The sequence below is a fragment of the Thalassococcus halodurans genome (assembly GCF_900108225.1).
GTDB lineage: Bacteria > Pseudomonadota > Alphaproteobacteria > Rhodobacterales > Rhodobacteraceae > Thalassococcus > Thalassococcus halodurans.
This window is the reverse complement of sequence record NZ_FNUZ01000011.1, coordinates 1-42,224: the sequence shown is the minus strand read 5'-3', so window position 1 is coordinate 42,224 and position 42,224 is coordinate 1. Positions and strand designations below refer to the sequence as shown.

Annotated in this window: 31 protein-coding genes, 2 tRNA genes, 3 rRNA genes and 1 pseudogene; 28 read left to right on the top strand and 9 right to left on the bottom strand. The window is 57.3% G+C overall.

The genetic code is table 11. The features are described 5' to 3' along the window. Positions 1 to 477 (top strand): annotated as a pseudogene (glyA, locus tag C4S59_RS19335) (serine hydroxymethyltransferase); the annotation flags it as partial. A gap of 124 nt (positions 478 to 601) precedes the next feature. Here glyA and folD read toward each other — a convergent pair. Together folD and C4S59_RS19325 are read right to left on the bottom strand one after the other, a co-directional pair. Beyond that, positions 602 to 1,495, bottom strand: coding sequence for a bifunctional methylenetetrahydrofolate dehydrogenase/methenyltetrahydrofolate cyclohydrolase FolD (gene folD / locus C4S59_RS19330; protein ID WP_103911992.1), 894 nt, complete (start codon positions 1,493 to 1,495; stop codon positions 602 to 604). 43 nt (positions 1,496 to 1,538) lie between these two features. Continuing rightward, positions 1,539 to 3,215, bottom strand: a complete 1,677-nt coding sequence (locus C4S59_RS19325) for a formate--tetrahydrofolate ligase (RefSeq protein WP_103911991.1) — start codon at positions 3,213 to 3,215, stop codon at positions 1,539 to 1,541. A 295-nt stretch (positions 3,216 to 3,510) separates the two neighbouring features. On the opposite strand from C4S59_RS19325, the gene C4S59_RS19320 reads away from it, so the two are divergent. The 6 genes from C4S59_RS19320 (at position 3,511) to C4S59_RS19295 (ending at position 9,714) form a co-directional block, all read left to right on the top strand. Further along, positions 3,511 to 4,143: a response regulator transcription factor gene (locus C4S59_RS19320; RefSeq protein WP_103911990.1), complete on the top strand. Its 633-nt coding sequence runs from the start codon at positions 3,511 to 3,513 to the stop codon at positions 4,141 to 4,143. A gap of 324 nt (positions 4,144 to 4,467) precedes the next feature. Further along, a complete protein-coding gene (locus tag C4S59_RS19315) occupies positions 4,468 to 5,661 on the top strand; it encodes an aminotransferase class V-fold PLP-dependent enzyme (protein WP_103911989.1) in 1,194 nt (397 codons plus the stop codon). A 36-nt stretch (positions 5,662 to 5,697) separates the two neighbouring features. Continuing rightward, positions 5,698 to 6,642, top strand: coding sequence for an HpcH/HpaI aldolase/citrate lyase family protein (locus C4S59_RS19310; RefSeq protein ID WP_103911988.1), 945 nt, complete (start codon positions 5,698 to 5,700; stop codon positions 6,640 to 6,642). An 11-nt stretch (positions 6,643 to 6,653) separates the two neighbouring features. Continuing rightward, the gene (locus C4S59_RS19305; protein ID WP_103911987.1) at positions 6,654 to 7,832 is read left to right on the top strand and encodes a malate--CoA ligase subunit beta; all 1,179 of its coding nucleotides are present in this window, start codon (positions 6,654 to 6,656) and stop codon (positions 7,830 to 7,832) included. 12 nt (positions 7,833 to 7,844) lie between these two features. Further along, positions 7,845 to 8,744: a succinate--CoA ligase subunit alpha gene (gene sucD / locus C4S59_RS19300; protein ID WP_103911986.1), complete on the top strand. Its 900-nt coding sequence runs from the start codon at positions 7,845 to 7,847 to the stop codon at positions 8,742 to 8,744. A gap of 1 nt (position 8,745) precedes the next feature. After that, positions 8,746 to 9,714, top strand: coding sequence for a 2-hydroxyacid dehydrogenase (locus C4S59_RS19295; RefSeq protein ID WP_103911985.1), 969 nt, complete (start codon positions 8,746 to 8,748; stop codon positions 9,712 to 9,714). 62 nt (positions 9,715 to 9,776) lie between these two features. On the opposite strand, the gene C4S59_RS19290 is transcribed toward C4S59_RS19295, so the two are convergent. Next, positions 9,777 to 10,700, bottom strand: coding sequence for a LysR family transcriptional regulator (locus C4S59_RS19290; RefSeq protein WP_103911984.1), 924 nt, complete (start codon positions 10,698 to 10,700; stop codon positions 9,777 to 9,779). A 101-nt stretch (positions 10,701 to 10,801) separates the two neighbouring features. On the opposite strand from C4S59_RS19290, the gene C4S59_RS19285 reads away from it, so the two are divergent. From C4S59_RS19285 to C4S59_RS19255, 7 genes are all read left to right on the top strand, one after another. After that, complete coding sequence (locus tag C4S59_RS19285; protein ID WP_103911983.1) at positions 10,802 to 12,031, top strand: urate hydroxylase PuuD; 1,230 nt, start codon at positions 10,802 to 10,804, stop codon at positions 12,029 to 12,031. A 54-nt stretch (positions 12,032 to 12,085) separates the two neighbouring features. Next, the gene (gene mutL / locus C4S59_RS19280; protein ID WP_103911982.1) at positions 12,086 to 13,933 is read left to right on the top strand and encodes a DNA mismatch repair endonuclease MutL; all 1,848 of its coding nucleotides are present in this window, start codon (positions 12,086 to 12,088) and stop codon (positions 13,931 to 13,933) included. After that, positions 13,930 to 15,093 (top strand): DNA recombination protein RmuC, encoded by a 1,164-nt coding sequence (locus C4S59_RS19275; RefSeq protein ID WP_103911981.1) that lies wholly within the window; start codon positions 13,930 to 13,932, stop codon positions 15,091 to 15,093. Before mutL ends, C4S59_RS19275 begins: the two co-directional genes overlap by 4 nt. Before the next feature lie 340 nt (positions 15,094 to 15,433). Further along, on the top strand, positions 15,434 to 18,091 hold the full coding sequence (aceE, locus tag C4S59_RS19270) for a pyruvate dehydrogenase (acetyl-transferring), homodimeric type (protein ID WP_103911980.1): 2,658 nt from the start codon (positions 15,434 to 15,436) through the stop codon (positions 18,089 to 18,091). Between the two features lie 25 nt (positions 18,092 to 18,116). Beyond that, positions 18,117 to 19,379 (top strand): dihydrolipoyllysine-residue acetyltransferase, encoded by a 1,263-nt coding sequence (gene aceF, locus C4S59_RS19265; protein WP_103911979.1) that lies wholly within the window; start codon positions 18,117 to 18,119, stop codon positions 19,377 to 19,379. A 13-nt stretch (positions 19,380 to 19,392) separates the two neighbouring features. Next, entirely contained in the window at positions 19,393 to 21,126 is a 1,734-nt protein-coding gene (lpdA, locus tag C4S59_RS19260) for a dihydrolipoyl dehydrogenase (RefSeq protein WP_103911978.1), read from the top strand. Positions 21,127 to 21,365: 239 nt separating this feature from the next. After that, positions 21,366 to 21,572: a cold-shock protein gene (locus C4S59_RS19255; protein ID WP_103911977.1), complete on the top strand. Its 207-nt coding sequence runs from the start codon at positions 21,366 to 21,368 to the stop codon at positions 21,570 to 21,572. 77 nt (positions 21,573 to 21,649) lie between these two features. On the opposite strand, the gene C4S59_RS19250 is transcribed toward C4S59_RS19255, so the two are convergent. Beyond that, positions 21,650 to 22,288 carry a ChrR family anti-sigma-E factor gene (locus tag C4S59_RS19250; protein WP_103911976.1) on the bottom strand — a complete coding sequence of 213 codons (639 nt, stop codon included), beginning with the start codon at positions 22,286 to 22,288 and terminating at the stop codon, positions 21,650 to 21,652. 13 nt (positions 22,289 to 22,301) lie between these two features. Beyond that, positions 22,302 to 22,808 carry a sigma-70 family RNA polymerase sigma factor gene (locus tag C4S59_RS19245; protein WP_234994842.1) on the bottom strand — a complete coding sequence of 169 codons (507 nt, stop codon included), beginning with the start codon at positions 22,806 to 22,808 and terminating at the stop codon, positions 22,302 to 22,304. Positions 22,809 to 23,064: 256 nt separating this feature from the next. Between C4S59_RS19245 and C4S59_RS19240 the strand changes: the two genes are divergently transcribed. Genes C4S59_RS19240 through C4S59_RS19220 form a run of 5 tightly spaced genes read left to right on the top strand, consistent with a single transcriptional unit; the run spans position 23,065 to position 27,634 of the window. After that, positions 23,065 to 24,360 carry an NAD(P)/FAD-dependent oxidoreductase gene (locus tag C4S59_RS19240; RefSeq protein ID WP_103911974.1) on the top strand — a complete coding sequence of 432 codons (1,296 nt, stop codon included), beginning with the start codon at positions 23,065 to 23,067 and terminating at the stop codon, positions 24,358 to 24,360. Continuing rightward, positions 24,357 to 25,112 (top strand): DUF1365 domain-containing protein, encoded by a 756-nt coding sequence (locus C4S59_RS19235; RefSeq protein WP_103911973.1) that lies wholly within the window; start codon positions 24,357 to 24,359, stop codon positions 25,110 to 25,112. The genes C4S59_RS19240 and C4S59_RS19235 overlap by 4 nt, the downstream gene beginning before the upstream one ends. Then, positions 25,109 to 26,338 (top strand): MFS transporter, encoded by a 1,230-nt coding sequence (locus C4S59_RS19230; RefSeq protein ID WP_103911972.1) that lies wholly within the window; start codon positions 25,109 to 25,111, stop codon positions 26,336 to 26,338. The genes C4S59_RS19235 and C4S59_RS19230 overlap by 4 nt, the downstream gene beginning before the upstream one ends. A gap of 4 nt (positions 26,339 to 26,342) precedes the next feature. After that, positions 26,343 to 26,906, top strand: a complete 564-nt coding sequence (locus tag C4S59_RS19225) for a DUF3833 family protein (RefSeq protein WP_103911971.1) — start codon at positions 26,343 to 26,345, stop codon at positions 26,904 to 26,906. Then, the gene (locus C4S59_RS19220) at positions 26,903 to 27,634 is read left to right on the top strand and encodes an SDR family NAD(P)-dependent oxidoreductase (protein ID WP_103911970.1); all 732 of its coding nucleotides are present in this window, start codon (positions 26,903 to 26,905) and stop codon (positions 27,632 to 27,634) included. Before C4S59_RS19225 ends, C4S59_RS19220 begins: the two co-directional genes overlap by 4 nt. 1 nt (position 27,635) lies before the next feature. On the opposite strand, the gene C4S59_RS19215 is transcribed toward C4S59_RS19220, so the two are convergent. Beyond that, positions 27,636 to 28,889, bottom strand: coding sequence for a DNA polymerase IV (locus tag C4S59_RS19215; RefSeq protein ID WP_103911969.1), 1,254 nt, complete (start codon positions 28,887 to 28,889; stop codon positions 27,636 to 27,638). 61 nt (positions 28,890 to 28,950) lie between these two features. Between C4S59_RS19215 and C4S59_RS19210 the strand changes: the two genes are divergently transcribed. Beyond that, positions 28,951 to 29,391, top strand: coding sequence for an NUDIX hydrolase (locus C4S59_RS19210; protein ID WP_103911994.1), 441 nt, complete (start codon positions 28,951 to 28,953; stop codon positions 29,389 to 29,391). A 3-nt stretch (positions 29,392 to 29,394) separates the two neighbouring features. Here the strand turns inward: C4S59_RS19210 and C4S59_RS19205 are convergent, their stop codons facing one another. Both C4S59_RS19205 and pyrF read right to left on the bottom strand, forming a co-directional pair. Continuing rightward, complete coding sequence (locus C4S59_RS19205; RefSeq protein ID WP_103911968.1) at positions 29,395 to 29,703, bottom strand: hypothetical protein; 309 nt, start codon at positions 29,701 to 29,703, stop codon at positions 29,395 to 29,397. A gap of 57 nt (positions 29,704 to 29,760) precedes the next feature. Further along, positions 29,761 to 30,453 carry an orotidine-5'-phosphate decarboxylase gene (gene pyrF / locus C4S59_RS19200; RefSeq protein WP_103911967.1) on the bottom strand — a complete coding sequence of 231 codons (693 nt, stop codon included), beginning with the start codon at positions 30,451 to 30,453 and terminating at the stop codon, positions 29,761 to 29,763. 287 nt (positions 30,454 to 30,740) lie between these two features. Between pyrF and clpB the strand changes: the two genes are divergently transcribed. Continuing rightward, positions 30,741 to 33,356 (top strand): ATP-dependent chaperone ClpB, encoded by a 2,616-nt coding sequence (clpB, locus tag C4S59_RS19195; RefSeq protein WP_103911993.1) that lies wholly within the window; start codon positions 30,741 to 30,743, stop codon positions 33,354 to 33,356. A gap of 601 nt (positions 33,357 to 33,957) precedes the next feature. Here the strand turns inward: clpB and C4S59_RS19190 are convergent. Continuing rightward, entirely contained in the window at positions 33,958 to 34,446 is a 489-nt protein-coding gene (locus tag C4S59_RS19190; RefSeq protein ID WP_103911966.1) for a fasciclin domain-containing protein, read from the bottom strand. A 291-nt stretch (positions 34,447 to 34,737) separates the two neighbouring features. Between C4S59_RS19190 and msrP the strand changes: the two genes are divergently transcribed. The 7 genes from msrP to rrf all read left to right on the top strand — a co-directional run bounded on the left by msrP (position 34,738) and on the right by rrf (position 42,184). Next, positions 34,738 to 35,643 carry a protein-methionine-sulfoxide reductase catalytic subunit MsrP gene (msrP, locus tag C4S59_RS19185; RefSeq protein ID WP_103911965.1) on the top strand — a complete coding sequence of 302 codons (906 nt, stop codon included), beginning with the start codon at positions 34,738 to 34,740 and terminating at the stop codon, positions 35,641 to 35,643. Between the two features lie 24 nt (positions 35,644 to 35,667). Further along, positions 35,668 to 36,267 (top strand): protein-methionine-sulfoxide reductase heme-binding subunit MsrQ, encoded by a 600-nt coding sequence (msrQ, locus tag C4S59_RS19180; RefSeq protein WP_103911964.1) that lies wholly within the window; start codon positions 35,668 to 35,670, stop codon positions 36,265 to 36,267. Positions 36,268 to 36,947: 680 nt separating this feature from the next. Further along, positions 36,948 to 38,408: ribosomal RNA gene (locus tag C4S59_RS19175) — 16S ribosomal RNA — on the top strand. Between the two features lie 166 nt (positions 38,409 to 38,574). Continuing rightward, positions 38,575 to 38,651, top strand: a tRNA-Ile gene (locus tag C4S59_RS19170). Between the two features lie 13 nt (positions 38,652 to 38,664). Continuing rightward, a tRNA-Ala gene (locus C4S59_RS19165) sits at positions 38,665 to 38,740 on the top strand. A gap of 390 nt (positions 38,741 to 39,130) precedes the next feature. After that, a 23S ribosomal RNA gene (locus C4S59_RS19160) occupies positions 39,131 to 41,960 on the top strand. Positions 41,961 to 42,069: 109 nt separating this feature from the next. Further along, positions 42,070 to 42,184 (top strand): 5S ribosomal RNA (rrf, locus tag C4S59_RS19155). The 16S, 23S and 5S rRNA genes sit together here with 2 tRNA genes alongside, the layout of an rRNA operon. Positions 42,185 to 42,224 lie beyond the last annotated feature (40 nt).

Below are 42,224 nucleotides of genomic sequence, written 5' to 3'. Positions count from 1 at the left end.
GTGATCGCGGCCAAGGCGGTTGCGTTTGGCGAAGCGCTGCGCCCGTCGTTCAAAACCTACCAGCAGCAGGTCATCAAGAACGCGCAGGCGCTGTCTGACCAGCTGATCAAGGGCGGTCTGGACACGGTCACACACGGCACCGACACCCACGTCGTGCTGGTCGACCTGCGCCCCAAAGGCGTCAAAGGCAACGCGACCGAAAAGGCTCTGGGCCGCGCGCATATCACCTGCAACAAGAACGGCGTTCCGTTTGATCCGGAAAAACCGATGGTCACCAGCGGCATCCGCCTTGGTTCGCCCGCCGGCACCACCCGCGGCTTCGGCGAGGCCGAGTTCCGCCAGATCGCGGACTGGATCATCGAAGTGGTCGATGGCCTGCGCGAGAACGGCGAAGACGGCAACGGCGAGGTCGAAGCCAAAGTCAAAGCCGAAGTCGCCCAACTCTGCGCCAAATTCCCGATCTACCCAAACCTCTGATCGGGTCACAAAACCACAAACAAAAAGCCCCCAAACAACGGGGGCTTTTTGCGATCAGATACCCAACAAAAAAACGCCGCTGCGAACAAGGCAGCGGCGTTTTTCTTAAGGCGTAAAGCGGCGTTTAAGCCGTCAGGCCCTGCGGCTCTTTCAAACCATTGGCGCGGCAGCAGGCTGTGACTGTGTTCGCCAGAAGGCACGCAATGGTCATCGGGCCGACACCACCCGGAACCGGTGTGATCGCGCCAGCGACTTCTGCACAGCTGTCATAGTGGCAGTCGCCGACCAGACGCGTTTTGCCTTCGCCCGCGTCGATGCGGTTGATGCCCACGTCGATCACAGTCGCGCCCGGTTTGATCCAGTCGCCTGTCACCATTTCAGGGCGGCCAACGGCGGCGACAACGATGTCAGCGCGTTTGACGACCTCGGTCAGGTCTTTGGTGCGGGAATGCGCGATGGTCACGGTGCAGGAATCGCCCAGCAGCAGTTGCGCCATAGGTTTGCCCACGATGTTCGAACGGCCCACCACAACAGCGTTCAGACCGGACAGCGACCCGTGGTGATCACGCAGCAGCATCAGGCAGCCCAGCGGCGTGCAGGGCACCATGCTTTTCTGACCTGTGCCCAACAGACCCACGTTCGAGATGTGGAAACCGTCCACATCCTTGGCCGGGTCGATCGAGTTGATGACCAACTCGCTATCCAGATGCGCAGGAAGCGGAAGCTGAACCAGAATGCCGTGGACGGCAGGATCTGCGTTCAGCTGACCAATCAGCGCCAGCAGCGCGTCTTGTGTCGTATCCGCATCCAGCTTGTGCTCGAAAGAGTTCATGCCCGCTTCGATCGTCTGTTTGCCCTTGGACCGGACGTAGACCTGACTTGCAGGGTCTTCGCCCACCAGAACAACTGCCAGACCGGGGGTGATCCCGTGCCCTTCTTTCAGCGCAGCCACTTCTTCGGCAACGCGGCCCCGCACCTTGGCGGCAAAGGCCTTTCCATCGATCACCTGAGCAGTCATTTTACTCTCCTTCACTGTCGTTCAAGACGTAGGGAAAAGGGCCTTAGAACAGGCCCTCGATATTCCCTTCGTCGTTAAGTCGGATGTTTTCCGCAGACGGCACGCGCGGCAGGCCGGGCATGGTCATGATGCCGCCGCAGATCGCGACGACGAAACCGGCACCTGCGGACAGGCGCACCTCGTTCACCGGAATGGTAAAGCCCGTGGGCGCACCGCGCTGGCTGGGATCGGTCGAGAAGCTGTACTGCGTTTTCGCCATACAGACGGGCAGGTTGCCGTAACCCTGATCTTCCCATTCCTTCAGCTGTGCACGCAGCTTGCCGTCGATTTCGGCACGATCCGCGCGGTAGATTTTGCGCGCGATGGTGTCGATCTTATCGGCCAGCGACATGTCGTCGGGGTACAGAACCTCGAACTTGGACTGATCGCTGTCGGCAATTTCGGCCACGCGTGTCGCCATTTCCGTCATACCGGCAGAGCCATCGGCCCAGTGTTTACACAGGATCGCTTCGGCACCCTGGCTGGCGACGTAGTCTTTGACCGCCTGCACTTCGGCATCGGTGTCACCGGCAAAGTGGTTGATGCCCACGACAACCGGCACGCCAAAACTTTTGACGTTTTCGATGTGGCGACCAAGGTTCGGGCAGCCAGCGTTGACCGCGTCGACGTTTTCCGCACCCAGATCGGCCTTGGCCACGCCGCCGTTCATCTTCATCGCGCGGACAGTGGCGACGACGACAACACAGGATGGAGCTAGACCGGCCTTGCGGCACTTGATGTTCAGGAACTTCTCGGCGCCCAGATCGGCACCAAAGCCCGCTTCGGTCACAACATAATCCGCCAGTTTCAAAGCGGTTTTCGTCGCGATGACCGAGTTACAGCCATGCGCGATGTTCGCGAACGGGCCGCCATGGACAAAGGCTGGGTTGTTTTCCAGCGTCTGCACAAGGTTCGGCTGCATCGCGTCTTTCAGCAGAACGGTCATTGCGCCGTCCGCTTTGATGTCGCGGCAGTAAACAGGGGATTTGTCGCGGCGGTAGGCAACGATCATGTCGCCCAGACGGCGCTGCAGGTCGTCCAGATCGGATGCAAGGCACAGAATCGCCATGACTTCAGAGGCCACGGTGATGTCAAAACCGGCTTCGCGCGGGAAGCCGTTCGCCACACCGCCCAAGGATGTGGTGATCTGTCGCAACGCGCGATCGTTCATGTCCAGAACACGACGCCAGACGACGCGGCGCTGGTCGATCTCAAGCTCGTTGCCCCAATAAATGTGGTTGTCGATCATCGCCGAAAGCAGGTTGTGCGCCGACGTGATTGCATGGAAATCGCCGGTGAAATGAAGGTTCATATCCTCCATCGGAACGACCTGCGCATAGCCGCCACCGGCCGCGCCACCCTTCATCCCGAAGTTCGGTCCAAGCGACGCTTCGCGGATACAAATCGCGGCCTTTTTGCCGATCGCATTCAGGCCGTCACCAAGACCAACGGTGGTCGTTGTCTTGCCTTCGCCAGCAGGCGTCGGGTTGATCGCGGTCACAAGGATCAGCTTGCCATCAGCTTGATCTTGAACGGAATTGATGAAGTCCTGGCTAACTTTTGCCTTGTCGTGCCCATAGGGAAGAAGGTGTTCCGGAGCGATATCAAGCTTAGCGCCAATTTCCTGAATTGGGCGCTTTTTTGCTTCGCGCGCGATCTCGATATCCGTTTTAAAAGCCATAAAATTGATCCTCCCAGGGGTCGGTTTAGGCCATTAGTCACATCGGCCATGTATCTCACAATGGCAAGTTCAGTTTTCTGCCAAGCCGGGGATCATTTTATATCCAGATGGTAGGCATTCCCTACCCGTTCCAGCGGCATCTTGGCGATCAAATACGACAGAAGTCTGTGTCAGTTTGTGTGCTGTTGTATGCAGAAAATCGTTGGATTTCCGAGGGATACATTCAAAAGAAGGTGTAGACACCGGCAAAGAGAATCACCAACCTAAAGCACCGATCATGGTTTTGAGGAGGACCATGGCTGTGCAAATTAATGATGTAGCCAATAGTGTTCGCGTGTTTCTTATCGAACCGAACCCGCTCGTGGTTTCGGCTCTGAACGTCTGTTTTGCGTCTGACCAGCGGTTTGATCTGGTGGGCAGCGCGGATCAGGGTTCAGCGTTGATGAACGTGCCGGAAGGAGCGTTCGATGTGGCTGTTATTGCATGGCAAACCGCTGATCTGTCGGCGCCCGATATCCTGCGTGAATGGCGTGGTGCGGGCCGGTCGGAACCGGTGACGATCTTTTCCAACAATCGAGACCTTGGAACGGTTCGACAGGCAGTGCGTCTGGGGGCACAGGGCTATTGCTATCAGTTCGACGACCCTTCGGTTCTGTTCGACACTATCCATGCGGTCGCGAACGGGCGAATCTGTGTGCCGTTCATCGATGTGACGACGATCAACGACACGCCTTTGGCGAACCTGACAGTGCGCGAAAGGGAATTGGTCGAAGTGCTGTCGCGCGGTTGGACCAACCAGCAGATCGCGAACCGGACAGGCATTTCGGAAAACACGGTCAAATATCACCTGAAGAATCTTTACGAAAAGCTCGGCGTGAAAAACCGCGCTATGGCGGTGGCGATCTATTCCCGCGAAATGGAAGGGTAGAGGAGCCTGACCCAATTGGGCACGCTTGCGCGTGCACAGGTTTATCTCGTCCTTGGCCTTTGGCCGCGTCCTCGGGTGCGCCCGTGGATTGTGTATTTTCTTTCCAAAAATACCTTGGGTGAATTGGCCGAAGGCCAAGAGGGCAAAGCCCTTTTTCCAGAGTGATTGCATGTCACTGCATGCAGATTCCGGTAGGGCCAGATGGGTAGGGTCTTTCCCATCCCCAAGCGTATCATTCCTATCCGCGTGAGTGTTCCGCGAAAGCAAACACGGCCTCATCCTCATTCTCAGAATAAGGCTTTCGCTTTCAGGGAGGAGACCCGCATGGCCGGCTACAATCATCTATATATTCCCGGACCGACCAACGTGCCCGAACAGGTGCGCATGGCGATGAACGTGTGCATGCAGGACATGCGCGCATCCGATTTTCCGGATTTTACGCGCCCGATTTTCGATAAAATCGCGCGGCTGTTTAAGAACTCGACCGGTCGCGTTTTCATCTACCCGTCGTCCGGCACAGGTGCATGGGAAGCGGCGATTCAGAACACGCTGAGCCCGGGTGATAAGGTTCTGATGAGCCGCTTCGGCCAGTTCTCGACCCTGTGGGTGGACATGGCGACGCGCTACGGTCTGGATGTTGAAGTCATCGATTGCGAATGGGGCGAGGGCGTTCCTGTCGAGAAGTACGCGATGGCGCTGAAAGCGGACAAAAACCACGAGATCAAAGCCGTTTTTGCGACGCACAACGAAACTGCAACCGGCGTAACGTCGGACATCAAGGGCGTCCGTGCAGCGCTGGATGATGCGAACCACCCTGCGTTGCTGATGGTGGATGGTGTCTCGTCCATCGGCTCTATCGAGTTTGATCAGGATGCCTGGGGTGTCGACTGTGCAGTATCCGGTTCCCAGAAAGGATTCATGCTGCCTGCTGGTCTGGGTATTCTGTCGGTATCCAAATGGGCGCTTGAGGCGCACAAGACTGCCGAATACCAGCGCACGTTCTTTTCGTTTGAGGACATGATTGCCCACAACGACAATGGATATTTCCCGTATACACCCGCGACCCAGTTGCTGCACGGACTGAACACCAGCTGTGACATCCTTCTGGAAGAAGGCATCGAAAACGTCTGGGCGCGCCACAACCGTCTGGCCACTGGCGTGCGTTCAGCTGTTGATGCCTGGGGCCTGAAGCTGTGTGCCAAAGACCCCAAGTGGTACTCTGACACCGTCAGCGCGATTGTGGTTCCGGAAAACGTTGATGCGCGTCACGTCATTTCCCGCGCCTACGATGTCTACAACACGTCGCTGGGTTCCGGTCTGGCCAAGCTGATGGGAAAGGTCTTCCGCATCGGCCATTTGGGCTGGATGAACGAAGGCATGGTCACCACCGCCCTGTCTGTTGCCGAGATGTCGATGATCGACGTGGGCATGGATATCGAGGCCGGTTCCGGTGTGGCCGCAGCCATCCGTCATTTCACCGATACATCTGTCCAGACGGGCACGAAGGCAGCCGCGTAAGCGGCACCTTGGAAATTCCGAATAGAAAGTAAGACTATGAGCCACACAGTACACGGCATGCGCCGCACACGCCTTCAGCGTTCTACCTTGGCCGTTCCGGCATCGAACCCGTCGATGGTTGAAAAGGCTGCAGATAGCGCAGCAGACGTTGTGTTTCTTGACCTTGAGGATGCAGTTGCACCCAACGACAAGGAACAGGCCCGCAAGAACGCCATCCAGTTGCTGAACGACATCGACTGGAAGGGCAAAAACAAGATCACCAGCGTTCGCATCAACGGTCTGGATACCCATTACATGTATCGCGACGTTGTGGATGTTCTTGAGCAGGCAGGACAGAATCTTGATATCGTTCTGATTCCCAAAGTCGGCCTGCCGCAGGACGTCTATATGGTCGAGGCGATGATCAACCAGATCGAGATGGCCAAAGGCTTCACCCACAAGATCGGGATCGAGGCGCTGATCGAAACGCCGCTGGGCATGGCCAATGTCGAAGCCATCGCTGCCGCGCCGTCGCGCCTTGAAGCGATGCACTTTGGCGTTGCCGATTACGCAGCCTTCCACAAGGCCCGCACTGTGAACATCGGTGGTCTGAACCCGAACTATCCGGGTGACCAGTGGCATGCTGCCCTGTCGCGCATGACAACCGCCTGCCGTGCCTATGGCATCCGTCCCATCGACGGCCCGTTTGGCGACTTCTCGGATCCCGAAGGTTTCCGTGCAGCGTGTAAGCGCGGTGCTGCGCTGGGCATCGAAGGCAAGTGGGCGATCCACCCCAGCCAGATCGAATTGGCGAACGACGAATATTCGCCGACCGACGACGAAGTGCAGCGCGCCGAACGCATTCTGGTGGCGCTGGAAGAGGCTGCCGCGCAGGGCAAAGGCGCAGCCAGCCTTGATGGCAAAATGATCGACGCCGCATCCGAAAAAATGGCCAAGAACGTCCTGGCTGTTCAGGAAGTGCTGCGTGCACGCGCCGCGTAAGGGAGGACAGCATGGATATTCATGAATATCAGGCCAAAGAACTTTTGGCGACGCAGGGCATCCGTATGCCGCGTGGTGGCTTGGCGTATAGCCCCGAACAGGCGGCATACCGTGCAACAGAAATCGGTGGTGAAGCTTGGGTCGTAAAGGCCCAAATTCACTCCGGCGCCCGTGGTAAGGCCGGCGGCATCATCCTGTGTCGGTCTGAGAAAGAGGTCGAGGAAGCCGCTGAGAAGCTGTTGGGCTGCCGTCTGGTGACACATCAGACAGGCCCGCAGGGCAAGCTGGTGAACCGCCTTTATATCGAAGAAACCGTTCCGATCGAACGCGAGATCTATCTGGGGTTTGTTCTGGACCGCAAAGAAGAGCGGATCATGATCGTGGCCTCGGGTTCGGGCGGGATGGAGATCGAAGAGATCGCCGAAAAAGAACCCGACAGCCTTGTGCGCCAAACGGTCGATCCGGGACTTGGCATGCAGGAATTCCAAGCGCGCGAGATTGCGTTTGGTCTGGGCCTTGAAGGCAAACTGATCGGCAAGGCCGTTCGCACCATCATGGGCTGCTACCGTGTGTTCCGCGACTTCGACGCGTCGATGCTGGAAATCAACCCGTTGGTCGTCGCGAATGACGAAGTCTATGCGCTGGACTGCAAGATGTCGTTTGACGAAAACGCCACCTTCCGTCGCCCCGAAATCATGGAGCTGCGCGACAAAAGCCAGGAAGACCCGCGCGAAACCTTCGCGTCGGATCGTGGCCTGTCCTACGTCGGTCTGGATGGCGAAATCGGCTGCATCATCAACGGTGCGGGCCTCGCTATGGCGACGCTCGATATGATCAAGATCGCGGGCGGCGAGCCTGCCAACTTCCTTGATATCGGCGGCGGTGCCAGCCCTGAACGTGTGGCGAAATCCTTCCGTGCGGTCCTTCAGGACAAGAACGTGAAGGTGATCCTTGTAAACATCTTTGCGGGCATCAACCGCTGTGACTGGGTCGCCGAAGGTGTTGCCAAAGCACTGGACGAGGTCGGCGTAGACGTGCCGCTGGTGGTGCGTCTGTCGGGCACGAAGGTGGAAGAAGGCAAAAAGATTCTTGCCGAAAAAGCACCCACAGTGATCGTGGCCGATACCTTGGCCGAAGCTGCCGAATACTCGGTCGCTGAATGGAAAAAAGCCACGAAAGCAGCGGCGTAAGGAGGCCCCACAATGTCAATTCTTTTGAACAAGAACACCAAGGTTCTGGTGCAGGGCTTTACCGGTAAGATCGGTACGTTCCATGCGCAGGAAATGATGGACTACGGCACCAATGTTGTCGGCGGCGTGACGCCCGGCAAAGGTGGTGCGATGCATCTGGGTAAACCGGTTTTCAACACTGTGCGCGGCGCGGTTCAGGAAACAGGGGCCGAGGCGTCCATCGTCTTTGTTCCACCACCCTTCGCGGCGGATTCGATCATGGAAGCTGCCGATGCAGGCATCAAATATTGTGTCTGTATCACTGACGGTATCCCCGCACAGGACATGATGCGCGTAAAACGGTACATGCGCCGCTACAAGAAAGAGGATCGCATGATCCTGACCGGTCCCAACTGCGCCGGTTCCATCACCCCCGGCGAAGCGATGATGGGCATCATGCCCGGTCACATCTACATGCCGGGTCGTGTGGGCATCGTGGGCCGTTCCGGTACGCTGGGCTATGAGGCTGCAAGCCAGATGAAGGCGCGCGGCATCGGTGTGTCCACCTCCATCGGTATCGGTGGTGACCCGATCAACGGCTTCTCGTTCCGTGACTGCCTTGAACTGTTCAACAACGATCCCAACACGGATGCGGTTGTGATGATCGGTGAAATCGGTGGCCCCCAAGAGGCCGAGGCCGCTGAATGGGCGCGTGACAACATGAAAAAACCGCTGATGGCCTATGTCGCCGGTCTGTCTGCGCCCAAGGGTAAGCGCATGGGCCATGCGGGTGCGATCGTGTCCGCCTTCGGCGAGTCCGCTCAGGAAAAGGTTGAGATCATCCGCGAAGCGGGTCACACAATTGTCCCGAACCCAGCGGCGTTCGGCGAAATCGTCGAAGCTGTGCTGACCGGAAAGAAAGTAGCAGCCTGAGATGGTAAAGAAAAAAGTCCTCGTGACTAGAAAATGGCCCGCGTCAGTCGAAGCCCGACTGGCGCGGGACTACGATGTCACGCTGAATGACACCGACACGCCTATGACGCCTGAAGAAATCGGTGCGGCGCTGAATGAATACGATGCGATCTGTCCGACGGTGTCCGACAAACTGCCCGCGTCGATTTTCACCGGCGATCATAAGGCGCAAATCATCGGTAATTTCGGCGTTGGCTATAACCACATCGACGTTGCGGCGGCACACGCGGCCGGTCTTACCATCACAAACACCCCCGGCTGTCTGACCGACTGCACCGCCGACATTGCAATCACTTTGATGCTGATGCTGGCCCGTCGTGCGGGCGAAGGTGAGCGTGAGGTTCGGTCCGGCAACTGGACAGGCTGGCGTCCGACCCATCTGATGGGCACGCGCCTGCGTGGCAAAACGCTGGGTATCGTTGGCATGGGCCGGATCGGTATTGCCACGGCGCAGCGGGCGCAGGCCGCGTTCGGCATGCACGTAGTCTATTACAACCGATCAACCGTGTCGCAGGACGCAATGGGCGCGCTTGAAGCCACAGCGCTGGACAGCATCGATGCCGTGTTGAAAGCGTCTGATGTCGTGTCTCTGCACATGCCCGGCGGCGGCGCGAACAGCAAAATGATCGATGCGGAAAAACTGCGTCTATTGGGACCAAAGGCCATGTTGATCAATACGGCCCGAGGCGATGTAATTGACCAAGACGCTTTGATCCATGCATTGCAAAATGGACAAATCGCAGGTGCCGGACTGGATGTGTTCGACGGCGAACCCAACGTGCCAGAGGCCCTGATGTCCATGGAGAACGTCGTTCTTCTGCCGCACCTTGGCAGTGCTACGACGGAAACGCGCGAAGATATGGGCAACATGGTTGCCGACAATCTTGATGCGTTTTTTGCGGGTCGTGACGTTCCGAATCCAGTGGCTTGATGCCTATCTTTCAAGCCGCCCCACGCGCCGCCGGCACTCCCACTGGCGGCGCTTTTCTTTTGTCAGACGGTTTCGCTTTGGCCGTCAGCGATGAACTTGCGGCAGCGCGCGATCACGAAATCGGAAAACACAATGACTTTGGGGTCCTTCTGGCGCCGTGACGGCAGCAGACAGGCCATCTGAATTTTTGTAGGCGGCGATGCCTCGGCGACGGGCACCAGCGCGCCGGATGCAAGGTGGTGGGCAATCTCGAACCGCGGCTTCATCACTATCCCAGCGCCCGCCAAGGCCCAATCGGTCAGAACGTCGCCGTCGTCCGATTCCAGAGGCCCGCGAATGGCAAAGCGCTTCGGCCCGTTGGTGGTCTCCAACGTCCACTGGAATTCCTGCGCACCGGGAAAGCGAAGGTTCAGGCAATCGTGGTTGTCACGGATCAGCGCCTCTCCATCCGCCGGGTTGCCGCGTTTCGCGATATAATCCGGCGACGCGGCCAGTACGCGGGGCACATCGGCGACCACGCGCACCTTCAGATCGCTGTCTTGCAGAACACCCAAATGAAACGCCATGTCCAAACCTTCGCTGGCCACGTCGACCACGCGGTCCGACAGACGCAGGCGCACGTCGATGTCGGGATAGCTTTTCCGGAATTCAGGCAACAACGGCGCAATCAGACGACGACCCAACCCTAGGGGCGCCGACACGAACAGCGTACCGCGCGGACTTTGGGCCGCTTCCATCACGCGCGCTTCGGCGCTGGAAATCGCATCAAGAATGCCCAAGGCACCATCGTAAAACAAACGCCCGTGTTCCGTGGGCTTCAAAGACCGCGTTGTCCGGTTGAACAGGCGCACGCCCAGATGCTTTTCCAGCTCCGCGATGCGTGCCGAGGCCACCGCTGGCGAACAGCGCTGATCGCGGGCAGCGGCGCTCATGCTGCCTAATTCATAGACGCGCGTGAACATCCTGAGGTTGGTGACATAGGCCATGGTGATTTTCTTGCTGACATTGAAGCTGTTCCGTCATTTCAAGGATTAACAAGGAAGTCGCCCAGCGTATAGCCTTGGACGAAGACGGTAAGGAGACCAGAATGTATGATCTCGCGGCCATGGGGGCCTGGCTCGAATTCGCGGTGCGCTGGCTGCACGTGATCACGGCGATCGCGTGGATCGGGTCGTCTTTCTACTTCATTGCTTTGGATCTGGGTCTGCACCGTGATCGCAATCTGGCCTCTGGCGCGGATGGCGAAGAATGGCAGGTGCATGGTGGCGGATTCTACCACATCCAGAAATATCTGGTCGCGCCCAAGTCGATGCCCTCTGACCTTGTCTGGTTCAAATGGGAAAGCTACGCGACATGGCTGTCCGGTTTTGCGCTATTGGCGGTGGTCTATTATTTCGGGGCCGAGTTCTACTTAATCGACCCTAACGTGGCCGATCTGGCGACATGGCAGGCGGTTGGGCTGTCCTTCGGATCGCTTGTCATTGGCTGGGTGATCTACGACCAGCTGTGCAAATCGCGCTTGGGCGACAGCCCGACCGTTCTGATGGTTTTGCTGTTCATTGTGCTGGTCGTGATGGCGTGGGGCTATACGCAGGTGTTCACAGGCCGCGCGGCGCTGCTGCACCTTGGGGCCTTCACGGCAACGATCATGACGGCCAACGTGGCCCACATCATCATTCCGAACCAGCGTATCGTGGTGGCCGATCTGATCGCAGGGCGCACGCCGGATGCGAAGTACGGCAAAATCGCCAAGCTGCGGTCGACCCACAACAACTATCTCACGCTGCCGGTGATCTTCCTGATGCTGTCCAACCACTACCCGTTGGCCTTTGCATCCGAATATAACTGGATCATTGCCAGCCTTGTGTTCCTGATGGGCGTCACGATCAGGCATTTCTTTAACACTATGCATGCCCGCAAAGGTCGTCCGTGGTGGACGTGGCCTGTCACGGCGGTGATCTTTCTGATCATCATGTGGCTGTCCACTGCGCCCCTGTTCAAAGCCGACAACGAACAGGTTAGCGCAGGCGTCGCCCGCTTTGCCGAGGCTGAAGGGTTTGAGCATGTGCAAGATATCGTGTTGGGGCGCTGTTCCATGTGTCACGCTGCCGAACCTGTTTGGCCGGGGCTGCTTTGGGCCCCCAAGAATGTGCGTCTTGAAACCTCTGCCGACATCGCTGTGAATGCGCAGGGGATCTATCTTCAGGCCGGTATCAGCCACGCCATGCCGCCCTCAAATCTGACCTATGTCGAAGAAGATGAACGCGCCGCAATTCGTGCGTGGTACGCTGCTGCCACGGGTGGGGCAGGCAGCTAAACCAACCCAAACCGCAGCTTTCAGAATCGCGATCTGTCTGCTAGGTTTCGTGGTATGAACACCCACACCCCCAATATGCGCCCTGTAATCCGGCAACTAGACGATGCCGCCATCAACCGTATTGCGGCGGGTGAGGTGGTTGAACGCCCTGCCTCTGCGGTCAAAGAGCTGGTGGAAAATGCCATCGACGCAGGCGCGCGCCGGATTTCGATTGATATCGCCGACGGGGGCAAAACTCTGATCCGCGTCACGGATGATGGTTGGGGCATTCCCCAGGATGAACTGCCGCTGGCCTTGTCCCGCCACGCCACGTCCAAGATTGATGGCTCGGACCTGCTGAATATCCATTCCTTCGGCTTTCGTGGCGAGGCGCTGCCTTCGCTGGGCGCTGTTGGTCGTCTGACGATCCAAAGCCGCGTATCCGGTGCCGAAGGGAGCGAACTGTCCGTGTCAGGCGGGCGCGTGGAACCTGTCAAACCGGCGGCGATCAACACCGGCACCATCGTCACGCTGCGCGATCTGTTCTTTGCCACGCCCGCGCGTCTGAAATTCCTGCGCACGGATCGGGCCGAGATGCAGGCGATCAGTGATGTGGTCAAACGTCTGGCTATGGCGGAACCCTCGGTCGGGTTTACCCTGCGCGATGTGTCGGGCGATGGTGAAGGCCGTGTGACCTTCCGTGCTGATGCTGTCACGGGTGATTTGTTCGATGCCCTGCGGGGTCGTCTTGGGCAGGTGATGGGGGCGGAATTCGTCGATAACGCCATCGCCGTTGATGCCGAACGCGAAGGGTTCCGCCTGACGGGCTATGCCGGCCTACCGACATATTCACGCGGGTCCGCCGTGGCGCAGCATCTGTTCGTCAATGGCCGTCCTGTGCGTGACAAGCTACTGATCGGCGCGTTGCGCGGCGCTTATGCCGACTTCCTCAGTCGTGATCGTCACCCTGCCGTGGCGCTGTTTGTTGATTGCGCGCCGGACAAGGTCGATGTGAACGTACACCCCGCCAAATCCGACGTCCGCTTCCGTGATCCGGGTCTGGTGCGTGGTCTGATCGTATCTGCGCTGCGCCATGCCTTGGCGGATGCGGGCCATCGTGCCTCGACCACCGTTGCGGGCGCCACCCTTGGCGCGATGCGGCCCGAGCCGATGCCAAGCCAGCCGCGCATCTATCAAATGGATCGCCCGTCGCCTATGGCCCGCGCCGCCAGCTATGCCGCGCAAGCCCCCGGTTTTGCCGAAATGCAGAACCAGTATTCGGGCCGCGTCGAACCGGTGATCGAAACGCCTGAACCGGTTGCGCAGGCCGAGCCCGTCGAACATCGCCCCCTTGGTGCCGCGCGGGGGCAGGTGCACGAAAACTACATCATCGCACAGACGCAGGATGGCATGGTCATCGTTGATCAGCACGCCGCGCATGAACGTCTGGTTTATGAAAAACTGAAGAAGCAGTTGGCCGAAAATGGCGTCGCCGCGCAGGCCCTGTTGATCCCCGAGGTGATCGAGCTTTCGGCGGATGATCAGAACCAGCTTCTTGAAATTGCCGATGATCTGTCGCGTATGGGTCTGACCATCGAACCTTTCGGCGGCGGTGCGATTGCCGTGCGCGAAACCCCTGCCATTCTGGGCGAGGTGAACGCCGAAAAACTGCTGCGCGATGTGTTGGATGAACTGGCCGATTTCGGTGGGTCCAAGCTTGTTCAGGAAAAGATCGAGGCGATCCTGTCCCGCGTTGCGTGCCATGGCTCGATCCGTTCTGGCCGCTGGATGCGCGCCGAGGAAATGAACGCCCTTCTGCGCGAGATGGAGGCAACGCCCCATTCCGGCCAGTGCAACCATGGTCGCCCGACCTATGTTGAACTGAAGCTGGCAGACATCGAACGGCTGTTCGGCCGCACATGATCCAGATCGGAGAGCTTCAGATCAATCTGTCTGATCCGGTGGTGCTGGCTGTTATGGCGGGCGTTGGTCTGGTTCTGTTGATGCTGTTCCTGACGATGCGCGCGGCGGGGCGATCGGCCAAGCTGATGCATCCGATGGCGTCACAGATGATGCAGTTGGGCCAGCGGGTTCAAAGCCTGTCGGACGGTCAGGAACGGTTGGCTGGAGGTCTTCACCACGTGTCCGAGGCGCAGGCGCAAAGCCAGACCGCCATGCTGCAACTGATGGAGCAGCGTTTGTCCGAGGTGCAGGAGCGCATGAACGTGAACCTGCACGGATCGGCGCGGCGCACGGCGCAGTCTTTGGGTGAATTGCAGCAGCGTCTGACTGCAATCGACAAGGCGCAGGAAAACATCACCAAGCTGTCCGGCGATGTGTTGTCGCTGCAGGATATCCTGTCGAACAAACAAACGCGCGGGGCCTTCGGGGAAATCCAACTGCGCGATATCGTGTCCAAAGCGCTGCCGTCAGACAGTTATAAACTGCAAGCGACCCTGTCGAACGGGAAGCGGGCCGATTGTCTGATCGACCTGCCCAATCCGCCGGGATCTATTGTGATCGATAGCAAGTTTCCGTTGGAGGCCTACGAACAGCTGCGCGGGGCTGAAACGCAGGAGCAGTTGAACCGCGCGGCGCAGATGCTGCGGTTGTCGGTGCGCAAGCACATTAAGGACATCAAGGATAAGTACATCATCGAAGGCGAGACGGCAGACTCTGCGCTGATGTTCCTGCCGTCCGAGGCGGTCTATGCCGAATTGCACGCAAACTTTCCCGAACTGGTGCGCGACGGTTTTGATGCCCGTGTCTGGATCGTGTCGCCGACCACCTGCATGGCCACGCTGAACACCATGCGGGCGATCCTGAAGGACGCGCGGATGCGGGAACAGGCCGGTGCGATCCGGCGCGAACTGTCGTTGCTTTATGCAGATGTGGATCGTCTCGGGTCGCGTGTCGAAAACCTGGACCGTCATTTTGGTCAGGCCGCCAAGGACGTGGCCGAGATTAAGATCAGCGCCGACAAAGCGAGTCGCCGCGCCCGCCGGTTGGATAATTTCGATTTCGAAGAATTGGCCGAGCCTGACGCCAAGGCTCCAATCAACACTCTGATTCAGAGAAAATAACGCTACAGTTGCTTCAAACGTTGTGCACACGCCGGTCTGGCGTGTGTCTTGGAACTTTTTGTCGCGCGAAAAGTTTTTTCAATGATATGAATGAAATGCCGAATAATGTTTAGCGTTAAACAATATTGAGCTATGCATTTGACGCATAGAAGCTACTCAGCTATGCCCCTGCCTCAGGGGTGAGCAGAATGTTATCGGTATTTCCGAAGATTCTCAGGAGGAGGGGATCGCGCTTCCGGCGATGTATCACTTTTTTCAACGAGAGCATTAGTGGGTTTTTCGATAATAGTTTATCGCTGAACTATATGGCGAGGGGCTCGCCAAAAAGGGAAGAGGGCCAATGACAGACAGCCAAAACGACATCGACGCGGTCGAATCCCAAGAGTGGATGGAAGCGATCGAGGACGTGATCCAGCGCGACGGTCCGAACCGCGCGCATTTTCTTTTGGATAAAGCAGTTCAACAGGCACGCGCAGCAGGCGCGAACCTGCCGTTCTCTGCGACGACTCCGTACCAGAACACCATCTCGCCCGATGACGAGGTCGAGATGCCTGGCGACAACGAGATGGAATGGCGCATCCGCACCATCAACCGTTGGAACGCGATGGCGACAGTTGTGAAGCGCAACAAAGTGTCTTCCGAATACGGCGGCCACATCGCGTCCTTCGCGTCTGCGGCTTCAATGTATGATGTCGGTCTGAACCATTTCTGGCGGTCCAAGTCTGCCATTCACGGCGGCGATCTGGTGTTCTTCCAGGGCCACGTCGTGCCCGGCATCTACGCGCGTTCCTTTATGGAAGGCCGCATCAGTCAGGAAGAACTTGAAAACTTCCGGTCTGAGGTCGCCGGTGGCGGCCTGTCGTCTTACCCCCACCCTTGGTTGATGCCGAACTACTGGCAGTTCCCGACGGTTTCGATGGGTCTTGGCCCGCTGATGGCGATCTACCAAGCGCGCTTTATGAAATACATGGAGAACCGTGGCCTGATCGAAAAGTCCGACCGCAAGGTCTGGGCCTTCCTTGGCGATGGCGAAATGGACGAACCCGAAAGCCTTGGTGCGATCCATCTGGCGGCGCGCGAAGGTCTGGATAACCTGATCTTCGTTGTGAACTGTAACCTTCAGCGCCTTGATGGTCCGGTCCGTGGTAACGGCAAGATCGTTCAGGAACTGGAAGGCAACTTCCGTGGTTCCGGCTGGGATGTGATCAAGCTTCTTTGGGGCAAAGGCTGGGACGAACTGCTGGAGAACGACACGTCCGGCAAGCTGCGCCAGTTGATGGATGAAACCATCGACGGTGATTACCAGACATTCAAATCCAAAGACGGCGCGTACATCCGCGAACATTTCTTTGGCAAATACCCCGAGACGGCGGAACTGGTCAAAGATTGGACCGACGATCAGATCTGGGCGCTGCGCCGTGGTGGCCATGACCCGAAAAAGGTCTACAACGCGTTTAAACGCGCGACCGAGGCCAAGGGACAGCCGACCGTACTTCTGGTCAAAACCGTCAAAGGTTATGGCATGGGCACCGCTGGCGAAGGCCAGAACACCACGCACCAGCAGAAGAAAATGCAATTCGACCAGCTTAAGGCGATGCGCGACCGGTTCCGGATTCCTGTGACCGACGAAGAGCTGGAAAAGGACATTCCGTTCGTCAGCCTGAACAACGCGCAAAAAGCCTATCTGGCGGATCGCCGCAAAGATTTGGGTGGTGCGTTCCCTGTCCGGAACACCGAAGCGCCTAAGCTGGAAATCCCCAAACTGGACGCATTCAAAGGTCAGCTGGAAAGCACGGGCGACCGCGAAATTTCCACCACAATGGCGTTTGTCCGCATTCTAACCACGCTGCTACGTGACAAGAAGGTCGGCAAACAGGTGGTTCCGATTGTCCCGGACGAAAGCCGCACCTTCGGTATGGAAGGTCTGTTCCGTTCGGTGGGCATCTATAACCCGCTGGGTCAGAACTATACCCCCGAAGACCGCGACCAGATGATGTTCTACAAAGAAGCCATCACAGGTCAGGTTCTGCAGGAAGGCATCAACGAAGCGGGCGCGATGGCCGACTGGATCGCTGCGGCGACATCCTATTCGAACCACGGCGTTCCGATGATCCCGTTCTACATCTATTATTCGATGTTCGGCTTCCAGCGGATCGGCGATCTGGCATGGGCCGCAGGCGACAGCCGTGCGCGTGGCTTCATGCTGGGCGGTACTGCTGGCCGTACCACGCTGAACGGCGAAGGTCTGCAGCACGAAGATGGTCACAGCCACATTCTGGCGGGCACAATCCCGAACTGCATCAGCTACGACCCGACCTTCAGCTACGAAGTTGCGGTGATCGTACAGCACGGCCTTCAGCGTATGTTCGTCGATCAGGAGGACGTGTTCTTCTACCTGACGCTGATGAACGAAAACTATCAGCATCCCGAAATGCCGATGGGCGCGGAAGAAGGCATCATCAAGGGCATCTACCGCCTGCAGAAGACAGCCAAACCGGCCAAGAAGCACGTCAACCTGATCGGTTCCGGCACAATCCTTGTGCAGGCGATCAAAGCGGCGGAAATGCTGAAGGCAGACTTTGGCGTCACATCCGACATCTGGTCGGCCACGTCGTTCAACGAACTGGCCCGCGACTGTCAGGATGCGGCACGCCACAACCGTTTGAACCCGCTGGGCGAAGAAAAAGTACCCTACATCGCGAAAGCACTGAAAGGTGCGAAAGGTCCGTTCATTGCGGCGACCGACTACATGAAGAACTACGCGGAACAGGTTCGTGCCTGTGTTCCCGGACGTTACACCGTTCTGGGCACCGACGGTTTCGGCCGCTCGGACAGCCGTGTGAACCTGCGCCGCTTCTTCGAGGTCGACGCAAACCATATCGCGGCTGCCGCGATGGTGGATCTCTATCGTGAAGGCGTCGTGTCCGAGAAGGACCTGCAAGCCGCCCTGAAAAAATATGACATCGACGGCAACAAGCCGAACCCGCGCCTGAGCTGATCGCGGACCCGAGGAGACATTTGATATGACAACCGAAGTTAAAGTTCCCGATATCGGCGATTTCAAAGACGTACCCGTCGTGACCATTCTGGTCAGCGTGGGTGATACCGTGGCCGAAGAAGACCCGCTGATCGAATTGGAAAGCGACAAGGCGACGATGGAAGTTCCGTCCAGCCACGCCGGTACGATCAAAGAGATCAAGGTTGCCGAGGGCGACAACGTTTCCCAAGGCGATGTGATCATGATCATCGACGCGGCAGACGCGGGCGCGGCCAAGGAAGAACCCAAGGCCGAAGCACCCGCGGCGGCTGCACCCGCCCCTGCGGCGGCCTCTGCACCGGCCCCCGCCGCTGCGGCGCCCGTCACAGACGCCGGTTTCTCGAAGGTTCATGCGTCCCCGTCGGTACGTGCATTTGCCCGTCGAGTGGAAATTGATCTGGCGTCGGTCAACGGTTCTGGCCGGAAGGGCCGGATCTTGCGTGAAGACGTGGAGAAAGCCCTTAAATCGCAAGCAGCCCCCGCTGGTGGCGGCGCATCCGCACAGGGCGGCATGGGCATCCCGCCGATCCCCGCTGTCGATTTCTCGAAATTCGGCCCCGTCGAAGATGTGGACATGAGCCGCATCAAAAAGATCTCGGGTCCTGCGCTGCACCGTTCGTGGCTGAACATTCCGCATGTCACCCACAATGAAGAAGCCGACATCACCGAGTTGGACAAGTACCGCAAGGAACTGGACACCGAGGCGAAGGCCGAAGGCTACCGCGTGACCCTGCTGTCCTTTGTGATCAAGGCATCGGTTTCCGCGCTGAAGAAGCACTGGGAATTCAACTCGTCCATCCACCCTGATGGCGACAAGCTGATCAAGAAAAGCTACTACAACATCGGCTTTGCGGCTGACACGCCCAACGGTCTGGTTGTTCCGGTCATCAAGGATGCGGATCGCAAAGGCATCGTCGAGATTTCCAAGGAACTGGGCGATCTGTCCGCCGCTGCCCGTGATGGTAAGCTGAAAGGCGATCAGATGCAGGGCGCGACCTTTACGATTTCGTCCCTGGGCGGAATCGGTGGCACCAGCTTTACCCCCATCGTCAACGCACCCGAGGTCGCGATCCTTGGCCTGACGCGGTCCAAAATGGCGCCGGTTTGGGATGGCGAACAGTTCGTGCCGCGCAACATGCTGCCGATGTCGCTGTCTTATGACCACCGTGCAATCGACGGCGCACTGGCAGCCCGTTTCGCAGCCCACCTGAAATACCTGCTGGCCGATGCGCGCCGGTTGATGCTGTAAGGGGGTTGATCTGATGGAAGTCAAAGTACCCGATATCGGCGATTTCAAGGACGTGCCTGTTGTGACCATTCTGGTCAGCGTGGGCGACACCGTGGCCGAAGAAGACCCGCTTCTGGAACTGGAAAGCGACAAGGCAACGATGGAAGTGCCATCGCCCGCCGCTGGTAAGGTTGCCGAGATCAAGGTCAGCGAAGGCGACAAAGTCAGCCAAGGCGACGTGATCATTGTTCTGGAAGGCGCAGAAGACGCGCCTGCGGAAGCACCGAAAGAGGCCCCCAAGACTGAGGCGCCTAAGGCTGTTGAGGCCGCAGGCACCGCCACCGGCAAAGGTGACGTGCATGGCGAAGTTGTTGTTCTGGGCTCTGGCCCAGGCGGCTATACTGCTGCGTTCCGCGCGGCGGATCTTGGCAAGAATGTTGTCCTGATCGAAGCCAACAACTCGCTTGGCGGTGTGTGCCTGAACGTCGGTTGTATCCCGTCCAAGGCGCTGCTGCACGTGGCCAAGGTGATTACCGAAGCCGAGGAAATGTCGGCCCACGGTGTGACATTCGCCAAGCCCGAGATTGATCTGGACGAACTGCGCGCTTTCAAGGACTCGGTCGTTGGGAAATTGACGGGCGGTCTGGATGGCCTTGCGAAAGGCCGGAAGGTGAAGGTTGTCAAAGGTTACGGTAAGTTCACCGGACCGAACATGATTGCGGTTGAGGGTGCCGATGGCACGACCAACGTGTCCTTTGACCAGTGCATCATTGCAGCGGGTTCTGAACCCGTCGCGCTGCCGTTCATCCCGCACGATGATCCGCGCGTGATCGATTCCACTGGCGCGCTGGAACTGAAAGACATCCCTGGCCGGATGCTGGTTCTGGGCGGTGGCATCATCGGTTTGGAAATGGCCTGCGTTTACGATGCGCTGGGCTCGAAGGTGACGGTCGTCGAACTGATGGACCAGATCATTCCGGGCGCTGACAAGGATATCGTCAAACCTCTGATGCAGCGCATCAAAGGGCGTTACGAAAACATCTTCTTGAAGACCAAAGTCACCGCCGTCGAGGCGCTGGACGAAGGCCTGAAGGTGACGTTCGAAGATGACACCGGCAAAAGCTTTAGCGACACCTTCGACAAGGTTCTGGTCGCCGTGGGCCGTAAGCCGAATGGCAAGCTGATTGATGCTGCAAACGCAGGTGTGGCGGTGGATGACCGTGGCTTTATCGCCGTGGACAACCAGCAGCGCACTGGCGTGTCGCATATCTTTGCGATCGGTGATGTCGTGGGTCAGCCGATGCTGGCGCACAAGGCCGTTCACGAAGGTAAGGTTGCTGCCGAAGTGGCCTCTGGCGAAAAGCGTGCTTTCGACGCGATGGTGATTCCGTCGGTCGCCTACACCGATCCCGAGGTCGCTTGGGTTGGCATGACAGAAACACAGGCCAAAGCGCAGGGCGTCAAGGTTGAAAAGGGCGTCTTCCCTTGGGCCGCGTCGGGCAAAAGCCTGTCGAACGGCCGTTCCGAGGGCATCACAAAACTGCTGTTCAATCCCGATGATCAACGCGTTGTTGGCGCGGCAATTGTTGGTACCAACGCAGGCGATCTGATCGCAGAAGTGGCGCTGGCGATCGAGATGGGCGCAGACGCCGTGGACCTTGGCCACACGATTCACCCGCACCCGACTCTGTCGGAGACGGTGAACTTTGCAGCCGAGATGTTCGAAGGCACGATCACCGACCTGATCCCGCCGAAAAAGCGGCACTAACGCGGGACAGCGTTGTTAATAAACGAAATAAAAGGCCCCCGATGTGGGGCCTTTTGCGTGTCTGGCGATCTAAGGATACACGCGAATATTCTTGCTTTTTTGGTAAAAATCACTAAGTAGAAAGCCGCTACGTTATACCGACCCGCATCCTGCTTCCTTTACCGTTGTCAGCTGCCTATCGATCTGACAAGCCGGACTGCCACATTCCGTGGGCAGTATTTATGAAAAGGAATGACACGATGGCTAAGGGCACCGTGAAATGGTTCAACACAACTAAAGGCTACGGCTTCATCGCACCCGAAGGTGGCGCGAAGGACGTATTCGTACACATCACAGCTCTGGAACGCGCAGGCATCCGTGATCTGCAAGACGGTCAGGCTGTGACCTTCGAAATCGAAGCTGGCCGCAACGGTCGCGAATCCGCGGTTGATCTGGCGCTGGCATAAGCCGCGCTTAGATACGCAAAAAAACGGGGCGTGCCGGTCGGCGCGCCCCTTTTTTGTTTGGGTACTTATGATTTGGGTCAGATGCCCAAGAACGGCTGCGCCAGTCGCGGCAGCCAGCCTTTGAATTTCAGCGGTGCATCGGTCACCGCAAGGCAGATGCAGTCCTCGGAAATATCGGCGATTGGGGTGTGGTCGACCTCTTCTGTGGCGACCTCGATATCGCCACGGGCAAAGCGCATATCTTCGTCGCGGAACGCGCCCTGAAGCACGCACGTCAGTTCCAGTCCGCCGTGGCCGTGATCCGGCACAGCCGTACCAGCGGGAATATACAGAAGCCGCGCCACCGCGTCGTCATTGGTCGCCAAAACGGCCTGCTTCACGCCCATGCCGGCGGACTTCCATTTGATCTTATCCAGACCACCGCCGACGTATTCCGCCAGCGGGCTGGGTAGAACGGCGTCTTTCATGCGTGGCGTTGGTGCCTCGACATCTGCATCGCGGATCGCCGCCAAGGTATTCGACAGGCAGGAATCAGACACAGGTGCTGCGTCCGTGCTGACCATGACTGCACCGCCCACGGCGTCGTAGCTTTCGGCTGCTGCGCGGCATTCGTCGCAAAGCGAAATATGCGTGGCAACGGCCAGGCTGAACGCTTCGGACAAAGCGCCGGCAGAGTAGGCCATCAATAGGTCTTCGGTCAGATGGTGTTTGATCATGGCAGTGCCTCGTTCAACTCATGGCGTGGCGCAGGCGATCCAGCGCAAGCCGTATTCGCGATTTGATCGTGCCCAATGGCAGGCCTGTTTCTGCGGCAATCTCTCCGTGTGACAGATCGCCGAAATAGGCCTTTTCGATCAAAATTCTTTGTTTTTCGGGGAGCGCGGACAAAGCCGCACCCAGTTGTTCGCTTTCTTGCTGCAGACCAATCACATCGGTCTGGTCAGGTTCCTGTTCCGGACCCCAAGGCAGATCCTCGGGCTCGGGCCGTTTTTGACGACGGATCAGATCCACGCGGCGATTCCGCGCGATGGTGTAGATCCACGTCGACACACTGGCGCGGGTTGGATTGAACAGATGGGCTTTGCGCCAGACGGTTGTCATCACATCCTGCACGATCTCTTCGGCCAGTGCGTTGTCTGATCCGGACCGCATGAGGAACGATTTCATCCGCGGCGCAAAATGCTGGAACAGCGCAACGAAGGCGTCTTCATCGCGGTTCTCACTGATGCGACGCATCTGGTCGATCCAGTAACCGTGGTTGTCCTCTTTCACGTCGACGACTGTCCTTTTGGCCTTTGCGGGCGCAGGGCAGCACACCGCAGGTGCGGGTGCAGTACAACCATCTGTATCGTGATCGATCCGAAACATGAAGGTGTTACGGCGGGCGCCGCCTTCTGGATCATTTTTTGCACAAAAAGAAATTCTTTTTCATCCAAAGGGATTTGACAGCCGTAAGCGCTATAACGTCGTGAAACGAACAGGTTGAGTACGAATGCCATTTGAAGCCCACAACACACCCCGCAAATCCATTGCTGTTATTGGCGGGGGTATTTCCGGAATGGGAGCCGCGCATTTTCTTGCGGACGATCACAACGTCACCTTGATCGAGGCCGAAGGTCGCCTTGGGGGCCACGCGCGGACCATCGTTGCGGGTAAGAACGGCGACCAACCTGTCGACACCGGTTTCATCGTTTTCAACTATGCGAACTACCCGCATCTGGCCAAGCTGTTCGACCGTCTAGACGTGCCTGTCGTGAAGTCGAACATGAGCTTTGCCGCCAGTCTCCGGGGTGGTGATCTGGAATACGGCCTGCGCGATTTCAGCGCGATCTTTGCGCAGAAGCGGAACCTGTTGAACCCTAGGTTCATCGGCATGTTGCGGGATGTTATGAAGTTCAATGCGAACGCGCTGGATCAGGCCAATGACCGCCGCCAAAGCATTGGCGATTTTCTGGAAAACATGGGGCTGGGTGACTGGTTCCGCGATTATTACCTGCTGCCGCTGTCTGGTGCGATTTGGTCGACGCCGGTCGAAAAGATCATGGATTTTCCGGCATGGGCGATGATCCAGTTCTTCGAAAACCACGCGCTTTTGCACCACACGGGACAGCACCAGTGGTACACTGTCGACGGTGGTTCGGTTGAATACGTCAAACGGCTTGAGGCCGAGTTGAAGGCACAGGGCGTCGACGTGCGCCTGTCCGCTCCGGTCGCTGGTATCCGCCGCACTGAACTGGGCGTCGATATCCGCTTACAGAACGGTGACTGGCAGCATTTTGATGAGGTCGTCATGGCGACGCATTCAGACGATAGCCTGCGCTTGCTCAGCGATCCGTCCGAGTCCGAAGCAAAGGCGCTGGGCGCAATCAAATACCAGCCGAACCGTGTTGTCCTTCATGCCGATGAGGCGATCATGCCTAAGCGGCGCGTCTGCTGGTCGGCGTGGAACTATACCGAGGCCGAGATGGCGGCGAACGGCGTGATTGATCTGACTTACTGGATGAACTGCCTGCAGCCGATCCCCGAAAGCGATCCGCTGTTTGTGACGCTGAATTCCAAACGTCCGATCCGCGAAGAGTTGATCTATGACGAAACCACCTTGCGCCATCCGGTGTACGATCTGGGTGCTTTGGAAGCGCAGGGTCATGTGCGGGACTTTAACGGAACCAACAACACGTGGTTCTGTGGGGCATGGATGAAAAACGGCTTCCACGAAGATGGATTGGGCAGCGCGTTTGACGTGGCTCAGGCGATTCTTGAAAAAACACGTATGGTGCAGGCTGCATGACACATGTCGATTTCATATCGGGGCACACGTTCCACGGACGAAAGGGCGCAATCAGCAATGCGTTCCGGTACTCTGTGGATTTCGTGATGTTCGATGCGGAAAAGACGGATGAGACGCCTGCATTGTTTTCCCTGAACAAGGGCAACCTGTTTTCGGTGCGTGACCGTGATCATGGCGGGGTGCCCGGTCAGGGCAGCGGCGCTTCTTGGGCGCGCGATGTGCTTCAGCGCCATCAGATCCGTGCCGACGGTGCGCTGCTTCTTTTGGCGCAGCCACGGGCGCTGGGCTATGTGTTTAATCCGGTCAGCTTCTGGCTGGCGCATGACCGCGAAAATCGACTGATTGCGGTCATTGCCGAGGTGACGAACACCTTCAAAGACCGCCATTCCTATCTGGCCGTTAAACCGGACCAATCCGAGATCAAACCCGATGACAGGATTGTTGCCCGCAAGATATTCCACGTCTCGCCGTTCCAGCCGATTGATGGCGAATATGAGTTCCGCTTCGATATCCGCGAGGATCGGGTCGGCATCTGGATCGATTTCATGCACAGCAATGGCGGTGTCATCGCGACGCTGACCGGCCCCCGTCGCAAGCTGCGGAACCGCGATGTTGTTACGTCACTGATCCGCCGCCCGTTTGCGGCGCGGCGCGTAATGGCGCTTATCCATTGGCAGGCGCTGGTGTTGTGGTGGAAGGGCGCGAAATATCGCAATCGCCCCGAACCGCCGAAATCCGAGGTCAGTTCGTGACCCAAAAGACCGAGCGGCTCTGGGGCTTTGCCGTATTCGCCGCTGTGCTGTCGTCTGCCGGATTGCCGATCTATATCCACGCACCGAAATTCTACGCCGATGAATACGCGGTGTCACTGGCCTCGCTTGGCACGGTTCTGTTCGCGCTTCGGCTGTTCGATGTGGTGCAGGACCCACTGCTGGGCAAACTCTCTGAGGCTGTCAGGCAACATCGTGGCGCATCTGTTGCGGTCGCCTTGGCGGTCATGTCCGCCGGAATGGTCGGGCTTTTCGCCGTTTCACCCATCGGCCCGCCGGTTTTCTGGTTCGCTATCACACTGACGGCGGTGTTTTCGGCGTTCTCATACCTGACAATCTGTTTCTATTCCCAAGGCGTGGCGCGCGCCGGCGCTTTGGGGGGCACCGGTCATGTCCGGTTGGCCCGCTGGCGCGAAACCGGCGGGTTGGTTGGGGTCTGTGTGGCCTCTGTCACGCCAACGGTTCTGGCTGCCATAGGGTTGCCTGCCTTTGCGGTCTTCTCTGTCGCATTTGCGGCGCTTTGCGCCGTGGCTTGGGCCATGATGCGGCGCGAATGGACAGGCGAGAAACGCACCGAGGGCGCAGGATTTGCCCCAGTTCTTCGCGATGCGACCTCGCGCCGTTTGCTGTTTGTCGCCTTGGTCAACGCGGCCCCTGTGGCAGTGTCTTCGACGCTGTTTTTGTTCTTTGTCGATGCGCGACTGGGTGCGCTGGGTGCGGAAGGGCCGCTTTTGTTGTTGTTCTTCGTCTCGGCTGCGGCAGCCGCACCTGTTTGGGGCAGCTTTGCCGAACGTGTTGGCGCGAAACGCGCATTGATCTACGCGATGCTCTTGTCGATCGTGTCTTTCAGTTTTGCCTTCTGGCTGGGCACTGGCGACACATGGGCGTTCGCGGCGATTTGCATCGGATCGGGCGCGGCGCTGGGTGCGGATATGACCCTGTTGCCCGCGATTTTCGCCCGACGCATGTCCCAGATTTCACCCAACGCATCAGAAGGCTTTTCGCTTTGGGGCTTCGTTTCCAAGTTCACGCTGGCATTTGCCGCCGTTGTGCTGTTGCCAACGCTTGATGCTGCGGGCTTCAAGAGCGGAGAGAACAACAGCCCCGAGGCATTGTTGGTTTTATCGCTTCTTTATGCAGTTTTACCCTGTGCATTAAAGCTGATTGCCCTAGCTGTGTTTTGGAAGACGGAATTGAAAGAGGATTAATCGGATGTCTTGGGTGATCGGCGCTTTGTTCGGTCTGGTTTTCTTTTTGATTTTGGCCGTATTGCGTGACCGTTTTCTAAGCTTCCGAGGGCAAGTGCCTGACGATTATTCCGACGATGCGACCGACTTCGATCTGAAAACCTGTCTGAATGGACCGATGCTGTGCGAAGGCATCATTTACGGCCCGACAGGTCGTGTCGTGTCCCGTTTTGTCGCCAAGTTCGACATCGAATGGACAGGCGACCACGGCGTGATGCGCGAATCTTTTCGATACGACAGTGGTGAAACCCAAGACCGTGTGTGGGAACTGGATCTGAAAGAAGACGGATCGTTTTCCGCCAGTGCCGATGATGTCGAAGGTGGCGGGAGCGGAACCGTTTGCGGTGGCGCGGTGCAATTGGCCTATCGGTTGCGTCTTCCGAAGGACGCGGGGGGATACCTGCTGAACGTGACTGACTGGATGTATCTGACCCACAACGGCACGATCATGAACCGCAGCCAGTTCCGTAAATTCGGCGTCAAAGTCGCCGAGCTCGTTGCCACAATCCGGAAAGAGCCTGCGACATGAAAAACTGGATTGGAAAGCGGTATTGGATCGTCGGTGCGAGCGACGGGCTGGGCGCAGCGGTCGCTGAAAAGCTAAGCCGTGCGGGTGTCGAACTGGTGTTGAGCGCGCGGAGTGAGGACAAGCTGAAAGAGCTGTCTGCGCGCCTGCCTGCGCCATCTGACGTGGTGACCTTGGACGTGCAAGACAGCGAGGCTGTTCAAGCGGCGTATAAGGACCTTGGCCATCTTGACGGCGTGGTTTTCCTTGCAGGTGTGTATTGGCCCTTTGGCGCGGATGAGTGGGATTTTGATCAGGCCGAAACCATGGCTGATGTGAATTTCACCGGCGCGATGCGCGTTGTTGGTGCTGTTCTGCCTGACTTTGTGGCGCGTGATCGGGGGCATATCGTGATCACCGGTTCCCTTACAGGATATCGCGGCCTGCCTGGATCGGTGGCTTATACAGCGTCGAAATCAGGCGTCATGGCGATGGCGGAATGCCTGTATTGCGACCTGCGGAAAACCGGTGTGAAGGTCCAACTGGTCAACCCCGGTTTTGTGAAAACGCGCCTCACGGAAAAGAACGATTTCCCGATGCCCTTCATCATGGAGCCCGCAGACGCGGCGCAGATCGTTTTCGAACACATGGGCAATGACAAGTTTTCGCGCGCCTTTCCGCGCCCGTTTTCGTGGCTGTTCCGCTTGTCCCAGTTCTTGCCGGATTGGGCGTACTACCGGCTGTTTTCCTGACCTATCGCAGCGCGCGACCCTTCAGGATCGCGTCGGGGCCAAAGCGTGCACGGATTTTATCGGTCGCGCGTTCGGCCTCGGTTCGTTTGCCTGCGTCGGGGTCCAGCAGATCATGCGCACGGTCGGCCTGATCGGCGGCGCAGAGATCCGAGATGCCAACACCTAGCAAACGATAGGGGCCTTCGTTGCCAACCTGATCAAAAAGGTCGCGCGCCGTGCGGTAGATGCGGTCGGCTGTCTGGGTCGCATCGCGCAGCGACACGCGTTTGGTGATCAGTGAAAAGTTCGCGCGCTTCAGTTTTAGCGTCACAACACGACCCGCCATATCCTTGGCCTTGGCGCGGTCCGCGACCTTTTCAGACATGCGCCACAGGTGACCGTCCAGAATTTCGAGGTTGCCAGTGTCTTCGTTGAACGTCGTCTCGTTCGAGATCGATTTCATCGGGGCATTGGCCGAAACGCGCCGGTGATCCAACCCGCGCGCCAGATGCCAAAGCCGTTCGCCCATGGACCCGAAGCGCGCATGAAGATCGGTTTGATCCCAGCGCAGCAGGTCTTCGAACGTGCGAATGCCTGCGCGCTCTAGGCTTTGCTGGGTAGACTGCCCGACACCCCAGATCAGGCGCACGGGTTTCGGGCGCAGGAAGTCTGTGGTTTCTGCCTTACCGATGATGGCAAAGCCGCGTGGCTTATCCAGATCGGACGCGATCTTGGCCAGAAACTTGTTGTGGGACAGGCCGATTGATCCGGTGATCCCCAGTTCGTCCTTCATCTCTTTCACCAACTTGGCCAGCATCACGGCAGGTGGCGCGCCATGCAGGCGGGTGGTGCCGGTCAGGTCCATGAACGCCTCGTCCAGTGACAGGGGTTCCACCGACGGCGTCAGCGCGCGCATCTTTTCGCGGATCAGCTGGCTGACTTCGGAATAAACCTGCATGCGCGGTTTGATGACCACTGCATCGGGGCACAGCGCCAACGCCTTGAACATCGGCATGGCGGATCGGACGCCCCGGATGCGGGCCACATAACACGCGGTCGACACCACGCCGCGCCGCCCGCCGCCGATGATCACGGGTTTGTCCGCCAGTTCCGGATTGTCGCGCTTTTCGACCGAGGCATAGAAGGCGTCGCAATCCATATGCGCGATCGACAGGTCCCACAGTTCGGGGTGCGACAGCACGCGGGGGCTGGCGCATTCCGGACAACGTGTGCCGGTGTCAAACTGGGTCAGGCAGTTGCGGCAAAGGGCGGGCATGGTCGGGGTGCTTGGCAGGTGCTACGAAAAGGGGTGGATCAGCAAGAAGGCGCGAACCGGAATGACCGTTGATATATCAGAGCCGTTCCACGGTGCGAAGCTGATCCTGTTCATTGGCGACCGGTTGCTTGTGCTAGAGCGCGACCACACGCCGGGGATTTCGTGGCCCGGCCATCTGGATTTGCCCGGTGGCGGCCGTGAGGGCACAGAGGGGCCACTGGACTGCGCCCTGCGTGAGACGCGGGAAGAGGTTGGGCTAACGGTTGGTCACGACTTAATCTGCTGGAACAGACGGCGTGTGAGCCCGACTGGCACAAGCTGGTTTTTTGCCGCGCATCTGGATGCGCAGGCCGAACATCTGATTAAATTCGGTGGGGAGGGCGCGGGATGGGCTCTGATGGCGCCCCATGATTTTCTGGCGCGCCATGATGCCATTCCGCATTTTCAGGGGCTGGTCGCCGACTATCTGGCCGGCGTGCCCAGTACTATATCGATGGCGTAGCCGTTACGCTGCTTGGCCGAGAAACTGGCCGAACCAGCGCTGAATGCCTGTCAGTTTGCGCTCGCCCGCGCGACTGGAGCGGATACCGGTTTCTACAATACGCGACATCAGCGCATCACGACGGTTCAGGTTTTCCCGTGCGGCGGCCATCAACCCTTTGGTTGCGGCTTCGAAGTCCGTGTCGAGCGACGCTTCAAAACGGCTCGGGACACGGGTAATGCCGGTTCCTGTATGGAACGTGACCATCGCCTCGAACGCCTGTTCGGCGGCATTATAGGTCACGTCGCTGATCTGTGTCTTAACAACTGTCATAACTCACCTCTGGCAAAAGCCTTATGATGAGTTAACTCGGAACCCTGTGGATAAGTTTCAAGAAGACAGCGAATTCACGATTTCTTGTGCAGCTTTCCGCGGATCGGCGGCTTTCCAGATCGGGCGACCCACTACGATGTGGTCCGATCCGTTGTCGATCGCCTGACGCGGGGTGGTCACGCGTTTCTGGTCGCCAAGGTCGGCACCCACAGGGCGCACGCCCGGCGTGACGATCAGTTTGCCTTCAGCTTCCGACAGTGCACGGATACGGGCGGATTCCTGCGGCGACGCGATGACACCATCGGCGCCGGCCTCAAGCGCACGGGCCGCTCGGGTTTCCACCAGATCGGCCACATCGCCCGGAATGATCAGCCCGTCGTCCAGATCCTTGCGGTCCAGAGAGGTCAGGATCGTCACCGCCAGAATTTTCATGTTGCTGCCTGCCGCACCTTCTTTGGCAGCACGGACAACGTGGGGGTCACCGTGAACCGTCAGGAAATCCAGATCGAACTGTGCCAGACCACGTACAGCGGCCTCGACCGTTGCGCCGATATCGAACAGCTTCATGTCCAGAAAGATACGCTTGCCGTGATCCTGCTTAAGCTCGTTCGCCAAGGCGAGGCCACCACCTGTCAGCATACCCAGACCAATTTTATAGAAAGAAACGGCATCCCCGATCTCTCCTGCCAGATTCAGACCGGCAAGGGCGTTGGGCACATCAAGGGCTACGATGAGGCGATCATCGGACATGGGCATTCCTTTTCTTGGCTGGTGACGGGGTCGGCGATGTCGCTAGCGCAGGTTTCGTGTGAAGTCGAGATGAAGCGCGCAAAACGCCGATGAGATCAGCAAATAAAGGGGTTTTTGATCGGTCTTCCCGCGCGGCATATGGGCGATGACATTTTCGTGCAATTTTTACCTGTTGCAATCTTGCATCGGTTGAATTCGCTCCCCATCTTAATCTCGAGGCCCCGAAAGGGGGATGTGCCGCAATGGTGGGCATCCGGAAACAGGGGCGCTTGGAAAAGGAGACAGCGATGAACTTAGAGAAGTTCACGGAGCGGTCGCGCGGCTTTATTCAGGCCGCTCAGACCATTGCCATGCGGGAAAGCCATCAGCGCATTGTTCCCGAACATATTCTAAAAGCACTGCTAGACGACGATCAGGGCCTGGCGTCCAATCTGATCACCCGCGCCGGTGGCGCGCCGGATCGTGTGCGTACAGCAAACGAAACTGCGCTGGGCAAGGTGCCCAAGGTGACGGGCGACGCAGGTCAGGTCTATCTGGATTCGGCGACAGGCCGTGTTCTGGACGAGGCTGAAAAGATCGCGACCAAAGCAGGTGACAGCTTTGTGCCCGCTGAACGCATTCTTATGGCGTTGGCGATGGTGCGCTCTGGCGCGAAAGACGCGCTTGAGGCCGGTGCCATCACAGCACAGAAGCTGAACGAAGCGATCAACGACATTCGCAAAGGCCGTACGGCGGACAGCGCTAATGCGGAAGAGGGTTATGACGCTCTTGCCAAATATGCGCGCGATCTGACCGAGGCAGCTGAGCAGGGCAAGATTGACCCGATCATCGGACGTGACGAAGAAATTCGCCGTTCGATGCAGGTGCTGTCGCGCCGGACCAAGAACAACCCTGTTCTGATTGGTGAACCGGGCGTGGGTAAAACCGCGATTGCCGAAGGTCTGGCCCTGCGGATCGTGAACGGCGACGTGCCGGAATCGCTGCGCAACAAACGCCTGATGGCGCTGGATATGGGTGCCTTGATCGCCGGTGCGAAATACCGCGGTGAATTCGAGGAACGCCTGAAATCTATCCTGAAGGAAATCGAAGCGGCTGCTGGCGAGATCATTCTGTTCATCGACGAGATGCACACATTGATCGGTGCAGGTAAATCCGACGGCGCGATGGATGCGTCCAACCTGCTGAAGCCTGCCTTGGCGCGGGGCGAATTGCACTGCGTTGGTGCGACGACGTTGGACGAATACCGCAAGCACGTGGAAAAAGACCCCGCGCTTGCCCGCCGTTTCCAGCCGATCGTGGTGCAAGAGCCGACAGTCGAAGACACCGTCAGCATTCTGCGCGGTATTAAAGAGAAGTATGAACTTCACCACGGTGTTCGCATCTCTGACTCGGCGCTTGTGGCGGCGGCGCAGTTGTCGCACCGCTATATCACAGACCGTTTCCTGCCGGATAAGGCCATCGACCTGATGGACGAAGCGGCTTCGCGTCTGCGGATGGAAGTGGATTCCAAACCGGAAGAGCTGGACCAGCTTGATCGTCAGATCCTTCAGCTTCAGATCGAAGCCGAGGCTTTGAAGAAAGAGGATGATGCAGCGTCTAAGGACCGTCTGGAAAATCTGGAACGCGAACTGGCCGAGCAGCAACAGCAATCGGCTGAGATGACTGCCAAGTGGCAGGCCGAACGCGACAAGCTGGCCTCGGCGCGGGATATCAAAGAACAGCTCGACCAAGCGCGTGCTGATCTTGAGATCGCCAAGCGTCAGGGTGATCTGGGCCGCGCGGGTGAATTGTCTTACGGCATTATCCCGGGTCTGGAAAAACAGCTGGCCGATGCCGAAGGTGCGGAAGAGGATGTCATGGTCGAAGAGGCCGTGCGTCCTGAACAGATCGCGCAAGTGGTTGAACGCTGGACCGGTATTCCGACATCCAAGATGCTGGAAGGCGAGCGGGACAAACTGCTGCGGATGGAAGATGCGCTGCATGGCCGTGTCATCGGTCAGGATCAGGCGGTTCGCGCCGTGGCAAATGCCGTGCGCCGTGCCCGTGCGGGTCTGAACGATGAAAACCGTCCGCTGGGGTCGTTCCTGTTTCTCGGGCCGACTGGCGTGGGTAAGACCGAACTGACCAAGGCTGTGGCCGAGTTCCTGTTCGACGACGACAATGCCATGGTTCGGATCGACATGTCCGAGTTCATGGAGAAACATGCCGTCGCCCGTCTGATCGGTGCGCCTCCGGGATACGTCGGTTACGACGAAGGCGGTGTTCTGACCGAAGCTGTTCGTCGCCGTCCGTATCAGGTTGTCCTGTTCGACGAAGTCGAAAAGGCGCATCCGGATGTGTTCAACGTGTTGTTGCAGGTTCTGGATGACGGTGTTCTGACCGATGGTCAGGGCCGTACCGTGGACTTTAAGCAGACGCTGATCGTTCTGACGTCGAACCTTGGGTCGCAGGCGCTGAGCCAGTTGCCTGAAGGGTCGGATTCGGCCAAGGCCAAGCAGGATGTGATGGACGCGGTGCGGGCGCACTTCCGCCCCGAGTTCCTGAACCGTCTGGATGAAACCATTATCTTTGACCGCCTCAAGCGCGAGAATATGGATGGTATCGTCGATATCCAGCTGGCGCGTCTGCTGAAACGGCTTGCTGCCCGCAAAATCCGGCTTGAGCTGGACGATGCTGCGAAAAGCTGGCTGGCCGAAGAAGGTTATGATCCGGTGTTCGGTGCGCGTCCGCTGAAACGGGTGATCCAGCGCAGCTTGCAGGATCCGCTGGCCGAGATGCTTTTGGCTGGTGACATCAAAGACGGCGAAGTGGTCGTTGTCGGGGCAGGTGCCGATGGTCTGATCATCGGGGATCGTGTGGCCTCATCCAACAGGCCACGGCCCGACGATGCAGTCGTCCATTAAATAAACAAGAAACCCGCCGGATTTCGGCGGGTTTTTCTTTGTGACGAAAGTTGATCCGTAAACTTTCGACTCTGTTCTGGCATTCTTCTGATTGCTGAATTAAAGGAGCCATCCGTTTGTTCCGAAGCCCACGGCATCGGAGCGATTTGCGCGGTTCTACTCCTACCCGGATCGCGCATGGGGAATGGCCGCCCGGGTTTTCTGGGCGGTCGGACCCGCCCTAAACTCCTATGAAACTTTGCGGTTCGGGCGTGCTTTGTGCCAAAACTCACAGATCGTTAATTCGAAATGTGTACACTTGTCGCTCTGTAAGAACGACTGGCGCAAGAACATTTGATTCATGGTTATCCAACTTTATTCGTGCGGTGCCTGCACCGCGCATCTGAAATTTGGCGCAATTCATTGTGACGTCTGCCGGGAAGAGACCCCCTTGTTTAACCGGCGGTACACATGGGTCATGGCTCTTTTCAGTGTAAGCGTTATGGCGCTGCTGGCCGCAATTATTCTGCGGGCTCCTGTCTGATTTTCAGACCCATCCTTTTCCCGAACTGACGCGGGGCGCCCCAAAAAGCGCCCCGTGTTCCTTGGCTGGGTGTGCCACTTACATCGGCGGCATGATCACCTTGTCTATGACGTGGATCACTCCGTTGGATGCCTCGATGTCCGCAGTGGTTACTGTGGCATCGTTCACCATGACGCCGCCTTCGGTCATGATCGTGATGTTGCTGCCTTCGACTGTCGCGGCTTCCATGCCGTTTGACAGATCGCCGGACATCACTTTGCCCGCGACCACGTGGTAGGTCAGGATCGACACCAGCTGATCTTTGTTTTCGGGCTTCAGCAATGTTTCAACGGTGCCTTCAGGCAGGGCCGCGAACGCGTCGTCTGTCGGGGCAAAGACTGTGAACGGGCCTTCGCCGCTGAGTGTTTCGGTCAGACCGGCTGCTTCGACTGCGGCGGCAAGCGTTGTGAAGTTGCCTGCCTCGACCGCGGTTTCCAAAATGGTTTTTGTTGCAGAGTGTCCACCGGCGAAAGCCTGAGTTGCCATCAGGGCGGCTGCGCCAACGCTTAGGAAAGTTCTACGAAACATGGTTAGTCCTTTAATGGTTGCGGATACCGGAATTGGTATCGTCGCTGACTACGAACGCGGCGGCGCTTTGGTTCATGCTCAAAAATCCGTGGGGCGGACTGGAAATTACCAAAGCGCGACTAAGCCTGCGCCGTTTTCGCCTTCAAGTGAAATCCATGTGATGGATCGTCAGCCTTTCGTGAGCGCCGACGCCGTTCGTTACAGTTTTGAACAAGGCTGTGAGGCCCCTTCTTTTTGCAGCGGCATGTGCCAAGTTAACTCCCAAGACCGAACGCAAAGGAGTGATGCGCGATGGCCCACCGCTGGAAGAACAATCTGACTTGGGATGATGTGACGCCCGAAGCGGCCTTTTTGAATCGCCGGCAAATCATTGCGGGTATGGCGGCCGGTGGTATCGCGGCGGGGCTGGGTCAGTCGGCATCTGCTGCCGAGGGATTGGAGCCCAATACGTGGGAAGAGATCACGACATATAATAACTTCTATGAGTTCGGGACGGGTAAGGGTGATCCGGCAAAGTATGCAGGAAGCCTGACGACCGACCCGTGGTCTGTCGAAATCGACGGCCTCGTCGACAAACCGGGCAGCTACGCGATGTCCGATATCATGTCCGCCATGACAACCGAGGAACGCATCTACCGTTTCCGCTGTGTCGAGGCATGGTCGATGGTCATTCCTTGGAACGGCTTTGAACTGGCTGATCTGCTGAATATGGCTGGTGTCCAGAGTGGCGCGAAATACGTGGCCTTCGAAACCGCTGTGCGCCCCGATGAAATGCCGGGCGTCGCGCGCAACGTTCTGGACTGGCCCTATGTTGAAGGTCTGCGCCTGGACGAAGCGATGCATCCGCTGACGATCATGGCGACGGGTATCTACGGAAAACCGATCCCGAACCAGAACGGCGCGCCGATGCGTCTGGTTGTTCCATGGAAGTACGGCTTCAAATCCATCAAGTCGATTGTCCGGATCACCCTGACCGAAGACGAACCGCCGACAAGCTGGAATAAAGCGAACGGTAAAGAGTACGGCTTCTATAGTAACGTGAACCCGACCGTGGATCACCCGCGCTGGTCGCAGGCGTCCGAACGCCGTGTTGGCGGCGGTCTGTTTTCGCCGCGTATCCCGACGCTGATGTTCAACGGATACGAAGAAGAGGTCGCCAGCCTTTACGAGGGCATGGACCTGTCCAAGTTCTACTAACCCACGACATAAGAAGGCGCCGGAATGATTCAGCAGCACATCAATCAGTGGGCACGGCAAATCCCGAGCTGGGTTGTCTACGTGCTGCTACTCATTCCAGCGCCCTGGTTCTTTTATCTGGGGGCCACCGGCGGTCTGGGTGTCGAACCGATCAAAGCGCTGGAACATGAATACGGCGAACTGGCGCTAAAGCTGCTGGTTGCGGGATTGGCAATTACGCCGCTGCGGACTCATCTGGGCATCAACCTGATCAAGTTCCGCCGCGCCATCGGTTTGATGGCCTTCTTCTATGTATCCGCCCATTTGCTGGTGTGGCTGGTTCTTGATGTTCAGATTGTCAGCCAGATCTGGGCCGACATTCTTAAGCGTCCCTACATTACGATCGGGATGGTCGGTTTCATTCTTATAGTTCCGCTGGCGGTGACATCGAACAACCGTTCAATCCGTACGCTGGGTCCGAAATGGCGGCAGCTGCACAAGCTGACTTATATGGTGGTGCTATCGGGGGCCGTTCACTTCCTGATGCTGGTGAAGGGGTTTCAGCTGGAACCCATCCTGTATCTGGCGGTGATTTTGGCTCTCTTGGCACTGCGCCTTCCGAAAAAACGACGAGTCGCTGCCTGAATCGGATGAATCGCATCTGACGAGTCGCTGCGATTCCGGTCCGATTCACAGTCTGATCCCTACAAATTGTGGGTAACCCTGTGGGTATCCACAAGTCTCGCAGAAATCCCGCCATCTGAGAGGCGAACTCGATTTGCGAAAATTGCGCCAAAGCGGCCTTCTTTGAAATTTTCAAAAAATAACCCATTGAAAACATGGGAAAATTCAGTTTTTTTGAAAAAAGGGGCGTTTTTTTGAATTTTCCACTTGCGGGTATTTGGTGTGTTACGTAAAAGCCCCCTCACCGGCGGCGCTGAGGCGCTAACGGGACGCCAGACGGGGCGGCGGCGGAGACGCTAGCGCAGACGAGGCGGACGAAATTTGAGGCATTGACGGGCGGGCGCGCCGATAAGTTAGGGCGCATCCGGTTCGGTTTTGTCTCTGGGTCTTACGGGATCCGTGCTCTTTGACATTGCTAATATCTGAAGAGATATGTGGGCGGTTTGGTTCATTCGATGGATCAGACGTCTGTATATCGCGCTCTTAGGCTTCGGCCGATGATAGAGTGTCAGCTTCACTGTCTTGTATGGACTTCGTTCTTTGAAGAACGATGTACATCAGACAGATGACTTCAACCGGTCTAGCCACCGGTTGAGATGTGCAGAGGTTCGAACGTCAAGGATAAGCAAGTAATTGCTTTTCAACTTGAGAGTTTGATCCTGGCTCAGAACGAACGCTGGCGGCAGGCCTAACACATGCAAGTCGAGCGCACCTTCGGGTGAGCGGCGGACGGGTTAGTAACGCGTGGGAACGTACCCTTTTCTAAGGAATAGCCACTGGAAACGGTGAGTAATACCTTATACGCCCTTCGGGGGAAAGATTTATCGGAGAAGGATCGGCCCGCGTTAGATTAGATAGTTGGTGGGGTAACGGCCTACCAAGTCTACGATCTATAGCTGGTTTTAGAGGATGATCAGCAACACTGGGACTGAGACACGGCCCAGACTCCTACGGGAGGCAGCAGTGGGGAATCTTGGACAATGGGCGCAAGCCTGATCCAGCCATGCCGCGTGAGTGATGAAGGCCTTAGGGTCGTAAAGCTCTTTCGCTGGGGATGATAATGACAGTACCCAGTAAAGAAACCCCGGCTAACTCCGTGCCAGCAGCCGCGGTAATACGGAGGGGGTTAGCGTTGTTCGGAATTACTGGGCGTAAAGCGCGCGTAGGCGGATTGGAAAGTTGGGGGTGAAATCCCGGGGCTCAACCTCGGAACTGCCTCCAAAACTATCAGTCTAGAGTTCGAGAGAGGTGAGTGGAATTCCGAGTGTAGAGGTGAAATTCGTAGATATTCGGAGGAACACCAGTGGCGAAGGCGGCTCACTGGCTCGATACTGACGCTGAGGTGCGAAAGTGTGGGGAGCAAACAGGATTAGATACCCTGGTAGTCCACACCGTAAACGATGAATGCCAGTCGTCAGCAAGCATGCTTGTTGGTGACACACCTAACGGATTAAGCATTCCGCCTGGGGAGTACGGTCGCAAGATTAAAACTCAAAGGAATTGACGGGGGCCCGCACAAGCGGTGGAGCATGTGGTTTAATTCGAAGCAACGCGCAGAACCTTACCAACCCTTGACATCCTGTGCTACATCCAGAGATGGATGGTTCCCTTCGGGGACGCAGTGACAGGTGCTGCATGGCTGTCGTCAGCTCGTGTCGTGAGATGTTCGGTTAAGTCCGGCAACGAGCGCAACCCACATCTTCAGTTGCCAGCAGTTCGGCTGGGCACTCTGGAGAAACTGCCCGTGATAAGCGGGAGGAAGGTGTGGATGACGTCAAGTCCTCATGGCCCTTACGGGTTGGGCTACACACGTGCTACAATGGCAGTGACAATGGGTTAATCCCCAAAAACTGTCTCAGTTCGGATTGTTCTCTGCAACTCGAGAGCATGAAGTCGGAATCGCTAGTAATCGCGTAACAGCATGACGCGGTGAATACGTTCCCGGGCCTTGTACACACCGCCCGTCACACCATGGGAGTTGGGTTTACCCGAAGACGGTGCGCCAACCTTTTAGGAGGCAGCTGGCCACGGTAAGCTCAGCGACTGGGGTGAAGTCGTAACAAGGTAGCCGTAGGGGAACCTGCGGCTGGATCACCTCCTTTCTAAGGATGTTTCTGGATTTGATAGCTTGCTATCAACGTGAAGCACTTAGCAAAAAACCGGTACCTTTGCCGGTTATATATCGGGACCAGGCCGTCCTCATATCTCTTCAGAACAGTGGTGACACGAGCTTCCGGCTCGTTACCGGTGACCTGCTTGCAGGACCATGGGTCGGTAGCTCAGGTGGTTAGAGCGCACGCCTGATAAGCGTGAGGTCGGAGGTTCAAGTCCTCCTCGACCCACCACCTGCACTTAGATGGGGCCTTAGCTCAGCTGGGAGAGCGCCTGATTTGCATTCAGGAGGTCAGGAGTTCGATCCTCCTAGGCTCCACCACTTACCCGATTTGATCGAACAGCAGTTTATGACTTCTGTTCCGTCCAATCGGACACAGCGGCAATCGTCAGATTGCAGCGCATTGACATCGTTTAGAGAGATACAAATATCAACCTTGCTTGGTTTGCTGAAGTGACAGTGAACCTCAGTTGGTTCCCCTTCGGGGGAAGGCACGTAACGGGCTGCTTCCTCAACCTGTTTCTGTGTATCCCAGCTTGAAACGAGCAAGTGTTGTCCAAGTCAAGTACACTAACCCGGTGCACTATACAGTGCACCATGTCCACATCGACAGATGTGGGCGGGAAAGTATGCTTTTGATCCGGAATAGAGGTGCTAGCTGAACCAGCATGGCGCCGTGATAGACCTTCGGGCCTGTCTCTTTCTGGATCAAATCAAGCGCGAGAAGGGCGTTTGGTGAATGCCTTGGCAGTAAGAGGCGATGAAAGACGTGATACTCTGCGATAAGCCATGGGGAGCTGAGAATAAGCTTTGATCCATGGATTTCTGAATGGGGCAACCCACCTGAATGTTTGTTATTATTGCCTTTCGGGGCAGCTAATAACAGGCATAACCAGGTACTTATAGACTGAATACATAGGTTTATAAGAGCAAACCCGGGGAACTGAAACATCTAAGTACCCGGAGGAAAGGACATCAATAGAGACTCCCCTAGTAGCGGCGAGCGAACGGGGACCAGCCGAGTCCTGAGAGTGACCAGAACATGTTGGAAAGCATGACCATAGTGGGTGACAGTCCCGTATGGGAAGCTCAATGGAACGTATTAAGTAGGGCGGGACACGTGAAATCCTGTTTGAAGATCGGAGGACCACCTCCGAAGGCTAAGTACTCCTTACTGACCGATAGTGAACCAGTACCGTGAGGGAAAGGTGAAAAGCACCCCGACGAGGGGAGTGAAACAGTACCTGAAACCGAACGCCTACAATCAGTCGGAGCATCCTTGAGATGTGACGGCGTACCTTTTGTATAATGGGTCATCGACTTGGTCTATCTAGCAAGCTTAAGCCGTTAGGTGTAGGCGCAGCGAAAGCGAGTCTTAATAGGGCGTCGAGTTAGATGGATCAGACCCGAAACCGAGTGATCTAGGCATGACCAGGATGAAGGTAAGGTAACACTTACTGGAGGTCCGAACCCACACCTGTTGAAAAAGGTCGGGATGAGTTGTGCCTAGGGGTGAAAGGCCAATCAAACTCGGAGATAGCTGGTTCTCCGCGAAATCTATTTAGGTAGAGCGTCATCCGAATACCCCGGGGGGTAGAGCACTGGATGGGTAATGGGGCCCCACAGGCTTACTGATCCTAACCAAACTCCGAATACCCGGGAGTACTAGATGGCAGACACACTGCGGATGCTAACGTCCGTAGTGGAGAGGGAAACAACCCTGACCTACAGCTAAGGCCCCTAATTCATGGCTAAGTGGGAAAGCAGGTGGGACGACCAAAACAACCAGGAGGTTGGCTTAGAAGCAGCCATCCTTTAAAGATAGCGTAACAGCTCACTGGTCTAAATAAGTTGTCCTGCGGCGAAGATGTAACGGGGCTCAAGCCATGAGCCGAAGCTTAGGATGCCGTAAGGCATGGTAGCGGAGCGTAGTGTGACATAGTCTCATTCCTCCTTCGATCCTTCGGGATCATTGGAGGAGAGAGGCTTTCTGTGAAGCCGGGCTGTAAGGCATCCGGTGGAGAGATCACTAGTGAGAATGATGACATGAGTAGCGACAAAGAGTGTGAGAGACACTCTCGCCGAAAGTCCAAGGGTTCCTGCTTAAAGCTAATCTGAGCAGGGTAAGCCGACCCCTAAGGCGAGGCCGAAAGGCGTAGTCGATGGGAACCAGGTTAATATTCCTGGGCCAGATGGAAGTGACGGATCTCGAAGGTAGTTCATCCTTATCGGATTGAATGGGCTGCTTAGATGTCCCTGGAAATAGCTCCATCATTAGATCGTACCCTAAACCGACACAGGTGGACTGGTAGAGAATACCAAGGCGCTTGAGAGAACGATGTTGAAGGAACTCGGCAAAATACCTCCGTAAGTTCGCGAGAAGGAGGCCCGGTTCCTAGGCAACTAGGGGCTGGGGGCACAAACCAGGGGGTGGCGACTGTTTATTAAAAACACAGGGCTCTGCGAAGTCGCAAGACGACGTATAGGGTCTGACGCCTGCCCGGTGCCTGAAGGTTAAAAGGAGGGGTGAGAGCTCTGAATTGAAGCCCAGGTAAACGGCGGCCGTAACTATAACGGTCCTAAGGTAGCGAAATTCCTTGTCGGGTAAGTTCCGACCTGCACGAATGGCGTAACGACTTCCCCGCTGTCTCCAACATCGACTCAGCGAAATTGAATTGCCTGTCAAGATGCAGGCTTCCCGCGGTTAGACGGAAAGACCCCGTGCACCTTTACTACAGCTTCACACTGGCATCAGGCACAACATGTGCAGGATAGGTGGTAGACTTTGAAGCAGGAACGCCAGTTCCTGTGGAGTCATCCTTGAGATACCACCCTTGTTCTGCTTGATGTCTAACCGCGGTCCGTTATCCGGATCCGGGACCCTGTGTGGCGGGTAGTTTGACTGGGGCGGTCGCCTCCTAAAGCGTAACGGAGGCGCGCGAAGGTTGGCTCAGAGCGGTCGGAAATCGCTCGTTGAGTGCAATGGCAGAAGCCAGCCTGACTGCGAGACTGACAAGTCGAGCAGAGTCGAAAGACGGCCATAGTGATCCGGTGGTCCCAAGTGGGAGGGCCATCGCTCAACGGATAAAAGGTACGCCGGGGATAACAGGCTGATACTGCCCAAGAGTCCATATCGACGGCAGTGTTTGGCACCTCGATGTCGGCTCATCTCATCCTGGGGCTGGAGCAGGTCCCAAGGGTATGGCTGTTCGCCATTTAAAGAGGTACGTGAGCTGGGTTTAGAACGTCGTGAGACAGTTCGGTCCCTATCTGCCGTGGGTGTAGGATACTTGAGAGGAGTTGCCCCTAGTACGAGAGGACCGGGGTGAACGATCCACTGGTGGACCAGTTGTTATGCCAATAGCAGTGCTGGGTAGCTATGATCGGACAGGATAACCGCTGAAGGCATCTAAGCGGGAAGCCCCCCTCAAAACAAGGTATCCCTGAGAGCCGTGGAAGACCACCACGTCGATAGGCCGGAGATGTAAGTGCAGTAATGCATTCAGTTGACCGGTACTAATGGCTCGATAGGCTTGATTTGATCCAGTAAAAGACAGACCCGTCTATTTACTGCTCAAAAGCATACATCCCTACACACATACTTGACTTGGTTATCGCTCTTAATCAGAGCGATTGAGGTTTTTACTCGGTTTGGTGGTCATAGCACGAGCAAAACACCCGGCTCCATTCCGAACCCGGCCGTTAAGTGCCGTCGCGCCAATGGTACTGCGTCTTAAGACGTGGGAGAGTAGGTCACCGCCAAACCTAGCAAAAACCTCAAAACAGTGTCTCTCACAAACGATGA

What these genes read in the sequence shown, in the direction of transcription:
- folD (WP_103911992.1), bottom strand. Translation starts at nt 1,495, where the DNA reads ATGACTGCTCAGGTGATCGATGGAAAGGCCTTTGCCGCCAAGGTGCGG.
- C4S59_RS19325 (WP_103911991.1), bottom strand. Translation starts at nt 3,215, where the DNA reads ATGGCTTTTAAAACGGATATCGAGATCGCGCGCGAAGCAAAAAAGCGC.
- C4S59_RS19320 (WP_103911990.1), top strand. Translation starts at nt 3,511, where the DNA reads ATGGCTGTGCAAATTAATGATGTAGCCAATAGTGTTCGCGTGTTTCTT.
- C4S59_RS19315 (WP_103911989.1), top strand. Translation starts at nt 4,468, where the DNA reads ATGGCCGGCTACAATCATCTATATATTCCCGGACCGACCAACGTGCCC.
- C4S59_RS19310 (WP_103911988.1), top strand. Translation starts at nt 5,698, where the DNA reads ATGAGCCACACAGTACACGGCATGCGCCGCACACGCCTTCAGCGTTCT.
- C4S59_RS19305 (WP_103911987.1), top strand. Translation starts at nt 6,654, where the DNA reads ATGGATATTCATGAATATCAGGCCAAAGAACTTTTGGCGACGCAGGGC.
- sucD (WP_103911986.1), top strand. Translation starts at nt 7,845, where the DNA reads ATGTCAATTCTTTTGAACAAGAACACCAAGGTTCTGGTGCAGGGCTTT.
- C4S59_RS19295 (WP_103911985.1), top strand. Translation starts at nt 8,746, where the DNA reads ATGGTAAAGAAAAAAGTCCTCGTGACTAGAAAATGGCCCGCGTCAGTC.
- C4S59_RS19290 (WP_103911984.1), bottom strand. Translation starts at nt 10,700, where the DNA reads ATGGCCTATGTCACCAACCTCAGGATGTTCACGCGCGTCTATGAATTA.
- C4S59_RS19285 (WP_103911983.1), top strand. Translation starts at nt 10,802, where the DNA reads ATGTATGATCTCGCGGCCATGGGGGCCTGGCTCGAATTCGCGGTGCGC.
- mutL (WP_103911982.1), top strand. Translation starts at nt 12,086, where the DNA reads ATGAACACCCACACCCCCAATATGCGCCCTGTAATCCGGCAACTAGAC.
- C4S59_RS19275 (WP_103911981.1), top strand. Translation starts at nt 13,930, where the DNA reads ATGATCCAGATCGGAGAGCTTCAGATCAATCTGTCTGATCCGGTGGTG.
- aceE (WP_103911980.1), top strand. Translation starts at nt 15,434, where the DNA reads ATGACAGACAGCCAAAACGACATCGACGCGGTCGAATCCCAAGAGTGG.
- aceF (WP_103911979.1), top strand. Translation starts at nt 18,117, where the DNA reads ATGACAACCGAAGTTAAAGTTCCCGATATCGGCGATTTCAAAGACGTA.
- lpdA (WP_103911978.1), top strand. Translation starts at nt 19,393, where the DNA reads ATGGAAGTCAAAGTACCCGATATCGGCGATTTCAAGGACGTGCCTGTT.
- C4S59_RS19255 (WP_103911977.1), top strand. Translation starts at nt 21,366, where the DNA reads ATGGCTAAGGGCACCGTGAAATGGTTCAACACAACTAAAGGCTACGGC.
- C4S59_RS19250 (WP_103911976.1), bottom strand. Translation starts at nt 22,288, where the DNA reads ATGATCAAACACCATCTGACCGAAGACCTATTGATGGCCTACTCTGCC.
- C4S59_RS19245 (WP_234994842.1), bottom strand. Translation starts at nt 22,808, where the DNA reads ATGCGTCGCATCAGTGAGAACCGCGATGAAGACGCCTTCGTTGCGCTG.
- C4S59_RS19240 (WP_103911974.1), top strand. Translation starts at nt 23,065, where the DNA reads ATGCCATTTGAAGCCCACAACACACCCCGCAAATCCATTGCTGTTATT.
- C4S59_RS19235 (WP_103911973.1), top strand. Translation starts at nt 24,357, where the DNA reads ATGACACATGTCGATTTCATATCGGGGCACACGTTCCACGGACGAAAG.
- C4S59_RS19225 (WP_103911971.1), top strand. Translation starts at nt 26,343, where the DNA reads ATGTCTTGGGTGATCGGCGCTTTGTTCGGTCTGGTTTTCTTTTTGATT.
- C4S59_RS19220 (WP_103911970.1), top strand. Translation starts at nt 26,903, where the DNA reads ATGAAAAACTGGATTGGAAAGCGGTATTGGATCGTCGGTGCGAGCGAC.
- C4S59_RS19215 (WP_103911969.1), bottom strand. Translation starts at nt 28,889, where the DNA reads ATGCCCGCCCTTTGCCGCAACTGCCTGACCCAGTTTGACACCGGCACA.
- C4S59_RS19210 (WP_103911994.1), top strand. Translation starts at nt 28,951, where the DNA reads ATGACCGTTGATATATCAGAGCCGTTCCACGGTGCGAAGCTGATCCTG.
- C4S59_RS19205 (WP_103911968.1), bottom strand. Translation starts at nt 29,703, where the DNA reads ATGACAGTTGTTAAGACACAGATCAGCGACGTGACCTATAATGCCGCC.
- pyrF (WP_103911967.1), bottom strand. Translation starts at nt 30,453, where the DNA reads ATGTCCGATGATCGCCTCATCGTAGCCCTTGATGTGCCCAACGCCCTT.
- clpB (WP_103911993.1), top strand. Translation starts at nt 30,741, where the DNA reads ATGAACTTAGAGAAGTTCACGGAGCGGTCGCGCGGCTTTATTCAGGCC.
- C4S59_RS19190 (WP_103911966.1), bottom strand. Translation starts at nt 34,446, where the DNA reads ATGTTTCGTAGAACTTTCCTAAGCGTTGGCGCAGCCGCCCTGATGGCA.
- msrP (WP_103911965.1), top strand. Translation starts at nt 34,738, where the DNA reads ATGGCCCACCGCTGGAAGAACAATCTGACTTGGGATGATGTGACGCCC.
- msrQ (WP_103911964.1), top strand. Translation starts at nt 35,668, where the DNA reads ATGATTCAGCAGCACATCAATCAGTGGGCACGGCAAATCCCGAGCTGG.